This is a genomic window from Streptomyces sp. NPDC052023, assembly GCF_044548465.1.
In the GTDB taxonomy this organism is placed as follows: Bacteria; Actinomycetota; Actinomycetes; order Streptomycetales; family Streptomycetaceae; genus Streptomyces.
Genome location: NZ_JBIUBW010000022.1, coordinates 57,672 through 105,035, shown reverse-complemented (window position 1 = coordinate 105,035; position 47,364 = coordinate 57,672). Strand labels below are relative to the sequence as shown.

At 71.6% G+C, this 47,364-nt stretch carries 40 protein-coding genes and 1 tRNA gene (1 of these 41 cut by a window edge); 23 read left to right on the top strand and 18 right to left on the bottom strand.

Annotated elements, in window-relative coordinates; genetic code table 11:
• Nucleotides 1–534: 534 nt before the first annotated feature.
• Together ACIHCM_RS31860 and ACIHCM_RS31855 are read left to right on the top strand one after the other, a co-directional pair.
• On the top strand, nucleotides 535–1,896 hold the full coding sequence (locus ACIHCM_RS31860; RefSeq protein ID WP_399903531.1) for a pyridoxal phosphate-dependent decarboxylase family protein: 1,362 nt from the start codon (nucleotides 535–537) through the stop codon (nucleotides 1,894–1,896).
• A complete protein-coding gene (locus ACIHCM_RS31855) occupies nucleotides 1,893–3,371 on the top strand; it encodes a lysine N(6)-hydroxylase/L-ornithine N(5)-oxygenase family protein (protein WP_399903528.1) in 1,479 nt (492 codons plus the stop codon). Before ACIHCM_RS31860 ends, ACIHCM_RS31855 begins: the two co-directional genes overlap by 4 nt.
• Before the next feature lie 15 nt (nucleotides 3,372–3,386).
• On the opposite strand, the gene ACIHCM_RS31850 is transcribed toward ACIHCM_RS31855, so the two are convergent.
• Complete coding sequence (locus ACIHCM_RS31850; protein WP_399903525.1) at nucleotides 3,387–5,213, bottom strand: bifunctional metallophosphatase/5'-nucleotidase; 1,827 nt, start codon at nucleotides 5,211–5,213, stop codon at nucleotides 3,387–3,389.
• Between the two features lie 143 nt (nucleotides 5,214–5,356).
• Between ACIHCM_RS31850 and ACIHCM_RS31845 the strand changes: the two genes are divergently transcribed.
• Entirely contained in the window at nucleotides 5,357–6,079 is a 723-nt protein-coding gene (locus ACIHCM_RS31845; RefSeq protein WP_399903522.1) for an SIMPL domain-containing protein, read from the top strand.
• Between the two features lie 201 nt (nucleotides 6,080–6,280).
• Nucleotides 6,281–7,708, top strand: coding sequence for a pyruvate kinase (pyk, locus tag ACIHCM_RS31840; RefSeq protein WP_399903519.1), 1,428 nt, complete (start codon nucleotides 6,281–6,283; stop codon nucleotides 7,706–7,708).
• Between the two features lie 108 nt (nucleotides 7,709–7,816).
• On the opposite strand, the gene ACIHCM_RS31835 is transcribed toward pyk, so the two are convergent.
• Nucleotides 7,817–7,889, bottom strand: a tRNA-Leu gene (locus ACIHCM_RS31835).
• Between the two features lie 103 nt (nucleotides 7,890–7,992).
• On the opposite strand from ACIHCM_RS31835, the gene ACIHCM_RS31830 reads away from it, so the two are divergent.
• A complete protein-coding gene (locus ACIHCM_RS31830; protein ID WP_399903516.1) occupies nucleotides 7,993–8,661 on the top strand; it encodes an ANTAR domain-containing response regulator in 669 nt (222 codons plus the stop codon).
• Between the two features lie 69 nt (nucleotides 8,662–8,730).
• Here ACIHCM_RS31830 and ACIHCM_RS31825 read toward each other — a convergent pair whose 3' ends face one another.
• The 9 genes from ACIHCM_RS31825 to ACIHCM_RS31785 all read right to left on the bottom strand — a co-directional run bounded on the left by ACIHCM_RS31825 (nucleotide 8,731) and on the right by ACIHCM_RS31785 (nucleotide 18,723).
• Nucleotides 8,731–9,447 (bottom strand): ABC transporter ATP-binding protein, encoded by a 717-nt coding sequence (locus ACIHCM_RS31825; RefSeq protein ID WP_189698918.1) that lies wholly within the window; start codon nucleotides 9,445–9,447, stop codon nucleotides 8,731–8,733.
• Nucleotides 9,444–10,364: an ABC transporter ATP-binding protein gene (locus tag ACIHCM_RS31820; RefSeq protein ID WP_399903512.1), complete on the bottom strand. Its 921-nt coding sequence runs from the start codon at nucleotides 10,362–10,364 to the stop codon at nucleotides 9,444–9,446. The genes ACIHCM_RS31825 and ACIHCM_RS31820 overlap by 4 nt, the downstream gene beginning before the upstream one ends.
• A gap of 3 nt (nucleotides 10,365–10,367) precedes the next feature.
• Nucleotides 10,368–12,194, bottom strand: coding sequence for a branched-chain amino acid ABC transporter permease (locus ACIHCM_RS31815; RefSeq protein ID WP_399903509.1), 1,827 nt, complete (start codon nucleotides 12,192–12,194; stop codon nucleotides 10,368–10,370).
• A gap of 7 nt (nucleotides 12,195–12,201) precedes the next feature.
• Entirely contained in the window at nucleotides 12,202–13,134 is a 933-nt protein-coding gene (locus tag ACIHCM_RS31810; protein ID WP_399903506.1) for a branched-chain amino acid ABC transporter permease, read from the bottom strand.
• A gap of 112 nt (nucleotides 13,135–13,246) precedes the next feature.
• Nucleotides 13,247–14,473 carry a branched-chain amino acid ABC transporter substrate-binding protein gene (locus ACIHCM_RS31805; protein WP_399903503.1) on the bottom strand — a complete coding sequence of 409 codons (1,227 nt, stop codon included), beginning with the start codon at nucleotides 14,471–14,473 and terminating at the stop codon, nucleotides 13,247–13,249.
• A 170-nt stretch (nucleotides 14,474–14,643) separates the two neighbouring features.
• On the bottom strand, nucleotides 14,644–15,387 hold the full coding sequence (locus ACIHCM_RS31800; protein WP_399903501.1) for a Tat pathway signal sequence domain protein: 744 nt from the start codon (nucleotides 15,385–15,387) through the stop codon (nucleotides 14,644–14,646).
• The gene (locus tag ACIHCM_RS31795) at nucleotides 15,378–15,806 is read right to left on the bottom strand and encodes a hypothetical protein (RefSeq protein ID WP_399903499.1); all 429 of its coding nucleotides are present in this window, start codon (nucleotides 15,804–15,806) and stop codon (nucleotides 15,378–15,380) included. The genes ACIHCM_RS31800 and ACIHCM_RS31795 overlap by 10 nt, the downstream gene beginning before the upstream one ends.
• A gap of 57 nt (nucleotides 15,807–15,863) precedes the next feature.
• Nucleotides 15,864–16,352 carry a PaaI family thioesterase gene (locus ACIHCM_RS31790; RefSeq protein ID WP_399903496.1) on the bottom strand — a complete coding sequence of 163 codons (489 nt, stop codon included), beginning with the start codon at nucleotides 16,350–16,352 and terminating at the stop codon, nucleotides 15,864–15,866.
• A gap of 91 nt (nucleotides 16,353–16,443) precedes the next feature.
• On the bottom strand, nucleotides 16,444–18,723 hold the full coding sequence (locus tag ACIHCM_RS31785; protein ID WP_399903493.1) for an FdhF/YdeP family oxidoreductase: 2,280 nt from the start codon (nucleotides 18,721–18,723) through the stop codon (nucleotides 16,444–16,446).
• A 237-nt stretch (nucleotides 18,724–18,960) separates the two neighbouring features.
• Here ACIHCM_RS31785 and polA point away from each other — a divergent pair, with 237 nt between their 5' ends.
• Nucleotides 18,961–21,687: a DNA polymerase I gene (polA, locus tag ACIHCM_RS31780; protein ID WP_399903490.1), complete on the top strand. Its 2,727-nt coding sequence runs from the start codon at nucleotides 18,961–18,963 to the stop codon at nucleotides 21,685–21,687.
• 1,422 nt (nucleotides 21,688–23,109) lie between these two features.
• On the opposite strand, the gene ACIHCM_RS31775 is transcribed toward polA, so the two are convergent.
• Nucleotides 23,110–23,967: a DUF4184 family protein gene (locus ACIHCM_RS31775; RefSeq protein WP_399903487.1), complete on the bottom strand. Its 858-nt coding sequence runs from the start codon at nucleotides 23,965–23,967 to the stop codon at nucleotides 23,110–23,112.
• Nucleotides 23,968–24,232: 265 nt separating this feature from the next.
• On the opposite strand from ACIHCM_RS31775, the gene ACIHCM_RS31770 reads away from it, so the two are divergent.
• From ACIHCM_RS31770 to ACIHCM_RS31760, 3 genes are all read left to right on the top strand, one after another.
• Nucleotides 24,233–25,963 carry a lytic transglycosylase domain-containing protein gene (locus tag ACIHCM_RS31770; RefSeq protein ID WP_399903484.1) on the top strand — a complete coding sequence of 577 codons (1,731 nt, stop codon included), beginning with the start codon at nucleotides 24,233–24,235 and terminating at the stop codon, nucleotides 25,961–25,963.
• A gap of 148 nt (nucleotides 25,964–26,111) precedes the next feature.
• On the top strand, nucleotides 26,112–26,246 hold the full coding sequence (locus ACIHCM_RS31765; RefSeq protein WP_399903481.1) for an SPW_0924 family protein: 135 nt from the start codon (nucleotides 26,112–26,114) through the stop codon (nucleotides 26,244–26,246).
• A 21-nt stretch (nucleotides 26,247–26,267) separates the two neighbouring features.
• A complete protein-coding gene (locus ACIHCM_RS31760) occupies nucleotides 26,268–27,260 on the top strand; it encodes a DUF3068 domain-containing protein (RefSeq protein ID WP_399903478.1) in 993 nt (330 codons plus the stop codon).
• Here ACIHCM_RS31760 and hrpB read toward each other — a convergent pair.
• Both hrpB and ACIHCM_RS31750 read right to left on the bottom strand, forming a co-directional pair.
• Nucleotides 27,250–29,814, bottom strand: coding sequence for an ATP-dependent helicase HrpB (gene hrpB, locus ACIHCM_RS31755; RefSeq protein WP_399903475.1), 2,565 nt, complete (start codon nucleotides 29,812–29,814; stop codon nucleotides 27,250–27,252). The two genes, ACIHCM_RS31760 and hrpB, sit on opposite strands and share 11 nt — an antisense overlap.
• A gap of 79 nt (nucleotides 29,815–29,893) precedes the next feature.
• Nucleotides 29,894–30,754: a class I SAM-dependent methyltransferase gene (locus ACIHCM_RS31750; protein WP_399903472.1), complete on the bottom strand. Its 861-nt coding sequence runs from the start codon at nucleotides 30,752–30,754 to the stop codon at nucleotides 29,894–29,896.
• Nucleotides 30,755–31,073: 319 nt separating this feature from the next.
• Here ACIHCM_RS31750 and rpsA point away from each other — a divergent pair, with 319 nt between their 5' ends.
• The 4 genes from rpsA (at nucleotide 31,074) to ACIHCM_RS31730 (ending at nucleotide 35,214) form a co-directional block, all read left to right on the top strand.
• Nucleotides 31,074–32,570, top strand: a complete 1,497-nt coding sequence (gene rpsA / locus ACIHCM_RS31745) for a 30S ribosomal protein S1 (protein ID WP_399903469.1) — start codon at nucleotides 31,074–31,076, stop codon at nucleotides 32,568–32,570.
• A 204-nt stretch (nucleotides 32,571–32,774) separates the two neighbouring features.
• A complete protein-coding gene (locus tag ACIHCM_RS31740) occupies nucleotides 32,775–33,713 on the top strand; it encodes a PAC2 family protein (RefSeq protein ID WP_399903466.1) in 939 nt (312 codons plus the stop codon).
• Nucleotides 33,714–33,965: 252 nt separating this feature from the next.
• On the top strand, nucleotides 33,966–34,598 hold the full coding sequence (gene coaE, locus ACIHCM_RS31735; protein WP_399903464.1) for a dephospho-CoA kinase: 633 nt from the start codon (nucleotides 33,966–33,968) through the stop codon (nucleotides 34,596–34,598).
• Between the two features lie 235 nt (nucleotides 34,599–34,833).
• Nucleotides 34,834–35,214 (top strand): tetratricopeptide repeat protein, encoded by a 381-nt coding sequence (locus tag ACIHCM_RS31730; protein WP_399903461.1) that lies wholly within the window; start codon nucleotides 34,834–34,836, stop codon nucleotides 35,212–35,214.
• A gap of 106 nt (nucleotides 35,215–35,320) precedes the next feature.
• Here the strand turns inward: ACIHCM_RS31730 and ACIHCM_RS31725 are convergent, their stop codons facing one another.
• Nucleotides 35,321–35,623 carry a DUF6343 family protein gene (locus tag ACIHCM_RS31725; protein WP_399903458.1) on the bottom strand — a complete coding sequence of 101 codons (303 nt, stop codon included), beginning with the start codon at nucleotides 35,621–35,623 and terminating at the stop codon, nucleotides 35,321–35,323.
• A gap of 177 nt (nucleotides 35,624–35,800) precedes the next feature.
• On the opposite strand from ACIHCM_RS31725, the gene ACIHCM_RS31720 reads away from it, so the two are divergent.
• Nucleotides 35,801–36,487 carry a class I SAM-dependent methyltransferase gene (locus ACIHCM_RS31720; RefSeq protein ID WP_399903455.1) on the top strand — a complete coding sequence of 229 codons (687 nt, stop codon included), beginning with the start codon at nucleotides 35,801–35,803 and terminating at the stop codon, nucleotides 36,485–36,487.
• Nucleotides 36,488–36,666: 179 nt separating this feature from the next.
• On the top strand, nucleotides 36,667–37,161 hold the full coding sequence (locus ACIHCM_RS31715) for a DoxX family protein (RefSeq protein WP_399903452.1): 495 nt from the start codon (nucleotides 36,667–36,669) through the stop codon (nucleotides 37,159–37,161).
• 292 nt (nucleotides 37,162–37,453) lie between these two features.
• Here ACIHCM_RS31715 and ACIHCM_RS31710 read toward each other — a convergent pair whose 3' ends face one another.
• Nucleotides 37,454–38,080, bottom strand: a complete 627-nt coding sequence (locus tag ACIHCM_RS31710; protein WP_399903616.1) for an RNA-binding S4 domain-containing protein — start codon at nucleotides 38,078–38,080, stop codon at nucleotides 37,454–37,456.
• A gap of 623 nt (nucleotides 38,081–38,703) precedes the next feature.
• On the opposite strand from ACIHCM_RS31710, the gene ACIHCM_RS31705 reads away from it, so the two are divergent.
• Together ACIHCM_RS31705 and pip are read left to right on the top strand one after the other, a co-directional pair.
• Nucleotides 38,704–39,501: a uracil-DNA glycosylase gene (locus ACIHCM_RS31705; RefSeq protein WP_399903449.1), complete on the top strand. Its 798-nt coding sequence runs from the start codon at nucleotides 38,704–38,706 to the stop codon at nucleotides 39,499–39,501.
• Between the two features lie 37 nt (nucleotides 39,502–39,538).
• Nucleotides 39,539–40,624 (top strand): prolyl aminopeptidase, encoded by a 1,086-nt coding sequence (gene pip / locus ACIHCM_RS31700; protein WP_399903446.1) that lies wholly within the window; start codon nucleotides 39,539–39,541, stop codon nucleotides 40,622–40,624.
• On the opposite strand, the gene ACIHCM_RS31695 is transcribed toward pip, so the two are convergent.
• Together ACIHCM_RS31695 and ACIHCM_RS31690 are read right to left on the bottom strand one after the other, a co-directional pair.
• On the bottom strand, nucleotides 40,531–40,953 hold the full coding sequence (locus ACIHCM_RS31695; RefSeq protein ID WP_399903443.1) for a GNAT family N-acetyltransferase: 423 nt from the start codon (nucleotides 40,951–40,953) through the stop codon (nucleotides 40,531–40,533). The two genes, pip and ACIHCM_RS31695, sit on opposite strands and share 94 nt — an antisense overlap.
• Nucleotides 40,954–40,976: 23 nt before the next feature.
• On the bottom strand, nucleotides 40,977–41,390 hold the full coding sequence (locus ACIHCM_RS31690) for a RidA family protein (protein WP_399903440.1): 414 nt from the start codon (nucleotides 41,388–41,390) through the stop codon (nucleotides 40,977–40,979).
• A gap of 241 nt (nucleotides 41,391–41,631) precedes the next feature.
• Between ACIHCM_RS31690 and ACIHCM_RS31685 the strand changes: the two genes are divergently transcribed.
• From ACIHCM_RS31685 to ACIHCM_RS31660, 6 genes are all read left to right on the top strand, one after another.
• The gene (locus ACIHCM_RS31685) at nucleotides 41,632–42,426 is read left to right on the top strand and encodes a nucleotidyltransferase domain-containing protein (protein ID WP_399903437.1); all 795 of its coding nucleotides are present in this window, start codon (nucleotides 41,632–41,634) and stop codon (nucleotides 42,424–42,426) included.
• A gap of 358 nt (nucleotides 42,427–42,784) precedes the next feature.
• Nucleotides 42,785–43,249 (top strand): hypothetical protein, encoded by a 465-nt coding sequence (locus ACIHCM_RS31680; protein ID WP_399903435.1) that lies wholly within the window; start codon nucleotides 42,785–42,787, stop codon nucleotides 43,247–43,249.
• 12 nt (nucleotides 43,250–43,261) lie between these two features.
• Nucleotides 43,262–44,893, top strand: coding sequence for a hypothetical protein (locus ACIHCM_RS31675; RefSeq protein WP_399903432.1), 1,632 nt, complete (start codon nucleotides 43,262–43,264; stop codon nucleotides 44,891–44,893).
• Nucleotides 44,894–44,950: 57 nt separating this feature from the next.
• Nucleotides 44,951–45,712: an ABC transporter ATP-binding protein gene (locus ACIHCM_RS31670; RefSeq protein ID WP_399903430.1), complete on the top strand. Its 762-nt coding sequence runs from the start codon at nucleotides 44,951–44,953 to the stop codon at nucleotides 45,710–45,712.
• Nucleotides 45,709–46,905, top strand: coding sequence for an ABC transporter permease (locus ACIHCM_RS31665; RefSeq protein ID WP_399903428.1), 1,197 nt, complete (start codon nucleotides 45,709–45,711; stop codon nucleotides 46,903–46,905). Before ACIHCM_RS31670 ends, ACIHCM_RS31665 begins: the two co-directional genes overlap by 4 nt.
• Before the next feature lie 157 nt (nucleotides 46,906–47,062).
• Nucleotides 47,063–47,364 carry the start of an FUSC family protein gene (locus tag ACIHCM_RS31660; protein WP_399903425.1) on the top strand. It continues 1,555 nt past the right edge of the window, so the window shows 302 of its 1,857 coding nt (coding positions 1–302); the start codon lies at nucleotides 47,063–47,065; its stop codon lies off the right edge, out of view.

Below are 47,364 nucleotides of genomic sequence, written 5' to 3'. Positions count from 1 at the left end.
GCACCGATGCCGGGCAGGTGGCTCTGGGCAGGTCTGGCGATCCCGGCCTGCCCCGCGTCGCCCGGCGCGCACGCTCGGGTGCCCTCGGGGCCCGTGTCCGCGGGCGCGGCTCGTCCAGGGACCGTGCGGGAGCTGGCGGCGGCCCCCCTGCGGTGACCTCGGCACCGATGCCGGGCAGGTGGCTCTGGGCAGGTCTGGCGATCCCGGCCTGCCCCGCGTCGCCCGGCGCGCACGCTCGGGTGCCCTCGGGGCCCGTGGGCGTGGCCCGTCCGGGGCCGGGGCCTGGGGGTGACCGCCTGCGGTGAGCTGTGTACCGATGCCGGGGAGGCGGCTCAGGGCCGCGTCGCCCGGCGCGCACGCTCCGGGGCCTGGGCGGCGGTCCGTCCCGCGATCGGGGGCGAGGGCGCGAGCAGTCACCGGTGACGGCCACCCCGCGCGGCGTGGAAGCGGCCGACGCGCGGACGGTTACCCCCTTCGGGTCGTTCTGCCCGTACGTTTCGGGCGCGTCGCCCCATCCACGTACAAGCTGGGTACATGCCCACGCCGCCGCCGCTCGCCTCAGGCCCCGACGGCCCGGGCGCCCTGCGGCCGTTGCTCGACATCGTGCTCGACGCGCTGGCCGCCGGCGGCCGGGCACGCGGCGGCCCGCTCCCCGCGGGCGGCCCGGAGGCGGTCACCGCCCGGATGCGGGACGCGCTGGGGCAGGTGCTGCCGGACAAGGGCGACCCGGACGCCCTGCGCGCCCTCGTGCACGCGCTCGCCGAGGGCGCCGCCGACCCCGCCGACCCGCTGTGCGCCGGCCATCTGCACGGCCCCCCGCTCGCCCTGGCCGCCGCCGCCGACTTCGCCGCCGGTGTCCTCAACCCGTCCCTCGACTCCTGGGACCAGGCCCCGGCCGCCTCCGCCCTGGAAGCCCTGGTGACACAAGCCCTCGCCGCGGAGGCGGGCGCGACCGACTGCCTCGTCACCACCGGCGGCACCGAGTCCAACCAGCTCGCCCTGCTGCTCGCCCGCGAGGCACTCGGCGGCAGCGCCCAGCTGGTCACCGCGGCCGGCGCCCACCACTCGCTCCCCCGCGCCGCCTGGCTGCTCGGCCTGCCCGCACCCGTCACCGTCCCCGCCCCGGCCGGCATCCTCGACCCGGCCGCCCTCGACGAGGCGCTCACCCACCTCACCGGCCCGCCGGTCGTCGCCGCCACCGCGGGCACCACCGACGCCGGGCTCATCGACCCACTGCCCGAGATCGCCGCCCTGTGCCGCACGCACGGCGCCCGGTTGCACGTCGACGCCGCGTACGGAGGCGGACTGCTGTTCAGCGAGCGGCACCGGCACCGGCTCGCCGGCCTCGACGCCGCCGACACCATCACGCTCGACCTGCACAAACTCGGCTGGCAGCCGATCGCGGCCGGACTGCTCGCCGTCCGCGACGCCCGCGACCTCACCGCCCTGCACCAGCGCGCCGACTACCTGAACGCCGGCGACGACACCGAGGCCGGTCTGCCCGACCTGCTGGGCCGTTCGCTGCACACCACCCGCCGTCCCGACATCCTCAAGATCGCCGTCACGCTGAGGAGCCTCGGCCGGAGCGGACTCGGGGCACTCGTCGACCAGGTGTGCGAGCGCGCCGGCGAACTGGCCGGGCTGATCGCGGCGCGCCCGGGCCTGGAGCTGTACGACCGGCCCACCATCAGCACGGTGCTCTTCCGGCCCGCAGGCGCCACCGACGACGCCGTGGCAGCCGTGCGCCGGAACCTCCTCCGCGACGGCCGCGCGGTCCTCGGCCGCGCCCGGCTGAACGGACGGCTCTGGCTCAAGGCCACCCTCCTCAACCCCCGTACCAGGCCCGACGACCTGGCCGCCCTGCTGACCCTGGTGGAAGGACACACCCCCCGATGACCCGCCCGACGAACCCGCCGACCACACCACCCGAGGCCACCGCACAGGTGAGCCCGTACGCCGTCTCCCTCCCGGCACCCCACGAACCCCAGGCCCCCCGTGACCTGGTCGGCATCGGCATCGGCCCGTTCAACCTCTCCCTGGCCGCACTCGCCCACCCCCTCGCCGAACTCGACGCCGTCTTCTACGAACAGCGCCCCGCCTTCGACTGGCACCCTGGCCTGCTCGTCGACGGCACCACCGTCCAGGTGCCCTTCCTCGCCGACCTGGTCACCCTCGCCGACCCCGCCAGCCCCTGGTCCTTCCTCAACTACCTCAGGACCCGCGAGCGGCTCTTCCCCTTCTACTTCGCCGAGCGCCTGCACATCCGGCGCAGCGAGTACGACGCCTACTGCCGCTGGGTGAGCGAGAACCTCTCCGGGCTGCACTTCCGCCACCAGGTCGACGCCGTCCGCTGGAACCCCGAACGCGACCTCTTCGAGGTCGACTTCACCCAGCTCGACACCGACGGAGAAGCCGAGTCCCTCGGCCGTACCTACACGAGGAACATCGTCCTCGGCATCGGCACCGAGCCCTACGTCCCCGACCCGCTCGCGCCCCTCGTCGAGGCACCCGGCGTGCCCGTCATCCACGCCGCCGACTACCTCGGCCACCGCGACGCGCTGCTCGCCGCCGAGCACATCACCGTCGTCGGGTCGGGACAGTCCGGCGCCGAGGTCTTCCTCGACCTGCTGCGGCACCGCCCGGCCGGCCGCGAGCGCCTGCACTGGATCGGCCGCAGCGAGGCCTTCGCGCCCATGGAGTACTCCAAGCTCGGCCTGGAGCACTTCACCCCCGACTACACGCGCTACTTCCACGCCCTGTCCGAGCCGGTCCGCGAGCAACTCGTCGCCTCGCAGTGGCAGCTCCACAAGGGCATCGACACCGGCACCATCGCCGCCATCCACGACGAGCTCTACCGGCGCAACCTGGGCGGCGGCTGGCCCGACGCGATCCTCACCCCCGGCGTCCGCGTCCGCACCGCCGGCCGGATCGCCACCACCCAGGTCGAGCTGCACCTGGAACACATCCAGCAGGGCACCCGCTCCCGGCTCACCACCCATGCCGTCGTCCTCGCCACGGGCTACCGCGAACGCCCCCTCACCCGCATCCTCGCCGGTCTCGACCCCTATCTGCGCCGCGACAGCCACGACCGCCCGCGGATCGACGAGGAGTTCCGCCTGGTCCTCGACCCCTCAGTGACAGGAACGGCCTACGTCCAGAACGCCTCGCTCCACACCCACGGCGTCGGCACCCCCGACCTCGGCCTGGCCGCCTGGCGCAGCGCCACCATCCTCAACGCGCTGACCGGCAAGGAGCCGTACCCGCTGCCGCACCGCACCGCGTTCACCACCTTCGGCCTGGACCAGCAGCGCTCCCAGGTCCCGCCCGCCCGGCACCCGGGTGCGCTCACCCCCTTGCGCGACGGGACCTGAGACCTTCCGGCGCTCCTAGAACACCGGCGTGCCGTCCCGCGTGAGCTTCCAGCCCACCGACGCGAAGCCCCGCGGGTCCAGCACGCCCTTGGCGGTCACCCACTCCGCGATCCGGGTGCGGATCTCCGTCGACTCCGACCACAGCTCCCGCGCCGACGCCACATGCGGGAACGCGCCACCACCGTTGGCGCGATAGTTGTTCACCGCCAGCACGAACTGCTGGGCGTCCGCCACCGCGGCACCGCCGAAAACCAGATTCCGGATCCGTGACCCGGCCGGCCGGGCGATGTCGATCTCGTACGTCAGCCCCGATACGTAGTCGTAGTTGTAGTCCGGGCGGCCGCCCGCGTTGGTCAGCTTGTCCGCGTCGACCGGCGCGCCGGCCGCCGTCTGCGCGAAGTACTCCGCCGAGTACTCCAGGTACGCCCGCAGCTGCGCGCCCGTCAGCACCTTGGCGACCAGCGTGTTGTCGTACACGTACAGGCTCGACAGGTCCCGGATCGTCACCTCGCCGGCCGGGATCTCGGACGTCCGCGAGAACGGCGACGCCTGCGCGAGCACCGGCAGCGAGGCGTGCTCGGTACCCGCCAGGGCCGCCTTGACCACGTCCTCCTGCACCCTGGTGATCAGATCGATGATCGGGGCGTCCTTGTAGCGGGCGTCGACCGTCGTCAGCGGCTCGGTCGCGGTGCCGACGACCTGGTTGACGTACGCCACGACCTTCGCGTGCTCGTCCGACAGCAGCCTGGTGATCCTCGGGTCGTCCTCGACCGTGTTCGTGTTGCGCAGCGACGCCTTGACCGACTCGACCCGCCACCTGCCCTTGTCGAAGGCCAGCTCGAAGTCGAACAGCGTCAGCCGTTCGGCGTAGCACAGCGGCTCGGACAGGACGACCGTCCTGCCGGTGCTCTCGTTGGTGACCAGCAGCTCCTCGATCTCCACATGGGCGTGGCCGACCAGGATCGCGTCGATGCCGGGCACCTGCCGGGCCACCTCGGCGGCGGCGTTCTCGACGTGCGGCAGCTGGTCGCCGTAGGACGACGTGCCCGAGGAGCCGCTGTGCGCGCAGACCACGACCACGTCCGCTCCCATCGAACGCAGCTTCGGCACCCACTTCGCCGCCTGCTCCTCCAGGCCCGGGAAGACCAGCTTGCCCTGCACATACGCCTTGTCCCAGATCGCGATGCCCGGGTTCGTCAGCCCGAGCACGGCCACCTTCACCGGCGGGGCGCCCGGCACGCGGAACGTCTTCATGAAGTACGGCGGGAACGCGGGCCGGAGCGTCTTCGCGTCGACCGCGTTGGCGCCGAGCAGCGGGAAGCGGCACTGCTCCTCGAACCGGCGCAGCGTCTCGATGCCGTAGTTGAACTCGTGGTTGCCGAGCGCCACGGCGTCGTACCCGATGGCGTTCATCGCCTGCGCCATCGGGTGCACGGGCCCGGCCTCGGCGGTGATCGGGTCGACCTTCGCGTAGTAGTACGTCAGCGGGGTGCCCTGGATGGTGTCGCCCGCGTCCAGCAGCAGCGTGTGACGGCGGCCCTTCTCCTCGCGGACCTGGTTGACCAGCGTCGAGATCCGGGCCAGCCCCTGTGCGTTGCCGGCCGTGTCCGTGTACTCCGCGTCCTTGAAGTAGTCCCAGTTGAAGACGTGACCGTGCAGGTCGGTGGTGCCCATGACGGTCAACGAGTACCGCCGCGGACGCTTCGTGGGAGCCGGTGTCCGGCGCGCCTGAGCCTGGTGAGCCGGCGCCGCCTCCGCCGGTGCCGCCGCCGCACCGGCGACCGCCACCCCCGCCCCGGTCACGGCGGACTTCGTCAGGATCTTCCGGCGGCTCAACGGCATGTGCGGCACTCCCGGTCGGCCTCGAACGACAACAACGCGCGTAGATTCTGACCCGGACATGACCATGACCAACAGTCCCCGGACGTTGCGATCTGATGACCGGCCGGAGCCGCACCGCCCCACGCGGTGACAGAGTGGGACGTATGACCTCACCCACCGAGGACCACCCCCAGCCACCCGCCGTCCCCTACGGCACCCCCGAGGCACCCCGCATCGCCGTCCGCGGTGAGGCGCGCCTCGAAGTCGACCCCGAGATCGCCCGCATCGGCATCACCGTCACCGCCCGCGGCCGCGACCGGCGTTCCGCCCTCGACGACCTCACCCGCCGCAACGCCGGCGCACTCGACCTGGTCAAGTCCTACGGCGACGCCGTCGAACGCGTGGAGACCGGCGCCTTCTCCATCACCCCGGAACTGACCAAACACGGCCGCGGCGAACGCATCCGCACCTACCACGGCATCGTCCACGTCACCGCCGAACTCACCGACTTCACCGCCCTCGGCGAACTCACCTCCCGCCTCGCCGACCTCGACCTCACCCGCGTCGACGGCCCCTGGTGGGCGCTGCGCCCCGACTCACCCGCCCACCGCGAGGCCCGCCGGCAAGCCGTCCGGGAGGCGGTGCAACGCGCCCGCGAATACGCCGACGCGCTCGGTACGACACTGTCGGCGCTCGTGGAACTCGCCGACATCGGCGCCGAGAGCCCGCAGCCCTATCCGGCGGCACCCGGTGGGCGTATGCGTTCCATGGCCTACGCGGCGGCCGCCGAGGACACGGCCGCCGCGCCTGTCGATCTGGAACCCCAGCGGCAACACGTCCACGCCCAGGTCAACGCACGATTCACGATGGTGCCGCCGAAGCTGTGAGGAAATTCGGAAATCAGCCCGGCCGGATACATGACCGGTGCATGGTCAATGCACGGCCGGGAATGGGGCGCAAGCTGCGAAATGCTCATCAGAGCGCCCCCATGCACAATTCAACACTTGTCAACACCCCTTCACGTAAAGGTTGTTGAGTAGTCATGCCCGGCCAATTGTCTACCCGCCGGTAAGGCCTAGGCTCGCATCATGCGCCGAGCAAAGATCGTCTGCACTCTGGGCCCCGCCACCGACTCGTACGACCAGATCAAGGCACTGGTCGACGCCGGAATGGACGTCGCCCGATTCAACCTCAGCCACGGCGGATACGCCGAGCACGAGGAGCGTTACCAGCGCGTACGCAAGGCCTCCGACGAGACCGGCCGCAGCGTGGGGCTGCTCGCCGACCTTCAGGGCCCGAAGATCCGGCTCGGCCGCTTCACCGAGGGACCCGTACTCCTTGAACGCGGCGATTCCTTCACCATCACCGTCGAAGAGGGCGCGCGCGGCGACCGCCGGTCGTGCGGCACGACATACCAGGGCCTCGCCGGCGACGTCACCCGCGGCGAGCGCATCCTCGTCGACGACGGCAAGGTCTGCCTGGAGGTCACCGAGGTCGACGGGCCCCGCGTGCACACCCGCGTCGTCGAAGGCGGCATGGTCTCCGACAACAAGGGGCTGAACCTCCCCGGCGTCGCGGTCTCCGTCCCCGCGCTCTCCGGCAAGGACGAGGCCGACCTGCGCTGGGCCCTGCGCACCGGCTTCGACGTCATCGCCCTCTCCTTCGTCCGCAGCGGCCGGGACATCGAAGACGTCCACCGCATCATGGACGAGGAGGGGCGCCGCCTCCCGGTGATCGCCAAGGTGGAGAAGCCGCAGGCCGTGGACGCCATCGACGACATCGTGGCGGCGTTCGACGGCATCATGGTGGCGCGCGGCGACCTCGGCGTGGAGATGCCGCTCGAACAGGTCCCGATCGTCCAGAAGCGCGCGATCAAGCTGGCCAAGCGGAACGCCAAGCCCGTGATCGTGGCGACCCAGATGCTGGACTCGATGATCGAGAACTCGCGGCCCACGCGCGCCGAGGCCAGCGACGTCGCCAACGCCGTCATCGACGGCACGGACGCGGTGATGCTCTCCGGGGAGACCAGCGTCGGCAAGTACGCGGTCGAGACGGTCACCACGATGGCGAAGATCGTCGAGGCGGCGGAGGAGGACATCCTCGCCAAGGGGCTGTCCCCCCTGACCGAGCTCAACAAGCCCCGCACACAGGGTGGCGCGGTCGCCCGGGCGGCGGCCGAGATGGGCGACTTCCTCGGCGCGCGCTTCCTGGTGGCGTTCACCCAGTCCGGCGACACCGCCCGCCGCCTCTCCCGCTACCGCTCCCCGATCCCGCTCCTCGCCTTCACACCGGAGCCCGCGACGCGTTCGGAACTGAGCCTGACCTGGGGCGTGGAGACGTTCCTGGGTCCGCACGCGGAGTCGACGGACGCGATGATCGCCCAGGTGGACGAGCTTCTGACCCGGTACGCCCGCTGCGAGCCCGGCGACACGGTCATCATCACGGCCGGCTCGCCCCCCGGGATGCCGGGGACCACGAACATGGTCCGGGTGCATCACATCGGTGAGACGTCGTAGGCGCGGTACGGCAGTCAGCACCCCGGGTGAGGATGCGGTCAAAAAGCGGATGTTCACGAGAACGTGGACATCCGCTTCCAAATGCTGACCTTGCGATCGAAGGAAAAGTGCCCCGGGTGGGATTTGAACCCACGCTGTCGGTGGTTTGAGCACCGTGCCTCTGCCGCTGGGCTACCGGGGCTTCCTCTAAAATGAAGGTCGGCAGTGACCTGCCGTGCCCCCACCTTACCGCAGCTGGGTAGGCTCTTGTCAGCAGTACCCCTCCCCCTGAACGAGGAGCCCGAGTGACCGCCCCCGAGTCGCCCCAGCCCGTTGACGTGCCCGATGACGACAAGTCACACGTGCCTCCGCTGACGACCCGTGTCGTCATCGCCGAGGACGAGGCCCTGATCCGGCTCGACCTCAAGGAGATGCTGGAGGAAGAGGGCTACACGGTGGTCGGCGAGGCCGGTGACGGTGAGCAGGCCGTGGAGCTGGCCCGGGAGCACCGCCCGGACCTGGTGATCCTCGACGTGAAGATGCCCAAGCTCGACGGCATCTCCGCCGCGGAGAAGATCACCGAGGAGTCCATCGCCCCCGTCCTCATGCTCACCGCCTTCTCGCAGCGCGATCTGGTGGAGCGCGCCCGGGACGCGGGCGCGATGGCGTACCTGGTGAAGCCGTTCAGCAAGAGCGACGTCGTCCCGGCGATCGAGATGGCCGTCTCGCGGTACACGCAGCTGAAGGAGCTGGAGAAGGAGGTCGCCGACCTCAGCCAGCGGCTGGAGACGCGCAAGCTCGTCGACCGGGCGAAGTCGGTACTGCAGACCGAGTACGGGCTGACCGAGCCCGCCGCGTTCCGGTGGATCCAGAAGACGTCGATGGACCGGCGGATGTCGATGCAGCAAGTTGCCGAGGCGGTCATTCAGGATGCCGCGGAGAAGAAGGCGGCCAAGAGCTCCGACAAGGGCTGACCCCGCTCCTGTACAGCTGAGGCCCGCGTCCCCGGACGGGACGCGGGCCTCAGCTGTGTGAGCGGGTGTTCAGTCCTCGCCGAGATACGCCTTGCGCACCGACTCGTCGTGCAGGAGGTCCTGGCCCGAGCCGGACAGGACGATGCTGCCGACCTCCATCACATGGCCGTGGTCGGCCAGGGACAGCGCGGCCTGGGCGTTCTGCTCGACCAGCAGGATGGTCGTGCCCTGGGACTTCAGCTCGGCGATGGTCGCCATGATCTTCTGCATCATGATCGGCGAGAGCCCCATCGACGGCTCGTCCAGCATGAGCAGCTTGGGCTGGGACATCAGGGCGCGGCCCATCGCCAGCATCTGCTGCTCACCGCCCGAGAGGGTGCCCGCGGCCTGCTTGCGCCGCTCCCCGAGGATCGGGAACAGGTCGTAGGCGCGCTGGATGTCCTTCTCGATGCCGGGCTTGTCGTTGCGCAGGAACGCGCCGAGGCGCAGATTGTCCTCGATCGTCATGCGCGGGAAGATGTGCCGGCCCTCGGGGGAGTGGGCGAGTCCGAGCGAGACGATCTGGTGGGCGGGGGTCTTCTTCAGCGACTTGCCGTTGAAGCGGATCTGCCCGCCGACGGGCTTGAGCAGGCCCGACAGGGTGCGCAGGGTGGTGGTCTTGCCGGCGCCGTTGGTGCCGATGAGGGTGACGACCTCGCCGGCGTCGACCTTGAACGAGATGCCCTTGACGGCCTCGATCTTGCCGTACGCGACCCGGAGGTCCTCGACTTCGAGCAGTGCGGTCATCGGTCGTTCTCCTTGCCGGACGACGTGCTGTCGGCCTGTGCCTCGGAGGCCTTCGCCTCGGAAGCCTGCGCCCCGGAGGCCTGTGCCTCGGCGGCCTCGACCTCCGCCACCTCGGCGGTGCCGGGGTCGCCCTCGAACGGCTCGCCCAGGTACGCGGCGACGACGCGCTCGTCGCCCTGGACGGTGGCGCTGTCGCCCTCGACGAGCTTCTCGCCCTGGACGAGGACGGCGACGCGGTCGCAGAGGTTGAAGATGAACCGCATGTCGTGCTCGATGACGAGGACGGCGATGCCCTTGTCGCGGATGGCGAAGACCAGTTCCTCGGTGGCCCGGGTCTCCTGCGGGTTCATGCCCGCCGTGGGCTCGTCGAGCAGCAGCAGACCCGGCTCGCTGGCCAGCGCCCGCGCGATCTCCAGCTTGCGCTGCTCGCCGTAGGGCAGGTTGCGCGCGAGGTGCTCGGCCTTGGCCGCGAGGCCGACGAATTCCAGGAGTTCCATGGCGCGTTCGCGGGAGGCGGCCTCGGCCTTGTGGAAGCCGGGGCCGCGCAGCAGCGCGGACCAGAGGCCTTCCTTGGTGCGGGTGTGCCGGCCGACGAGCACGTTCTCCAGCACCGTCATGTTGGCGAACAGACGGATGTTCTGGAAGGTGCGGGCGATGCCCGCGGCCGTCACCTTGAAGGACTTCGGCGGCAGGACGGTGCCCTTGTAGCGGACCTCGCCCTCGGTGGGGATGTAGAGGCCGGTCAGGCAGTTGAAGAAGGTGGTCTTGCCGGCGCCGTTGGGGCCGATGAGGCCGACGATCTCGCCGCTGTTGACCTGGAGGTCGACGCCGCGGACGGCGGTCAGACCGCCGAACCGCATGGTGACGCCGCGGGCGTCGAGGACGGTCTCCCCGGTGGTGATGGTGTCGGTTGTCATGGGTCAGGCCCCTGCCTTGCTGAGGACTGTGGGTGCTTCCGTCTCTTCGTGGAACTCGAGCTGGCGGCGCCGGTTGGGGATGAGCCCCTCCGGGCGGAAGCGCATCAGCAGGACCAGTGCGAGACCGAAGGCGAAGAGCTGGAAGTCGCCGAGGAACTGGAGCTTGGCGGGGATGAGGTAGAGCAGCGCCGCGCCGACGAGCGGACCGCTGATCGTGCCCATGCCGCCGAGGACCACCGCGGCCAGCAGGAACGCCGAGTTGGGCGGGACCACGTGGGCGAACTGGTACTGCTCGGGCGTGACGGTGTAGGTGACGTGCGCCTGCACCGTGCCCGCGAGACCGGCGAGGGCCGCGCCGAGGGCGAAGGCGATGAGCTTGACCCGGAAGCCGTTGATGCCCATGGCGAGGGCGGCGGTCTCGTCCTCGCGGATGGCGATCCACGCGCGGCCGATGCGGGAGTCGCTGCTGCGCCGGAAGACGATCACGACGACCAGCGTGATGAGGAGCATCAGCAGGAAGTAGTTGGCGAACCGCGCGATGGTGAAGCCCGCGATGGTGTGTTCCTGGCCGAAGTCGAAGCCCAGGATGTTGAGGTTGGGGATCGACGAGATGCCGTTGGAGCCGTTGGTGATGTCCGGGCCGGAGGTGCCGTCCATGTTGAGGACGGTGATCCGGAAGATCTCACCGAAGCCGAGCGTCACGATGGCGAGGTAGTCGCCGCGCAGACGCAGCGTCGGGGCGCCGATGACGACGCCGAACACCATGGCGACGGCGGCGCCGAGCAACGCCGAGGCCCAGAAGGGCAGCTGGATGTCGAACGGCGAGGAGGGCGAGCCGGAGACCATCGCCGCGGTGTACGCGCCGACGCCGAGGAAGGCGACGTAACCGAGGTCGAGCAGGCCCGCGAGGCCGACCACGATGTTCAGGCCGAGGGCGACGGTGGCGAAGATCAGGATGTAGACGCCGATCGTCGCGTACTGGTCGTCGGACTGGGTGAAGGGGAAGGCGGCGGCCGCCACGAACGCGCCGATCATCGTCACGTTGCGGTGCTTGGCGGTGAGCGCCGAGACGCGGCCCACGAGGCCGGCCTTGGCGGCCGCGGCGAAGCCGAAGCCGGCGGTGATGAGGAAGCCGACGAACAGCTCGTCGTACTCGGTGCCGATGCCGTAGGTGAAGACGATCAGGCCGAGGGCGAGTGCCGCGACAATCACCAGGATCTCGGCGTAGGCGGGCAGTTTGCGGGCGGGGGCCGGGGTGCCGGGGGCGAGGGCGGCCTTGAGGACGGCGCGGTGGCCCCGCAGGTAGTGGAGGAACTGCTCCCAGTTGGTGTCCTCGGGGTCGACCGGCTCGGGGGCGGGCCACTGGAACGGCAGGGCGTACGCGCCGAGGAGGGCGGCGAGGGAGGTCAGGGCGACGAGGTAGCCGCCAGGTTCCAGGTTCACCAGTCCGCCGAGTTGGACGGCGATCGCGATGATCGTGTACCAGGCGGTGGTGAAGGTGCCGAGCGCGGCCATCTTCAGTGCGCTGTCGGCGCCTGCGGGGACCAGCCAGCGCAGGCCCTTGACGCCGTAGGAGGCGAGGCCGAACAGCGTGGTGAGCAGGCCGCCGATGAGCACGAGGACCTGAAGGCCGCCCGGGTAGCCGTAGACGGTGAGGTCGCCGGGGAACTCGGAGGTCCAGGTCCAGGCGAGGAAGGTGGAGACGATCGTCAGGGCGCCGCCGCCGGTGGCCAGGGCGCGGCCGATCTGCGGGGGGATTCCGATGAGGCCGGCGTGCTTGCCGGTGTCGACCTTGCGGGGGGTCTCTGGTGCGGTGGTCTGTGTCGTCATCGGTGGATCACGCCCTGTCCGCGACGCGCTCGCCGAGCAGGCCCTGTGGCCTGAACAGGAGTACGAGGATGAGGAGTACGAACGCCCAGACGTTGGCCCAGGACTGGCTGCCGAACTGGTCCATGCCGGGGATGTCGGAGATGTAGGCGGTCGAGAGGGCTTCGGCGACGCCGAGGACCAGGCCGCCCAGCATGGCTCCGTAGATGTTGCCGATACCGCCGAGGACGGCGGCGGTGAAGGCCTTGAGGCCGAGGATGAAGCCCATGCGGAACTGGACCTCGCCGTACTTCAGGCCGTAGGCGACGGCGCCGACGGCGGCGAACGCGGCGCCGAGGGCGAACGCGACCACGATGATGCGGTCGGTGTTGATGCCCATCAGCTTGGCGGTGTCGGGGTCCTGGGCCGTGGCCTGCATGCCGCGGCCGGTGCGGGTCTTCATCACGAAGTAGGCGAGGATCGCCATGCTGATGGGGGCCGCGATCAGCAGGAAGACGTCGCCGGTCTGGATGGTGACGCTGCCGATGTGGAAGGGGCCGCCGTCGATCTGCGGGAACGTGATGGCGGAGCGGGCGTCGGGGTACCAGGCCCACACCGCCTGCTGCAGGGCGAGGGAGAGGCCGATGGCGGTGATGAGGGGCGCCAGCCGGGGGGCCGTGCGCAGGGGGCGGTAGGCGAACCGTTCCGCTCCCACGGCGACGAGGGTGGCGACGATGATGCCTCCGATGAGCATCAGCGGGAGCGCCACCCAGAGGGACGTGCCGTCGGGCAGCACGTACAGGTAGACGGTGAGGGCGCCGAAGCCACCCACCATGAAGATCTCGCCGTGGGCGAAGTTGATGAGCTGGACGATGCCATAGACCATCGTGTAGCCGATGGCGACCAGCCCGTACATGGATCCAAGTAGCAGGCCGTTGACCAGCTGCTGCGGCAGTTCGTTCACCGCATGTCCTCCGAGACTTCGGATGATTCGACGACAGGGGCCGGATGCGAGGCCGCGCGGGGCGCCAGTGGTGCAGCGCCCCGCGCGGCTCGATGGGGTGGTGCCGGGTGGGTCAGCCCTCGTAGGTGCCGGACTTGGCGGCCTTCCAGGCGCCACCCTCGACGGAGTAGACGGTGAGCTGCTTGTTGGTCGCGTCCCCGAACTCGTCGAATGAGACCTTGCCGGTCACGCCGTCGAAGGAGACACCCTGCATGGCCTCGGTGACCTTGGCGCGGGCGTCGTCGGGGAGCTCGCCGTTGTTGCCCTCGACGACCTTCTTGACGGCCTCGATGATGGCCCAGGCCGAGTCGTAGGAGTAGCCGCCGTACGCCTCGTAGGCCTCCTTGTAGCCCGCGGCCTCGTAGTTGGCGACGAACTCCTTGGCGGAGGGGAGGTCCTCCACCGGGGCGCCGACGGAGGTGGCGAGGTCGCCGGTGCCGCTGGCGCCGGCCAGCTTGATGAAGTCGGCGCTGTAGATGCCGTCACCGCCGACCAGCGGGATCTTGGCGCCGGAGGCCTTGATCTGCTTGCTGAGCGGGCCGGCCTGCGGGTACTCGCCGCCGTAGTAGACGACGTCGGCGCCGGAGCTCTTGACCTTGGTGGCGACCGCCGAGAAGTCCTTGGTCTCCGGGTCGATGTGCTCGGTGCCGACGACCTTGCCGCCGAGCTTCTTGAACTCCTCGGAGAAGGTGGCGGCGAGGCCCGCGCCGTAGGTCTTCTTGTCGTCGATGACGAAGACCTTCTTCTTCTTGGCGTCGTTGTAGACGTACTGCGCGGCGAACGGGCCCTGGATGGCGTCCGTGGTCGCGGTGCGGAAGTACGACTTGTACGGGCGCGCCTTCGAGGTCTGCCAGTCCGGCCCCTGGGTCAGGGCCGGGTTGGTGTTGGCCGGCGAGACCTCCACGAGCTTCGCGTCGTCGAAGACCTTCTGCATGGACTCGGCGACGGAGGAGTTCAGCGGGCCGACCACACCGAGGACGTCCTTGTTGGCGACGAACTTGGTGGCGTTCTGCTGGCCGGCGGAGGGCTGCGCCTGGTCGTCGAGGGCCTCGACCTTGAAGGTGACGCCCTCGACGTACTTCTCCTTGTTGGCCGTCTTGGCGGCCAGGTCCACCGAGTTCTTGATGCCCAGGCCCAGTGCGGACAGGTCGCCGGTCAGCGGGGCGTCGATGCCGATGACGACGGTGGTGCCGCCCCCGGAGTCCGAGCCGCCGTCTCCGTCGCGCGAACCGCAGGCGGTGAGAGTGAGCGCTCCCGCCGCCAGAGCGGCGGTGATGGCGATGAGCGAACGTTGACGCACGATCAGTCCTTTCCCCTGGCGCGGCGCTTCCCCGTGGAAGACGCCGAGTCGAGCGCTCGGGCCGAAGAGATGCCCAGTGACGTCGATTCCGACGGCGCGGTGACTGGCCGTGACTCTAAGCGTGTGCAGGGAACGTGGAGGAGAGTCTGACGAAGGCTGTGACTCTCTTGTTATGACACGACGTAATGCAGAGCGGTACTGAGCGGGTGGAAGCGCGGAATTGCGGCCGATTCGCCCTGTCCGCATAATGAGACTCGCAGGACTGGCTGCCCCTTATCAGTAGCGTTCCGGGTGTTTGGTAATGGCAAGGACTTGTTGCCGCAGGCTACTTGGAGGGCGTGCGAGAGGTCGTGCGCATAGTGCTCGCCGAGGATGAAACTGTGTGCTTCCATTGCGCGCGTATTACGCAGGGTTACATCCAGGAAAGGGAGTCCGGCGTTCCGCGGCACTTTTCCGCAATCGGTGGCCCGCATGGTGATCTCGATCTTGTGCGGGTCACCGGCGCGGATACGGAAAGGCGGGCGGGGAATCGCCGTCAGGGAAAGCCCCTCGTACGGCTGGCTTATCCGGGTCACCGTGACCGGCGGGCCGGAGTGCGCGGTCACCGTCACCGTGAAGCGGAAGCCGGTGACCGGTCGGCCGCCGGGGAGCGGGCCGAAGTAGGTGAAGCGGACCGTCTGGGAAGGGGGCGGCGGCTCCGCCGGGGGAGGGGCTTCGGGGCCGGTGGCGTGCAGGAGGAAGCCGGCGGCCGCGAGGACGGTGACGGAGACGGTCGCGAGGAGGGCCCGGCGGTGCCCGGTGCACCACCGCGCGGCGCGTCCGAGTCGCCGCGCGGTGGCCGAGGAGGTGTGCGCCGGCTCCCACGTACGTGTGCCCTCACCCGGCTCGACCGGGCCTACGCCGCTCAACTCCACGGCCCTGAGGTCGGCCCGCCGTCGCGGTACCGCTCAATGCAGCGCTCGTGGGCCTGACGGGCGATCAACTTGTCAGCCGCAGGCAGCCCTTGGCGCCGCTGCACGGCTCGGGCCGCGTCGACCACGTCCCGCAGGATCTCGTACTGCCCGTTGGACAGGCCCATCGCCTGGTAGTCGCCGTAGGTGCCGCCGTCGAGAACCTCCCGGGACCAGTAGGTGATGATCCTCGCGCACACCTCGGCGGGTGGGGTGGCGTGCGGGGAGGGCGAGGTGGAGGCCGGTTCCGGAGCCGGAGCCGTGGCCGTTGCCGTAGCTGGGCCGGCCGTGCCGGGGGCCGGGCCGGCGCATCCGGTGAGGAGGGCGCCGGCCAGCAGGGCCAGCCCGAGGGCTGCCGATCGGGTGGGTCCTCCCGCTGCCATGTGCCGACGGTACGGCGCGGCGCGTCGAACCGGCAACGGCAAGGGAGTTGGAACGGATCAGCCCGCCGCGCGTACCCGGTCGGCGTCCTGCGGATTCACGTCCCGCAGCAGGCACGTCAGGCGGGCGGTGCAGACCCGGCGGCCGTCCTCGTCGCTGATCACGATCTCGTACGTCGCCGTGGAGCGACCGCGGTGCACGGGCGTGGCCACGCCGGTCACCAGGCCGGAGCGGACGCCCCGGTGATGGGTGCAGTTCAGGTCGACGCCCACGGCGATCTTGGAGCTGCCGCCGTGCAGCATGGAGCCGACCGAGCCGAGGGTCTCGGCGAGCACGGCGGACGCGCCGCCGTGCAGCAGGCCGTAGGGCTGGGTGTTGCCCTCGACGGGCATCGTGCCGACGACGCGGTCGGGCGAGGCCTCCACTATCTGCACGCCCATGCGCGTGCCCAGGTGCCCGGCGGAGAACAGGGCGGGCAGGTCCACGCCGAGCGCCGCGTACTCGTCGATGACCTCTTGCGGGAACTTCACCTGGCGCTGCTCGCCCATCGGGACCGGCTCCGTTTCGTCTTCGTCGTCCTCGTCGGACGCAATCGTCGTCGGACGCGTCCTGGTCGGACGCGTCTGGCTGAGCAAACGCTCAGTCGGTCGCCGATTGTTCCAGACGGACGACGACGGACTTGCTGGCCGGGGTGTTGCTGACGTCGGCGGTGGAGTCCAGGGGGACCAGGACGTTGGTCTCGGGGTAGTAGGCGGCGGCGCAGCCCCGCGCGGTCGGGTAGTGCACGACCCGGAAGCCGGGCGCACGCCGCTCCACGCCGTCCGTCCACTCGCTGACGAGATCGACGTACGAGCCGTCGGCGACGTTGAGTTCGCGCGCGTCCTCGGGGTTGACGAGGACGATCCGGCGGCCGCCACGGATGCCCCGGTAGCGGTCGTCGAGGCCGTAGATCGTGGTGTTGTACTGGTCGTGCGAGCGCAGTGTCTGCAGCAGCAGCCGGCCCTCGGGCAGCTTCGGGTACTCGACGGGCGCGGCGGTGAAGTTGGCCTTGCCCGTGGCCGTCGGGAAGCGGCGCTCGTCGCGCGGGGCGTGGGGCAGGGCGAAGCCGCCGGGGTGGGCGACGCGCGCGTTGAAGTCCTGGAAGCCGGGGATCACGCGGGCGATGCGGTCACGGATCGTGGCGTAGTCCTTCTCGAACTCCTCCCACGGTGTGAGGCTGCGCTCGCCCAGCACCCGGCGGGCCAGACGGCAGACGATCGCCGGCTCGGACAGCAGGTGCGCGCTCGCGGGCTCCAGGCGGCCGCGGGAGGCGTGCACCATGCCCATGGAGTCCTCGACGGTCACGAACTGCTCGCCGCTGCCCTGGAGGTCGCGCTCGGTGCGGCCCAGGGTGGGCAGGATCAGGGCCCGCGCGCCCGTGACCACATGACTGCGGTTGAGCTTGGTCGACACATGCACCGTGAGGCGGGCGCGCCGCATCGCCGCCTCGGTGACGCCGGTGTCGGGGGAGGCGGAGACGAAGTTGCCGCCCATGGCGAAGAAGACCTTCGCCTCGCCGTCGCGCAGGGCGCGGATCGCGCGGACGACGTCGTAGCCGTGCTCGCGTGGGGGAGCGAAGCCGAACTCGCGCTCCAGGGCGTCCAGGAAGGCCGGTGCCGGCCGCTCGAAGATGCCCATGGTGCGGTCGCCCTGCACGTTCGAGTGGCCGCGCACCGGGCACACGCCCGCGCCGGGACGGCCGATGTTGCCGCGTAGCAGCAGGAAGTTGACCACTTCGCGGATCGTGGGCACGGAGTGCTTGTGCTGGGTGAGGCCCATGGCCCAGCAGACGATGGTGCGCCGCGAGGCGAGCACCATGTCCAGCGCCTCCTGGATCCGGCGCTGGTCGAGTCCGGTCGCGGTGAGCGTCTCGTCCCAGTCGGCGGCGCGGGCGGCCGCGGCGAACTCCTCGTAGCCGTGCGTGTGCTCCCGGACGAAGTCCTCGTCGACGGCGCCCTCGGTCTGGACGATCAGCTTGTTGAGAAGGCGGAACAGGGCCTGGTCGCCGCCGATGCGGATCTGCAGGAACAGGTCCGTGAGCGAGGACCCGCCGGCCAGGCCCTTCGCCGTCTGCGGGTTCTTGAACCGCTCCAGACCGGCCTCGGGCAGCGGGTTGACGCTGATGATCCGCGCGCCGTCGGCCTTGGCCTTCTCCAGGGCGGAGAGCATGCGCGGGTGGTTGGTGCCGGGGTTCTGGCCGGCCACGATGATCAGGTCGGCCTTGTACAGGTCCTCCAGCAGGACGCTGCCCTTGCCGACGCCGATGGTCTGGGAGAGCGCCGAGCCGGACGACTCGTGGCACATGTTCGAGCAGTCGGGCAGGTTGTTAGTGCCGAGCTCGCGCGCGAAGAGCTGGTAGAGGAAGGCGGCCTCGTTGCTGGTGCGTCCCGAGGTGTAGAAGACGGCCTCGTCGGGGGAGCCGAGGGCGTCGACCTCCTCGGCGACGATGTCGAAGGCGCGCTCCCAGGTGACCGGCTCGTAGCGGTCTGCTCCCTCGGGGAGGTACATGGGGTGGGCGAGCCGGCCCTGCTGGCCGAGCCAGTACCCGCTGCGGGTCGCGAGGTCGGCGACCGGGTGGGCGGCGAAGAACTCCGGGGTGACCCGGCGCAGGGTGGCCTCCTCGGCGACCGCCTTCGCGCCGTTCTCACAGAACTCCGCCCTGTGCCGGTGGTCCGGCTCGGGCCAGGCGCAGCCGGGGCAGTCGAAGCCGTCCTTCTGGTTGACGCTGAGGAGGGTCAGGGCGGTCCGCCTGACGCCCATCTGCTGCTGTGCGATGCGCAGGGTGTGCCCGATGGCGGGCAGCCCGGCCGCCGCGTGCTGCGGCCCGGCGACCTGCGGCGCGTCCTGGACCGGATCCGCCTTGGGCGGCTTCGTTGCCATCGCCCGCTCTCCTTCGCCTCCGCATGTGAGCTACATCTCCGATACTCCCACGTGGCGGTGACAACGGCGGCGGCCGGTCCCGGCCCGGATCCGGCACGGTGCGCGGAACTGCTGCCCGCCGCGACGGTGCCCGGCCACGACGGCCGAGTCCGTCGTCCGGGGCCGCGATCCCCGAGGCGTCCGGTGCGTCCCGGAGGCCGGGGCCGACTGTCGGTGGGGCGTGGCAGGATCGGGGACGTGGCAGAGACAGCATCGAAGAAGACCGACAGCACCTCCGGCGGCAGCCGCCCGCGCCTGATGCTCATGGACGGGCACTCGCTGGCCTACCGCGCGTTCTTCGCGCTGCCCGCGGAGAACTTCACGACCGTGACGGGCCAGCCGACGAACGCGATCTATGGTTTCGCGTCGATGCTGGCCAACACGCTGCGCGACGAGGCGCCGACGCACTTCGCGGTGGCCTTCGACGTCTCCCGCAAGACCTGGCGCTCCGAGGAGTTCACGGAGTACAAGGCGAACCGCTCGAAGGCCCCCGACGAGTTCAGGGGCCAGGTCGAGCTGATCGGCGAGCTGCTCGACGCGATGCACGCCCCGCGCTTCGCGATCGAGGGGTACGAGGCGGACGACGTCATCGCCACGCTGACCACGCAGGCCGAGGCCGAGGGCTTCGACGTGCTGATCGTCACCGGCGACCGCGACTCCTTCCAGCTCGTCTCGGAGCACACGACGGTGCTCTACCCGACGAAGGGCGTCTCGGAGCTGACCCGGTTCACCCCGGAGAAGGTCTTCGAGAAGTACGGGTTGACGCCCGCGCAGTACCCCGACTTCGCGGCGCTGCGCGGCGACCCGTCGGACAACCTGCCCGGCATCCCCGGCGTCGGGGAGAAGACGGCCGCCAAGTGGATCAACCAGTTCGGCTCGTTCGCGGAGCTGGTCGAGCGCGTCGACGAGGTGAAGGGCAAGGCCGGGCAGAACCTGCGCGACCACCTGGAGGCGGTGAAGCTGAACCGCCGGCTCACCGAGCTGGAGCGGCGGGTCGAGCTGGACAGGACGGTCGCCGACCTGACGCGCGTGCCGTACGACCGCAAGGCCGTGGCGCTGGTGCTGGACACTCTGGAGATCAGGAACCCCTCGCTGCGCGAGCGGCTCTTCGGCGTCGACCCGGGTGCCGAGGAGGCCGAGACGACCCCGGTCGTCACCGAGGGCGTGGAGCTGGACGGCACGGTGCTGGGCACGGGCGAGCTCGCGCCGTGGCTCGCCGTGCACGCCACGGACGCGCTCGGTGTCGCCACCGTCGACACCTGGGCGCTGGGCACGGGCTCGGTCGCCGAGGTCGCGCTGGCCGCGCCCGGCGGAGCCGCCGCCTGGTTCGACCCGGCCGAGCTGGACGAGGCCGACGAGAAGGCCCTGGCGGAATGGCTGGCCGACGCCGGCCGGCCCAAGATCTTCCACAACGCCAAGGGCGCGATGCGGGTCTTCGCCGAGCACGGCTGGTCCATCGAGGGCGTCGCCATGGACACCGCGCTCGCCGCCTATCTGGTGAAGCCCGGCCGCCGCTCCTTCGACCTGGACGCGCTGTCCCTGGAGTACCTGCACCGGGAGCTGGTCCCCGCGTCCGCGGCCGACGGGCAGCTCGCCTTCGGCGCGGACGACGGTGCCGAGGCCGAGGCGCTGATGATCCAGGCCCGCGCCATCCTCGACCTGGGGCAGGCCTTCGAGGGCCGGCTCGCGGAGGTCGGCGCGGCGGAGCTGCTGCGCGACATGGAGTTGCCGACCTCCGCCCTGCTGGCCCGGATGGAGCGCAACGGCATCGCGGCCGATCGCGCCCACCTGGAAACGATGGAACAGATGTTCGCCGGTGCGGTGCAGCAGGCCGTGAAGGAGGCTCACGCGGCGGCCGGGCACGAGTTCAATCTGGGTTCGCCCAAGCAGCTCCAGGAGGTCCTCTTCGGCGAGCTGGCCCTGCCGAAGACGAAGAAGACGAAGACCGGCTACACCACCGACGCCGACGCCCTGGCCTGGCTGGCGACGCAGACCGACAACGAACTGCCGGTGATCATGCTCCGGCACCGTGAGCAGGCCAAGCTGCGGGTGACGGTCGAGGGCCTGATCAAGACGATCGCGACGGACGGCCGGATCCACACGACGTTCAACCAGACGGTCGCCGCGACCGGCCGCCTGTCGTCCACGGACCCGAACCTGCAGAACATCCCGGTCCGCACGGACGAGGGCCGGGCCATCCGCCGCGGCTTCGTCGTCGGCGAGGGCTACGAGTCGCTGATGACGGCCGACTACAGCCAGATCGAGCTGCGCGTGATGGCCCACCTGTCCGAGGACGCCGGGCTGATCGAGGCGTTCACGTCCGGTGAGGACCTGCACACCACGGCGGCCTCGCAGGTGTTCGCGGTCGAGCCCACCGCGGTGGACGCGGAGATGCGCCGCAAGATCAAGGCCATGTCGTACGGCCTGGCCTACGGGCTGTCGGCCTTCGGCCTCTCCCAGCAGCTGAACATCGAGGCGGCGGAGGCCCGCGCCCTGATGGACGCCTACTTCGAGCGCTTCGGCGGCGTGCGGGACTATCTGCGCCGGGCCGTCGACGAGGCGCGCGCGACGGGGTACACGGCGACGCTCTTCGGGCGCCGGCGCTACCTGCCCGACCTCAACAGCGACAACCGGCAGCGGCGGGAGGCCGCCGAGCGGATGGCTCTCAACGCGCCGATCCAGGGCACGGCGGCCGACATCGTCAAGATCGCCATGCTCAAGGTGGACGGGGCGTTGCGCGAGTCCGGCCTCAAGTCCCGCCTGCTCCTGCAGGTGCACGACGAAGTCGTCCTGGAGATCGCTCCCGGCGAGCGCGAGGCGACGGAGGAACTGGTCCGCCACGAGATGGCGCACGCCGTCGACCTCAGGGCACCCCTGGATGTCTCGGTGGGTGTGGGCCCCGACTGGGAGTCGGCGGCACACTAGCCGCGCGGCGCACAGCCGTCCGACGCAGGAGCCCCCGGCACGGGTGCCAGGGGCTCCGGGTGCGTTGCGGGGCACCGGCGCGGTGCCTCCTGCCGGGTGCCTGCGCGCCGCGCCATGCGGCCCCAGAGCGACGCCGCCCGGCTGGGGCTCCAGCTCCTTTGGGTCTGTGGCTGGGTGGGTTGCCGCATGGCCGGGGTCTGTGCCCTCCCGGGCCCGCGGGTCGGGCGTGCTGCTCGGCTGGGCTTCGGCTTTCTGGGCCTGTGGCTGGGGTGCGGTCCTCTATGACTGGGGTCTGTGCCCTCTGGGGCCTGTGGCGGGGTGGGGTGCTGCTCGGCTGGGCCCTTTGGGCCTGAGGGCCGGGTGGGGTGCTGCTCGGCTGTGCCCTTTGGGCCTGAGGGCCGGGTGGGGTGCTGCTCGGCTGTGCCCTTTGGGCCTGAGGGCCGGGTGCGGTGCTGCTCGGCTTCAGCCCTCGTGGGCCTCTGGCCGGGTGCGGCGCCGCTTGCCCGGGCTCTGCGCGCGCCGGGGCGGTGGCCCATCCTGACGGCCGCGCCGCCGCCCGCGCCCGGCTGGGCCTGCCGCCCCGTGCCTTGCGGCCCAGGTACGGCGTCGCTCGGCTCTGGCCTCCGCCCGCCGGCCCTGCCCCCGTGGGCCGGCCTCGCGGCCTCCGTCCGCCGCTCTGCCCCCCTCGCCGGCCCCGCGTGCCTCCGCCAGGGGGCCCTGCGGCCCCCGCCGTCGGCCTCCGTCCGCCTGCTCCGCGGCCTCCGTCCGCCTGCTCCGCGGCCCCCGCCTCCCCGGCCTGCGGCCTGACGCCGTGGCAAGCCCCGGCCGCCTTACGCCGTGGCAGCCCCGTGAATCAGGCGCAGTCCGCTGAACGCCCCCGCAGCGTGCCCCGGCATCGGCAACCCCGTGACCAGCCACAACGCCGGTCAGGCAACACAGCGGACCCTCAGCCCGGCCCGCCCCCGGCACCCCCGCGGCACCTCGTCCCCGCACCGGCCGCCCCCCAGCCGCCCCCCGGAGGGACCTTCACCCACGTGGCCCCCGCGAAAAAGCACCCCGGCACCCGCGCCCGTCAAGATGCCGCCATGGGTATACGCATGCTCAGCCGCCGAACGGCCCCGGCTCAGCCCCCGCCCGCGCCCCCGCCGCACGCGGCCGGCGCAAGCACCGCCCGCATCCCCCTGGGCCCGGCGACATCGCTGTGTCACGCCGCAGGCAAGCTCCGCCGTCGCGTCGCCACGGACTGGGAGAGACGAAAAACCGCGGCCTTCGGCCCTCGTGACACCGCCGCCTGGCGCCTGTGGGCCGATCTGGCCCGCAGCTACGTGACCCTCTGCCTCACCCTGCTGCCCCGGCCCCATCCGCGCCCGGCACGCACGCTCAGCGTGTTCGTGGCGCCGCTCCCCGTCGCCGCCGGTGTGATCAAGCCCCCTGACGGCTCCGGTCCCGCTCCCTGCCGGCGTCTGCCGAACCGCTAGGCACGGCAGCCGGCCGCCGCAGCCGCACGGCGACGGCGTAGGACAGCACCCCGGCCAGCAGCCCCGCCCCCGCACCGAAACACAGGGTCGGGATCAGCTCCCAGGGCTTCGCCGAGGACCCCCAGTACGCCCACCACCGCGTCGCCCGGTGCGCCGCCGCGACCAGCGCACAGCCGCCGATCACGACGCCGGCCAGCCACCGCTCCCGCACGGACAGCGCGGGCACCCCCACCGGCTCGGCCGCGGGCGCCCGCCGTAGCGCGACCACCACGAATGCGGCGATGACCAGCACGGCGAGCGCGGAACCGCCGTACTGGAGGTACCAGTACAGCGGCGAGCCCGCGATCTCCCGCCCCAGCACCGGAAACAGCCGCATCCCCCATCGGTCGAGGTGCGTGAACGCGTCCCAGACCACGTGCGTGAGCGCGCCGAGCACGGCGGAGAGGTACCACCGCGCCACCAGAGAGGGCCGTACGCGCGCGCGTGCCGTCCCGCAGCGCAGCAGCCAGGCGACCCGAGGCCGGCGTCCGCGCGGCAGCAGGGCCACCAGTGGTTCGCGTACCAGCAGCCAGAGCCCGACCAGCGCCCAGGCGATGAGCACGTCGACCGTGAACACACCCGCGAAGGAGTGCGTGACGTCGCCGAACTCCATCGCGCCGGACAGCACACTCGCCACGTAATAGGTCATGTCGGGTGCGAACGACCCGGCGAGGAGGACTGCTGGAACCAGCGGGCCCCGCCCGGATCCGTCGGGCCGGACGGCGGGCAGCACGGCTGCCGCATGACTGAGGGTGAACGGCAACGGTACTCCCCAAGGCGGACGTTGACGTTCAGTATCGACGACGCCGCGCCGCCCTGGGGTGAGACCGACGCCACAACGCCGTATGACCAAGCGGTGAAGACCGGGCAGGAACGGGTCCCGGCACGCGCGAAGTTGCCGTAGGGTCGCGTGGGTTGACGTACCGGGCAGCGCGTGCAACCGCCACCAGGTGACGGTAGGCGTCAACAGCGCAGTGGTAAAAGGGCATATGCGGGCGACTCGGGCGCCTACGGGAGGGGTTCATTTCATGGCGGCGCATTTCGGTACGAGGCTGCGCAAGGGCGCGGCGAACACCGCCGTGGCCGCGGCTGTCGCGGCGGCGCTGGTCGCTTCCCAGGCCCCGGGAGTCGAGACCGACGGCGCCGGCAGACAGAGCACTTCCGGCACCCAGCCCTCGTCCGACACGCCCACCGAGGACAGCGCGACCGGCAATTCGCCGTACTACACGGACCTGCCGCCGCTGGAGAGCCCCAACCCCGCGCCCACCACCGGCCCCACCACCGGCCCGGCCGCCCCGGGTGACGCCGCCGCGGGTATACCCGCGACCGTCCTCGACGCCTACCGGAAGGCGGAGACCGCGCTGGGCGAGGCCAGGCCCGGCTGCAACCTGCCCTGGCAACTTCTCGCCGCCATCGGCAAGGTCGAGTCGGGTCATGCGGGCGGCGGCAACGTGGACGCCGACGGCAACACGATCACCCCGATCCTCGGCCCGGCGCTGAACGGCAACGGCTTCGCCCACATCAGCGACACCGACAACGGCGCGTTCGACGACGACAGCACGTACGACCGGGCCGTGGGCCCGATGCAGTTCATCCCCTCCACCTGGTCCTGGGCGGGCCGCGACGGCAACGGCGACGGGGTCGAGAACCCGAACAACGTCTACGACGCCGCCCTCGCCGCCGGCCACTACCTGTGCCGCTTCGGCTGGGACCTGTCCGTCGAGGACGACCTGCGCCGCGCGATCCTCAGTTACAACAACTCGACGGACTACCTGAACACCGTCCTGTCCTGGCTGGAGTACTACCGCAAGGGCACGCACGAAGTCCCCGACGGCACCGGCACCCTGCCCGGGAACCGCAGCGACGTCCCCCGCGGGTCCAACCCGTCCACGCGGCCCCACACGCCGGGGACCGGCCCGGCAAACCCGTCCCCGAAGCCGCCGTCGGGCGGTGGCACCACTCCCTCGAAGCCCACACCCCCGAAGCCCGAGCCGCCGGTCACTCCGCCGACCGCCACCGACACGGTGGACCACCTCGAGGACAGCGGCACGGCGCGGCTCACGGCGATGGCGGGCGACGCGTTCGCCGAGCGGGTCAGCACCCGCGCCGAGAGCAAGGAGGGCAAGGGCGTCGCCAAGGTGCGCGTCCGTTTCACGATCGTGGGTGACACCGACGCCACCTTCACCGGTGGCGAGAAGGTCGCCACGGTCGTCACCGGTAGCGTGGGCGTCGCCGTCGCGCCGGCGCTGAAGGCGGGCGAGAAGACCGGCTCGTTCACCGTGCGGGCCACGGTCGTCGGCCGTTCCGTCCGCGGCGTCGACTACACCGCGACCGTGACCGCCCGCGCCGCTGACGCCCTCGCGCGCACCGGCGAGACCCCGATGACCTGCACGGTGGGCGGCGAGTTCGCCGACCAGGTCGAGGTGGAGGCGACGTACCGGGGCGCCGCGGCGGACGGGGTGGCGGTCACCGCCACCCTCATCAAGTCGGTGCTCGACCCGGCCGAGAGCGACAAGGGCCCGTACTTCAAGGACGCCGAGGGCAAGCCCGTACGCACCCTCACGGGCCTGGAGACGGACGCGAACGGCCTGCTGAAGCTGCCCAAGCTGTACGCGGACGACAACGCCGGCTCCTACATGCTCCGCCTCACCACGGAGGGCGGCGCCACGCTCAACGTCCTGCTGAACGTGACGGCCGCGCAGACGCCGTCGCCGAGCCCCTCGGCGAGCGCGAGCCAGTCGGCGGACCCCGGCGCGTAGCTCCGGCCTCATCGCACACACAGTGGCGGCGCCCCTCCCGGCGAGGAGGGGCGCCGCCACTGTGTGTGCGACGTGTTCTCATCTCGCCCGCTCGTTGCTACGGTGCCGGACCTGACGAGGTATCAGTTCCAGTTCGCCGGAGGCAGGCATGCGTGCCCTGATCGCCGCGGTGACCGGTCTCGCCGTCGCCGTCGCCCTGGTGCTCACGATCACGGCCATGGGCGCACCGACGGGCGGGACGTCCCCGAAACCCCTGCTGACGACGGTGCCGGCACACCCGTGACCCCGGCGGAGGGAGACCGAGATGCGCCGCAGGACCAGCCTGATTCTGCTCGCCCTCGCCGTGTTCTTCGCGGCCCTTGCCCCCTTGCTGCGCTGGTACGCCTTCCCGCGCCTGGCGAAGATCCCGCCGAACCAGTACCAGGACATGGTTCTGGAGGCGAAGGACGCCACGCTCCTCGACTACGGCACCATGCAGGCCCGCAAGGTCCCCGAGGTGACCATCGTGCAGACCCTCAAGGGCGACGTGGAGGCCTCGGAACGGATCGAGCGCACGGCGGGCCGTGACGTGGTCGTCTGGGACAGCCTGTCCTACGTCCAGGGCCCCGACGGCAAGATGGTCTCCAGGATCCCCGAGCGGTACATCTTCGACGCCCACACCCAGGAACCCGTCCACGCCACCGGCGAGATGGTCGACGGCGACCCTGTGCGGCGGGAAGGCATCGAGTTCAAGTGGCCCTTCCTGACCGAAAAACGAAACTACGAGTACTTCGACGCACAAGCGCGCATCACCGCACCCATCCACTACAAGGGCACACAGACCTTCCGCGGCGTCGAGGTCTACTACTTCGAGCAGACGATCCCGTGGACGAAGGTCCCGTTCCCCAAGGTCATGCCCGTCGAGGGAATCACCCCCGAGTCCGTGGCCAAGACGGGCACGACGCGCTGGTACACCACGGTCCGCAAGTTCTGGGTGGAACCGCTCACCGGCGCACCCGTCTACGGCGAGGAGATCCACAAGGAAGAACTCCGCGGCGGCACCCTGCTCGGCGACCGCGACAAGGTCACGGCCTTCGCAGGCCACGTGAAGATGCGCGAGGACTACATCGACCACACGGTCGACCTGGTCAAGTCCAACCGCACCCTGGTCCTGCTGATGACCTCCTACCTCCCCTGGGGCCTTCTGACGCTGGGCGTCCTGCTGCTCGCCCTCGCCCTGTACCTGGAGGCCCGTGGCCGCCGCTCCGGCGAGGCGGCTCCTGAGGAGAGCACCGCAGCGGAACCTGTCAGCGCCTGAGTCGTGCGTTGGTGTGCCGGGTGGGCTCGGCGGTGGCCGGGTCCTCGGGCCACGGATGCTTGGGGTAGCGGCCGCGCAACTCCGCCCGTACGCCCTTGTAGCCATCCCGCCAGAAGGAGGCGAGGTCCGCGGTGACCGCTGCGGGACGGCCGGCGGGGGAGAGCAGATGCACGAGCACGGGGACCCCCGCGAGGGCGGGCGACTCCTGGAGCCCGAACATCTCCTGCAACTTCACGGCCAGGACGGGCCGTTCGGGATCGGCGTAGTCGACCCGGATGCCGGACCCACTCGGCACGGTGATCCGCTCGGGCGCGAGCTCGTCCAGCCGCACCGCCTCCCCCGAGGCCCAGGGCAGCAACCGGGCCAGTGCCTGCCCGGCGTCGATCCGCGCCAGATCACTCCGCCGCCGCGCTCGGCTCAGCTCGGGCTCCAGCCACTCCTCCACGCGCGCGTGCAGCGCCTCGTCGGACACGTCCGGCCACGGCTCCCCGAGGTGCCACCGCAGGAACGCGAGCCGCTGCCGCAGCACGGTCGCCTCCGGCGGCCACCGCAGCAACCCGAACCCTTCCCGCCGCATCCCCTCCACCAGCGCATCCCGTACGAGGCCGGGAGCCGCGTCCGGCAGCGGCCGCACCGCCAGCTCGACGGCCCCGAGCCGCTCGACGCGCCGGGCGACGACGTCACCGCCGGCCCAGTGGACCTCCTGCGCCTCGGTGCGGAAAGTCCCCGCCGCCAGCCGCGCGACCTCCTCGTCCACCTCGGCGGCGAGCCGCACACGCGCGTGCCCCTTGCCCAGCGGGCGGTCGGCGACGGCGACGGCGAGCCAGGGCGCTCCCCGCAGGGGTGAGGCCTCCCCGATCTCGGCCCGGGTCCCGGAGACCAGCAGATACGACCCGCCGTCGGCCCTGGCGACCCGCTCCGGGAAGGCGAGCGCGGCCACGACACCGGCGGGGTTCCCCGCCACGTGGGAAGCGCGCACGGAGTCCCGTCCGCCCGGGCCCCCGGACTCCGCGGCAGGCGGCCGGCGGTCGTCGGTGGGCGGATGGGCCTGCTCCGCCAGGACGGCCCGCAGCCGCCGGACCTCCGCGCGCCAGCGCCCCGCATAGGCGTCGCCCCCACGCCGGACAGCCCTCAGCGCGGCGGCCAGGTCCTCCCCGTACTCCCGAGGCGCCTCCTCACTGAGCAGGGCGACCACCTCGGCCGACCGCTCGGCCCCGACGAACGCGGACGCATCGACCAGCGCCCGCCCCAGCCGCGGGTGCAACCCGAGCCGGGCCAGCCGCGCGCCCCGTTCCGTCGCCCGGCCGGCGGAGTCGACCGCCCCCACCGCCCGCAGCACACCCCGCGCCGCCGCCATGGCCCCGCCCGGCGGGGGATCGAGCAGCGCCAGTCCGGACGCCTCCGGATCCCCCCAGCACGCCGCCTGCAGCGCGAACGCCGTCAGATCGGCCACCTGGATCTCCGGCGCCGGGAACCGCGGCAGGCGCCCGTCCTCGGCCTCCGCCCAGCACCGGTACACGGCACCCGGCGCCTCGCGCCCGGCGCGCCCCGCCCGCTGCCGCCCGGCCGCCTGAGAGGCCCGTACGGTCGTCAGCGCACTCAGCCCGCGCGCGTGGTCCACCCGCGGTTCACGCGCCAGCCCGGCGTCCACGACCACGCGCACGCCGGGAACCGTCAGGGACGACTCGGCCACCGACGTCGCCAGCACCACCCTGCGCCGTGTCCCCGCCGACAGCACCGCGTCCTGCACGGCGGCCGGCGCCCGCCCGTGGACCTGCAGCACGTCGACATCCCCGGCATCCCCGAGCTGCCCGGCGACCTTCGCGATCTCCCCGACCCCCGGCAGGAAACACAGCACGTCCCCCGCCCGCTCGGCCAGCGCCCGGCGTACCACCGTCGCCACATGACCGAGCAGTGCCGGGTCGACGCGCATGCCGTGCGGCGGCCGTACGGGACGCGCCGGCGGCGCCCACACCACCTCGACCGGGTACGAGGCGCCCTCCGCCGCGACCACGGGAGCCCCGCCGAGCAGCCGGGCCCAGCCCTCGGAGTCCGTCGTCGCCGACGCGGCCACCAGCCGCAGCTCCGGCCGCAGCGCCTGCCGTACGTCCCACAGGAACGCCGCCACCGTGTCGGCGTCCAGATGCCGCTCGTGGCACTCGTCGAGGATCACCACGTCCACGCCGCTCAGCTCCTGGTCCCGCTGGAGCCGTTGCAGCAGCACGCCCGTCGTGACGACCTCCACGCGCGTGTGCCGTCCGACGGACCTCTCCCCGCGCACCGTGTAACCGACGCTCCCGCCGACCTGCTCGCCCAGCAGCCACGCCATCCGGCGTGCCGCAGCCCGCGCCGCGATCCGCCGGGGCTCGGCCACGACCACCCGCCGGGCCGGCCCTTCGCCGAGCAGCCCCGCCAGCGCGAGCGGCACCAGCGTCGTCTTGCCCGTGCCCGGGGGCGCGACGAGGACGGCCGTGCCGTGCCCGTCCAGGGCTCCCCGCAGGGCGGGCAGAGCGGTACGTACGGGGAGGGCGTCCAGGGCGTCGTGGCGGATCACGCACCTAGTGTCGTACGACCGCGACAGCGGCCCCGCGCGTGTGTACCTGCCGCGTGTGTGCCTGATGGGGGAGGTGGGCTCAGTCCCGCTCGCACACGAAGATCGCGGTACCGGGGATCAGGTTCCCGCGCAGCGGGGACCAGCCGCCCCATTCGGAGGTGTTCCAGGCCGGCCATTCCGGCTCCACCAGGTCCGCGAGGCGGAACCCGGACGCCACGACGTCCCGGACCCGGTCGCCGACCGTCCTGTGGTGCTCGACGTACACCGCGTGGCCGTGCTCGTCCTGTTCGACGTAGGGGGTCCGGTCGAAATACGAACTCGAAACGCTCAATCCGTCAGGGCCGGGCTCGTCCGGGAACGCCCAGCGGATCGGATGCGTCACCGAGAACACGAACCGGCCGCCCGGTCGCAGCACCCGCCGGACTTCCCGGAGCACCATCCGGGGATCCGCCACGAAGGGCATCGCCCCGTACGCCGAGCACGCCAGGTCGAAGGAGGCGTCCGCGAAGGGCAGGGCTGCCGCGTCGGCGCACACCAGAGGGAACGATCCGCCGATGCGCAGCGCGTGCTGGAGCTGGCGGTGGGAGAGGTCCAGGGCGACCGGGCGGGCGCCCTGCGCGGCCAGCCAGCGCGCGCACTGGGCGGCGCCGGCGCCGATCTCCAGCACGTCCTTGCCCTTGAGGTCCTCCGGCGGGCCGAGCAGCTCCGCCTCGACCTCGTCCAGCCCCTCGGGTCCCCACACGAAACGGTCGTCGCCGAGGAACGTGCCGTGCTCGGTCTGGTACTCGTCAGCGTTGCGGTCCCACCAGCCCCGGTTGGCCCGGGCGCTCTCCGTGACATCCGCGGTACGCCGGGTGGCTTCCGGCTCGAACGCTTCCGGCTCTTGGATGATCGGCTCCCTCGTCGTAATCTGCCGTCCAGCCCGTCCCGGGGGTGTCACGGGAGGGGCGCCTCACGGCCCGCGTGGCCTCAGGCGACAGGTTTTGTGCCGGTTATGGGGTGATCTGCCCCGGGTGTGCGCCTTCGCGCATTGACCCTGTCCGGCTGCCCCCGTATGCTACAAGTTGCGCTGCGGGCCTGCGCACCTCAGACGTAGCAGGCTGCGCTCGCATCTGTTGTATGTCCCCTCGGTTGTCGAGGCGCTGTCACCAGTTTCTGGTGGGGCGCTTCCTTGGCTGTCCGGCTTCTGCAGAGCGAAACGGGCTCCCGGCGTAAGCAGTACCTACGACTTCAATGTCCGTACCGGAGCCCTTTCCCACATGACGAGCAGCACCGAGACCACCGCCACCACCCCGCAGGTAGCGGTCAACGACATCGGTAACGAGGAAGCCTTCCTCGCCGCGATCGACGAGACGATCAAGTACTTCAACGACGGCGACATCGTCGACGGCGTCATCGTGAAGGTCGACCGGGACGAGGTCCTGCTCGACATCGGTTACAAGACCGAAGGCGTTATCCCGAGCCGCGAGCTCTCGATCAAGCACGACGTCGACCCCAACGAGGTCGTCGCCGTCGGTGACGAGATCGAGGCCCTGGTCCTCCAGAAGGAGGACAAGGAAGGCCGCCTGATCCTCTCGAAGAAGCGCGCCCAGTACGAGCGTGCCTGGGGCACCATCGAGAAGATCAAGGAAGAGGACGGGATCGTCACCGGTACCGTCATCGAGGTCGTCAAGGGTGGTCTCATCCTCGACATCGGCCTCCGTGGCTTCCTCCCGGCCTCCCTGGTCGAGATGCGCCGCGTCCGCGACCTCCAGCCCTACGTGGGCAAGGAGCTCGAGGCCAAGATCATCGAGCTGGACAAGAACCGCAACAACGTGGTCCTGTCCCGCCGTGCCTGGCTGGAGCAGACCCAGTCCGAGGTCCGCCAGACGTTCCTCACGACCCTCCAGAAGGGTCAGGTCCGTTCCGGCGTCGTCTCCTCGATCGTCAACTTCGGTGCCTTCGTGGACCTGGGTGGCGTCGACGGTCTGGTCCACGTCTCTGAGCTCTCCTGGAAGCACATCGACCACCCGTCCGAGGTTGTCGAGGTCGGCCAGGAAGTCACCGTCGAGGTCCTCGACGTCGACATGGACCGCGAGCGTGTCTCCCTGTCGCTGAAGGCGACCCAGGAAGACCCGTGGCAGCAGTTCGCCCGCACCCACCAGATCGGCCAGGTCGTGCCCGGCAAGGTCACGAAGCTGGTTCCGTTCGGTGCGTTCGTCCGCGTGGACGAGGGCATCGAGGGTCTGGTCCACATCTCCGAGCTGGCCGAGCGCCACGTGGAGATTCCGGAGCAGGTCGTCCAGGTCAACGACGAGATCTTCGTCAAGGTCATCGACATCGACCTCGAGCGCCGTCGCATCAGCCTCTCGCTGAAGCAGGCCAACGAGGCCTTCGGTGCCGACCCGGCCTCGGTCGAGTTCGACCCGACCCTGTACGGCATGGCCGCGTCCTACGACGACCAGGGCAACTACATCTACCCCGAGGGCTTCGACCCCGAGACCAACGACTGGCTCGAGGGCTACGAGACCCAGCGCGAGGCGTGGGAGCACCAGTACGCCGAGGCGCAGACCCGCTTCGAGCAGCACCAGCAGCAGGTCATCAAGTCCCGCGAGGCCGACGCCGCTGCCGCGGCCGAGGGCGGCGACGCGGCGGGTGCGGCTCCGGCCGCGTCCGGCGGTTCGTACTCCTCCGAGGGCCCGGACAACTCCGGCGCGCTGGCCTCGGACGAGGCGCTCGCCGCGCTGCGCGAGAAGCTGGCGGGCGGCCAGAGCTGAACGCTCACCGCTGAGGCCTAGCCGATAGCCAAGGGCCCGTACCCCCGTGGTACGGGCCTTTGGCGTGTCCGCGCTTGCCGAGAACTCCGCCCCGGCTCCGACGCGTTCACCTGCCGGCGCATCAGCCGATCTTGGCGTGCCGGACGGGAATGCCCGTCCGGTGGGTGGCGTTGTCGAGTACGGACACGAGGAGGAGCGGTCACTGTGCTTGATCCGCAGGGTTTGTACACGTGGGAGCCGAAAGGCCTGGCCGTCGTCGACATGGCGCTCGCCCAGGAGTCGGCCGGACTTGTCATGCTCTATCACTTCGACGGATACATCGACGCGGGCGAGACCGGCGACCAGATCGTCGACCGGCTCCTCGACACGCTGCCCCACCAGGTCGTCGCCCGCTTCGACCACGACCGGCTCGTCGACTACCGCGCCCGCCGTCCGCTGCTGACCTTCAAGCGCGACCGCTGGACCGACTACGAGGAGCCCACGATCGCCGTACGGCTCGTCCAGGACACCACCGGCGCGCCGTTCCTGCTGCTGTCCGGCCCGGAGCCGGACGTGGAGTGGGAGCGCTTCGCCGCGGCCGTGGACCAGATCGCGGAGCGCCTCGGCGTACGCCTCGCCGTGAACTTCCACGGCATCCCCATGGGCGTCCCGCACACCCGCCCGGTGGGCATCACCCCGCACGGCAACCGCACCGACCTCGTGCCCGGCTACCGCACCCCCTTCGACGAGGCCCAGGTGCCCGGCAGCGCCGAGTCCCTCGTGGAGTACCGCCTCATGCAGGCCGGCCACGACGTTCTGGGCGTCGCCGCGCACGTCCCGCACTACATCGCCCGCTCCGCGTATCCGGACGCGGCGCTGACCGTCCTGGAGACGATCACGGCCGCGACCGGGCTGGTGCTGCCGGGTATCGCCCACTCCCTGCGTACGCACGCCTATCGCACGCAGACGGAGATCGACCGGCAGATCCAGGAGGGCGACGAGGAACTCACCGCCCTCGTCCAGGGACTGGAGCACCAGTACGACGCCGTGGCCGGGGCCGAGACCCGCGGCAACATGCTCGCCGAGCCGGTGGAGATTCCGTCGGCCGACGAGATCGGGCAGGAGTTCGAGCGCTTCCTGGCGGAGCGTGAAGGGGAGAACTGAGGGCGTGGCTGTGGTGGGGCGGGGGGCTTGGACCGGGGCCTTGGGGCCTGTGGCTTGGGCCTGTGGCTTGGGCGCGGCAGCCTGGGGTGAGGGCTTGAGAGGCTCGGCTTGGGGTGAGGGCTTGGGACGGGGAGCCTTGCGTGGGGGGCTCGGGGGAGGGCTGTGCGGTGGGGTATCCCCAGGGGTGCGGTGTTCCCCGGGGGTGCGTCCCCACAGGGTGCGTCGTCACCGGGAGGGCCTAAGCTTCCGCTCATGCTGAAGGTGGGCCTGACCGGCGGGATCGGCGCCGGCAAGAGCGAGGTGTCGCGGCTGCTCGTGGAATGCGGAGCCGTGCTGGTCGACGCGGACCGCATCGCGCGGGAGGTCGTCGCGCCCGGCACTCCCGGGCTCGCCGCGGTGGTCGACGCCTTCGGTGACGAAGTGCTCGCCCCGGGCGGTGGCCTGGACCGGCCGAGGCTCGGGTCGATCGTCTTCGCCGACCCGGAGAAGCTGGCCGTCCTGAACTCGATCGTCCACCCCCTGGTGGGTGCCCGCTCCCACGAGCTGGAGTCCGCGGCTGCCGAAGACGCTGTCGTCGTCCATGACGTACCGCTCCTCGCCGAGAACAGCCTGGCGCCGCTCTACGATCTGGTGATCGTCGTCGACACCGCCCCCGAGACCCAGCTCGACCGGCTCGTACGGCTGCGGGGCATGACCGAGGAGGACGCACGCGCGCGCATGGCCGCCCAGGCGACGCGCGAGAAGCGCCTCCAGATCGCGGACATCGTGATCGACAACGACGTCCCGCTGCCGGAGCTGCGAGGGCGGGTGCGGGAGGTGTGGGCGGAGCTGGTGCGGCGGGCGCATGCGGCGCAGGGATCGCCTGCGGGGGAGCCACGGGGGTAGCGCCTGCGGTGCGCGGGCCTGCGGTGCGCGCCTGCGTTGTCCGCGCCTGCGGTGCGGCGGTTCGTGGTGCGGCGCTCGTGGTGCGGCGGTTCGTGGTGCGGAGCTGCGGTCGTGAGTGTGCTGCTACGTGTGTGGCGTGGCCTGAGCGGCAATGGCGCGGTCCGGGGAGTGCCGTCCGGGAATAGTGGCAAGGGGAGCGGGCGTTGAATCCGGCCAGTAAGGGAAGGACTCTGCCGTGCCCGAGACCAGCGGTTCGACCGGACGTTCGCCGGAAACGCATGTCATCGACTTCCGCGCCGCCGAGCAACTGCTCGCCGCGCGCGATCCGCGAGGCGCGGTGAAGCTGCTCGACCCCGTCGTCGCCGCGCACCCCGAGAACACGGCGGCCCGGCTGCTACGCGCGCGTGCGTTCTTCGCCGCCGCGCAACTGCGGCCCGCGGAACTGGAGTTCACGATCGTTCTGGAGCGCGAGCCGGACAACGCGTTCGCGCATTTCGCGCTCGCCCGCACCTATGAGCGGCAGGGCCGGCCGGACCAGGCGAAGCGGCATTTCCGGCTGGCGGCCGCGCTGGATCCGAACCCGGAGTATCTGAAGGCGGCCCGGTTCGACGGGTGAGGGTTTCTGGCGCGGCGTGGCCGACGGGCCGGTGTTCTGCAGGCGGCGCGGTTCGATCGGCCGGGCTTCCGTAGGCGGCCGGTTCGGCGGGTGAGCCGGAGGGTGGCTACGGAGTGTGGTCGTCCGGGGGGCGGTGAGGTGCGCGGTCGTCGAGGGGGCGGTACGGCGGGACGTCCCGTCCCGGCTGGAAGTGCGGGCCCTGGCGGATATGCCGGACGATGACGGCCAGATCGATGGTGATCACCAGCCACAGCACGCCGCAGGTGATGGCCCAGCCCGGGCGGCCGGCCAGCATGAAGGCCACCGTTCCGAAGATCGCCCAGGCCGCTCCCCACACACTCAGCCAGAAGCGAGCACGCAGCGCACTGCGCGCGGTCATGGGCTCACTGCCTGTCCGCATCGGGATCATCACTCCTCACTTGAAACGTACTCTTCGGCCCGGTTGTTCTCCAAGGAGCGGAGCGCGGCGGAGCGCGATGGGGCGGGGAGACTCGGGGCCGGATCCGTGCTCACTCGGACGGGTGAACAGTGGGTGGATGGGAACGGCCGTGCGGATGTGGGCCGTTGTGCGGGCATGGAGCTGAAAATGCGAGCGGGGCACCAGGGGACGGGACCGGGAGCGATCACGCCGGACGGCTGTGCGGTCGAGCTGTACTCACGGCTGCCGGTGGGTGAGGAGCCGGACATCATCGCGGGCGCGGTGCCCGCCGGGGCGCACATTCTGGAGCTCGGCAGCGGGGTCGGCCGCATGACGCACCCGCTGCTGGAGCGGGGCTTCACGGTCACGGCGGTGGACGAGTCCCCCGACATGCTGGAGCGCGTCCGTGGGGCGCGCACGATATGCAGCCCGATCGAGAAGCTCGACCTCGGGGAGAGGTTCGACGCGGTGCTGCTGGCCTCGTTCCTGGTGCACACCGGGGACGAGGAGGTGCGGCGGGCTCTGCTGCGGACGTGTGTGCGGCACCTGGCGGGCGGCGGCTGTGTGGTGATCCAGCGCGAGGGCGAGGACTACCACACGAACGTGCCGCGTGAACGGATCGGTTCCACCGGCTTCACCTTGCGCATCGCGTCGTCGGAACCGGTCGGCGACGGCACGAACTCGGTGCGCGCGGAGTACGAGTTCCCCGACGCGACGTGGACGCAGACCTTCCGTGCCCGGCCGCTGACGCAGGAGGAGTTCGAAGCAGCGCTGGGGGAGGTGGGCCTGGGAGTGGACGAGTATCTGACGGAGGACCGGATATGGGTGAGGGCCGTGGCGGTGGAGGGGGCCTGAACGCGGGGAGGGCTGGGGCTGGTTGCGGATCCACGAGAGCGTGATTCGCGCAGGGGTGGCGTGAGCGGGCCGGACGCACCGCGTGAGGGTCGTGGGCGGAACGGTGTGCGGGAGTTCCGGACCTGCGGCGGGTCTACCTCTGTGACAGCAACCCGGACCGCTTCACACAGGAGACTCCCATGTCCGAGACCACCGCTTCCGCCGCGTCCAGCGCCTCCGTCACCTCCGTCGCCTCCGTCGCCTCCGTCGCGACGGCTTCGCCGTCCGCCGTCGTGGCCGAGTCGGCGACCGCACGGGGCCGCCGTGCACGTAGTGCCCTGCGTGCCCTCCAGGTTGTTCTCGCGCTCTTCTTCGGGGTCGCGAGCGCACTGCCCAAGCTGATCGCACATTCCTCGGCCACGGAGATCTTTGCCGACATCGGCTGGGGCAACTCGGGGATGTACGTCATCGGCATGCTCGAACTGGCAGGCGCCGTCGCCCTGTTGACGCCACGGCTCCAGTCGGTCGCGGCGATGTCGCTGGGGGCTCTGATGGTGGGGGCGTTCATCACGCAGCTCACGGTCTTCGACGGCCAGAACGCGGCAACACCGGTGATCCTGCTGGTGCCGCTCGCCCTGATCGCCTGGGCACGGCGCGGGCAGAACGCTGAGCTGACGCGGATGCTGTGGCGATAGGGGGTGGTGAACGGGGGGCTGGACCGTCGGTGATCACGAACGGCCGCGCGGCGCAGGTGGAGCGGCAGGCGGAGCAGGGCAGGGCGTCGGCGGTTCGGCGACCGGAGTTTCGGCGGCCGCCGGTCCGCGGGCGGCGGCCGGTGGAGTGGGGCCCGACATCGGCGGCTGGTGGATCGGGCTCGACGGTCGGCAGCCGGTGGATCGGGCCCGATGGTCGCCGGCCGGTGGGTGGGGACCGGCCCGCCACCGCAGCACCTCGGCGGCGTACGGCACCGCCCCGCGCACCCGCGGGTCAGCGCCCTCCGGAACGGCCGCCCCGGCCACCCCGGCCACTCGGTCGGTCAGAGCCGCTGCCTGGGCCTCCGAGTCCATCTGCGCCGCCAAGCCCGCCCGTCCCGCCACGCGCGCCCGAACCGCCCTGTCCTGCGAAGCCCGCCGGGCCTCCCCTGCCGCCCGGGCTCCCCTTTCCACCCGGCACTCCCCGGCCACCGGCCGCTGCGAACCCCGGGCCGCCGAGGCCGCGCAGGCGTTCCAGTTCGCGGCGGTCACGCTTCGTCGGGCGGCCTGTGCCGCGGTCGCGGATGCCGGCGGGCGCGACGGCCTCGCGGGGCGGTCGCGGCGGGCTGTTGTCGATGTAGCACTGGACGGCCACCGGGGCACCGACCCGTTTACGGATCAGCCGCTTGACGACGACCACCCGCTCCCAGCCCTCCTGCCGCAGCCGTACCTCGTCGCCGACGCGTACCGCGTGGGCGGGCTTGACCCGCTCGCCATTCAGCCGGACATGGCCGCCCCGGCAGGCCGTGGCGCCCTGGGAGCGGGTCTTGACCAGCCGTACGGACCAGATCCAGCTGTCGATGCGCACGGTCTCGCCACTCGCCGGACCGGCGGCCTCGGCAGCGGCGATCGCGGCGGCCACCTTCGGATCGTCGGCGACCGGAGCCTCGGTGGTTCCCTGGTCCTCGGCGACTCCCTGGCCGTCGGGCGCCGCCGGGTCTTCGGGGTGGCTCCGAGCCTTGGGAGCGGCCGGGTCTTCGGGGTGGCTTCGAGCCTTGGGAGCGGCCGGGTCTTCGGGGTGGCTTCGAGCCTTGGGAGCGGCCGGGTCTTCGGGGTGGCTTCGAGCCTTGGGAGCGGCCGGGTCTTCGGGGTGGCTTCGAGCCTTGGGAGCGGCCGGGCCCTCGGGAACACTCGCGCTCTCGGGGAAGCTCTGAGCCCCCGGGCCGGCCGGGTCCTCGGGCTGCCGGGCGCCGGCGGGCACGTGGGAGACAGACGGGGCGGGGGAGCCGGTCGCCGCTCGGATCACCTCGGCGTTTCGGGCGCGGGGTGTCTCGAGGGCAGGTGCGTCGGCCGGGGCGGCGGTCGGGTCCAGGGCGATCCCGCTGGGCCCGCCGCTGCCTGCCTCGTCCATGCGATCGGAAGCCATGCCATCGACCCTAGCTCCCCTGGCCGGCTGTGCTGGAGGGCTTTTCCACCCGTCCCGGACGTCGGCAGCCGGCCGGGGCGGTCACCGCGTGGATGACGGCACGGATCTACGGTGGACGCATGGACAGCAGCGCCCCCGCCGGCCTCCCTGGCCTCGACCGGCGGATCGCGGGCTGCAGGGCATGCCCCCGGCTGGTCGAGTGGCGTGAGGAGGTGGCCCGTACCAAGCGTGCCGCCTTCACCGACTGGACGTACTGGGGTCGGCCGGTGCCCGGTTTCGGTCCGCCCGACGCGCGGCTGCTGATCGTCGGCCTCGCTCCGGCGGCGCACGGCGGGAACCGTACGGGCCGGATGTTCACCGGTGACCGGTCCGGGGACGTGCTGTACGAGGCGCTGTACGACGTAGGGCTCGCGTCCCAGCCCACCTCGGTGGCGGCCGACGACGGCCTGGAGCTGTACGGCGTCCGGATCACCTCGCCCGTGCACTGCGCGCCGCCCGCCAACAAGCCCACACCTGGGGAGCGCGACACCTGCCGCCCCTGGCTCGTCCAGGAACTGGGCCTGCTGCGACCGACGTTGCGGGCAGTGGTCGTGCTCGGTGCCTTCGGCTGGCAGGCGGCGTTGCCGGCGTTCGCGGAGGCGGGCTGGACGGTGCCGCGGCCGAGGCCCGCCTTCGCGCACGGCGCACAGGTGAGGATCGCCGCGCCGGCCGATGCCGGGGGACCCGTTTCCGCCGTACCCGCCGGCCCGGGTGCTCCCGCTCACCCCGAGGCTCCCGGCGGACCCCCCGCCCTCGACCTCTTCGGCTGCTTCCACGTCAGCCAGCGCAACACCTTCACCGGCCGCCTCACTCCGGAGATGCTGCGGGAGGTGCTGCGCGGGGCGGCGCGTACGGCGGGCCTGGCGGTGCGACATTGACGGGACGGGGCCGCCGTCGCGGAGCTACGGTGCCCCGATGGGCCTCTACGCGGAGATCGAACCGTACGACCACGGCATGCTCGACGTCGGCGACGGCAACCGCATCTACTGGGAGACCTGCGGCAACCCGGACGGCAAGCCCGCGGTGATGCTGCACGGAGGGCCCGGCACCGGCTGCTCGCCGAACTTCCGGCGCTACTTCGACCCGGCGGCGTACCGGATCGTACTGCTGGATCAGCGGGGGTGCGGGCGGTCGACGCCGAAGGCGAGCGCGTACGACACCGACATGAGCGTGAATACCACGGAATGTCTCATCGCCGATCTGGAACTGCTGCGGCGGCATCTCGGGATCGAGCGATGGCTGGTGTGGGGCGTGTCGTGGGGGTCGGTGCTGGGCCTGCGATATGCCCAGACGCACCCCGGCGCGGTGTCGGAGATGGTGCTGACCGGTGTCGCGACGGGGTCGAACGCCGAGGTGGCGCTGATGACCCGGGGCCTGGGCAAGATCTTCCCGGAGGCCTACGAACGGTTCGTCGGCGAGCTGCCGGAGGAGGACCGCGACGGCAACCTCGCCGCCGCCTACAACCGCCTGCTGGAGTCCACGGACGCGGGGGTGCGGGAGCGGGCGGCACGTGCCTGGACGGACTGGGAGACGGCGGTCGTTCCCGCGCCCCCGCGTTCCGTACCGCGTTACGAGGATCCCGTGTTCCGCATGGGCTTCGCCCGCACGGTCACGCACTACTGGGGCAACAACCATTTCCTGGACGAGGGCAACGACGAGGGCGACGACAGGGGCGATGACGAGGGTGTGGTGCTCCGCGACGCGCATCTTCTGGAGGGCATCCCCGGCACCCTGGTCCAGGGCGGCCTCGACTTCGGCAACCTCCTCGGCATCGTCTGGCGGCTGCACCATGCCTGGCAGGGCAGCGAGTTGGTGATGGTCGACGAGGCCGGGCACAACGCGGGAGCGCCGGGCATGACGGAGGTACTGGTGGCGGCGACGGACCGGTACGCTCTCGGCCCGGCCGCTCAGGGCCGCCACACGTACCGGACGTCCGGTTCGCCTTCCTCGTTGGCGCTGCCGTCGGTGCGCTCGACGGCGACGAAGCCGTGGCGTTCGTAGAAGCGGTGGGCGGATGTGTTGACCTGGAAGGTCCACAGGTTCAGACCGTCCGGCCGGCGCTTGCGGGCCAGATCCATGAAGAGGTCCCCGACGCCCCGGCCGCGCCAGTCCGGATCGAGGTAGAGCTGGGAGAGCTCGTCACCGTCGAGCACCATGACGCCGACGACGCCGTCCGTGGTCTCCGCCAGCCAGGTCTCCCGCAGCGGCACCACCACTTTCCGGAAGTACGTCCGCACCTCGTCGTCGGAGCGGGGCCGGACGACCGTGGGCAGCGCGGCGGCGAACGACCGCAGCCAGACGTCCGCCGCCGCACCGGCGTCAGCCGCCACGGCCCGGCGGAGCGCGACCCGGCTCACGCCTGGGGGCCGTCGGGAACCACGGCCGTAGCCGTGATCTCCACCAGCTGCCCCGTGTATCCGAGGCAGGCCACCCCGAGAAGCGTCGACGAGTGAGGGCCGGCGCTCAGCCCGGACGCCTCGACGACCTCCCACACCGCGGACAGCACCGCGGGCTCACCGCTCACGACGTACACCTCGGTCGACACCACGTGGGCCGTATCGCTGCCGACGGCGCGCAGTTGCTCCTCCAGGTTGGCGATCACCTGCTGAGCCTGTCGCACGGGATCTCCGTCCCCGACGAGCTTCCCGTCGGCGTCGAGCGGCACGGACCCGGCCAGGAAGGCGAGTCTCGCACCGGCCTCGACGACGGAGGCGTGGGAGTAGGTGGGGGGAGGGAAGAGGGAGGGGACGGTGACGCGCTGAATCACGGGCTCGCTCCTGAGGTCGGGGGCGGCGCACAGGCGTACCGCCGCACGGAGAGCGCGCTGGCCGCTCGGCACACGGGCGGCACGGTGGCCAACCCACCGATCATCCGCGTCGGCACCAGCGGTACGCATCCCAATTTCCGCGACGCCGTGCCGCCGCGGCCCGACGGCCCCGCAGCCCGCCCCTGCGGCCACGCGCCGCATCCACATCCGGTCACCGCTCGCGACTCCCTACGCTGGGCCCATGACCGCCCCCACCCCCGCCTGCGACGACACCTTCCTCGACACCACCGCGGATCGCCTGGCCGGCCTTCCCACCGTCCAGGCCGTGGCGCTCGGCGGCTCCCGCGCCCAGGGAACCCACGGCCCCGACAGCGACTGGGACCTGGCCGTCTACTACCGCGGGCCCTTCGCCCCCGCCGACCTCCGCGCCCTCGGCTGGGAGGGCGAGGTGTCGGAGGTCGGCGACTGGGGCGGGGGCGTGTTCAACGGCGGTGCCTGGCTGAGGATCGACGGGCGGCGTGTCGACGTTCACTACCGTGATCTCGACGTCGTAGAAAGGGAGTTGGCGGAGGCGGAGCAGGGACGGTTCCGGGTGGAGCCGCTGCTGTTCCATCTCGCGGGAATTCCCACCTACCTAGTCGTCGCGGAGCTGGCTGTCAACCAGGTCCTGCGCGGGCGCCTGCCGCGTCCGCCCTCCTACCCGGAGCGGCTGCGCGACACCGCGAGCCGTCGCTGGTACGGCACCGCCCGCGCCACCCTCACCTACGCCAAGGCCAACCACGCCCCGTCGGGCCGCCTCACCGAGACCACCGGCGCCATCGCCACGGCCGCCACACAGACCGCCCACGCCGTGCTGGCGGCGCGAGGGGAGTGGGTGACCAATGAGAAGCGGTTGCTGGAGCGGGCGGGGTTGCGAGGCATCGACGGCGTGATCGGCGGATCGAGCGCCTGGCCTGATCAGCTGAGCCGGGCCGTTTCCGAAGCTGAGCGGCTGTTCGCTGATGCGATGGAAGGGACATCGGCGACGAGTACGTGACGCCGTGGACAGCACCGGGCGGTCAGTGCCACGTCGTTCTCCAGCTGCGTCACGCCGACGTGTGAACTCGACCCGCTGTGCGTGGCCGGAAGCAGTCCTTCCCGGGCTCCGCGTGAGCAGCGGAGGCCACCCGTGGCCGCGGGTGACGGTCTCTCGAGATCGCCGTGCGGCGGAGCGAAGAGCGATGACGGAACGTCACGCCTATCACGCCGATACTGCCGGAATCTCTCCAGCACTTGGGCATTCATACGCCGCTTTTCAGTCGTTCTTGATGCATTGCGCCGCCTGTACAGTCCGGCTTCCGCCAGAAGGCGACGTACGACGCGCACCGGCGCGTCTTGAACACGGGGAGACACACATGAAGCAAGCCCTGCTGACCAGTGGGATCGCCGGGATGCTGGTCATGGGGACGGCCGTGCCAGGCCTGGCCATTTCCGACGCCGGGTCGACAACCCTGCCGGGCACGGGTGCGAAGGTCGTGGCCAGCGCCTGGCACTGCAATGTCTACGCCGACAAGTGTTCCTTCAAGACGTCCACCAAGACCACGAAGGGAGGTGCGAGGTACAAGGTCAGCAAGATCACCAACGTGGCGACGGTGAAGGCCAACGGATGGCAGGCCACTCTCTCCCTGAGCCCGAGCGGCACCCAGGTCAGTGAGAACACCCGTCAGGTCGGCTGGACCAACAAGAACACCTGGATCGCCGACATCAGCGGCATCGCCGATCCCGGCGGCTCGATGAACACGAGCATCACCACCTGCTCCGACGGAGGGGCCTTCAAAGCCGGTGTCAAGGCGTTCGCTTCCGCCTGCGCAAACGACTGACCTGCGCACGCCGTGAAGAACAGCCTTCTCCGCCCGGACATGCACACCGACCGCCGTCACCGACTACTCCTCGCCGTCGCCGTGGCGGCCGCCGCGGCGCTGGGCGCCTCGATGTACGGCGGAGGGACCGTCGAGCGGCCCGGACCGCCCGGCGGCGGTCTGGCCCGTCAACTCGACGCCCTGCGCGGTGCCAACGATCTGGTACGTGCCTCACGCACCGACGCCGGACGGGATCCGGCGCTGTATCCGACCGCCTACGGACGCCTGGAGGCCGCACTGCCGGGTCGGCGAAGCGGGGAGCAGGTGCCCAGGGTCCGATCGGCCGCGCTGGCACACCTCGCCCGGACCGACATGCTGGACACCCCCGCTTGGCGCGCCCACTACGTGTGTCTGTCACTGGCCGGATCTTCCGGGGCCGACGGCCCGGAACCGACCGAAGCGGCAGCGCTCCTGACTCAGGCCGGGGTCCGGGAGCGGGCCGAGAGCGAAGCGCTCGCCTATCTGCGGGCGCCGGATCGCGCAGACGACGCCCTGACCTCGCTCGCCACCCGTGCGGCCCTTCTGAGCACCCTGACGTGCCTGGGCCGGGACGGCGAGGTGCCGCGTGCCGCTCTGGAGCGTCTCGCGGCGGACACCGCTCGTGCCGACCAGCCCGTACCGGTGCTCTACGCGGTCGAGGCCTTGCGGGCGGCAGGTCTCCGCGCCCAGGCCACACGGGCTCTCCGCGGCGCCGACGTACGGCTGGCGGGGGACTGCGCGGACCACGACCCCATCCAGCGAGCCGCTCTGGCCCTGCTGCGGCAGCGGCTGCCGCAGCAGACACGCGACTGCCTCCGTTCCGTACTGCGCGACCCGGACCCTCAGACGCGATGGCTGGTACGCCGGGCGCTCACTTCCGACGGGTCCGTATCGGCGTCGTCCCTTCCCGCTCCGGTCGGCAAGGTCCGGTCCGATGGCCTCGTCGCCAAGTCCCCGGTCCAGCTCGGCACGCTCACCGCCACCTACAACGCCGCGCGGGCGCTGACCGCACGTGCTCAGCAGGACCAGGCACCCGACTGGTTGAAGAGGCGGCTGAGGCAGATGGGGTCGGACCGTCGCCTTGATCCGTCCGACCGGGTCCTGCTGGCCATGACGTGCCACCGACTGGCCCTGGACTGCGGGCCGCAGGCCGAGAAGGGAGCCGAGGAAGCAGCCGCGTCAGAGGTGCCCGCACGACTGACGGCCGAGAACCAGCGGCGCTGGTACGGCGCCATGGCCGCGCGCGCCGAGTTCGGGGTCGACTGCGGGCGCACCTCCGTCGATCTGCCCGCGGACGAACGCCCCACGCTCTCCTCGCGCTCGCTGCGCGTCGTCGTGCTGCTCGCCGAGGCGGGCTGCACGGCTCAGGCGGCGCGGCTCACGGAGGGGATCGACCTGGGGGCACAGGCCCGGAGAGCCCTGGCCGACGGAGATCTCGTGACCGCGTCCGACGCCGTCCAGGCAGCCCTCGTCTCCGACCGGAGCATCCCGCAGACGTTCTGGGCCGATCTTCCCGGCCTGCTGAAGCCGTATCGCGACCTCCGCTTTCCCGACCTGTACGCATCCTGCCCGGGCGGTGCCGCTTCGGCGGACGCGACCAGAGCCGCGTACTACCTCCTCGCCTGACGACCCTCGCGCCCCGCCTCCATCCGCCCGGCCTCCCCTCAGAAGGGCACCCGTCGTATGAACCCCTCCCCACCGCCGCACGCGGCATCCCCGCCCGCCGTCGTGGCGGAAGGCCTCGCCTTCACCTACACCACCGGCGCCGGGCTCACCCGCGCCGACCTCACCCTCCACGCGGGAACCATGGCTTCTGTCGAAGGGCCCTCAGGGTCGGGCAAGAGCACCCTGCTCGCCCTCCTCGGTCTGATCCTTTCGCCGGCCGCGGGATCACTGCGCATCGCCGGCACGGACATCGGTTCTCTGTCATCGGGGGACCGGGACCTCCTGCGACGGCGTTCGATCGGCATCGTGCTGCAGGACCTCGGACTGCTGACGTTCCTCAACGCCTGGGAGAACGTGGCAGCCGCCTTCGGGCCCCGGCTCGGACGGCACCGCACGGCGGCGCGCGATCTGCTGGGCGACCTGGGTATGGAACAGCTCGCCGACTCTCCGGTGAGTGAGCTCTCCGGCGGCCAGCGGCAGCGTGTCGCCGTCGCCCGTGCGGCCGTGAAGGAACCGGTGCTCGTCCTGGCCGACGAACCGACCTCGGGACTCGACCCCGGCACCGCCCGCTCCGTGATGGGTTCCCTGCGTGCCTGCGCCGACCGCGGCGCGGCCGTGCTGCTGGTGACGCACGACTCCACGGTCGCCGCGCAGTGCGATCAGCGTCATGTGCTCGACGCGGGAGTGCTGTCGGTGGGCAGCGAGCAGAGCGCCGGCAGCGAGCAGGCAGGCAAGGAACCGCATCGCACGGAGAACGCCCCCAAGGAGAAGCTGGGATGAGTCGCTGGAGTCTTTGCACCTGGAAACGTGACGGGCGTTCGCTGCGCAGGGCGGTGCCCGCGCTGGCCGTGCTTGCCGCGCTGCTCACCACGTCCGCCGGGGTGGCGAGCGGTGCCGCGGGGGCCGTGGAGCGGGATGTGCTGGGGTCGGGTGGGCTCACTCAGATCGAGCTGTCCTCGTTCGAGGGTGATACGTCAGTTCGGTCGCTCACCGCCTCGGCGCTGCGGGACGCGGGGACCGTGCCGGGCGTCCGGCAGGTCGTCGGCGACTACTCCTCCGTGCTGTACGCCGAGGAGGCCGGGACCTACGACCTGGCCAGCCACACCCTCACCCCGGGTGACGATCTGCCCATCCGTGAAGGCGTCGTTCCGGCGGCGCTCGGCCCGAAGGATGTGGTGCTGCCCGCCCACGCGCAGGGGACCGACTTCACGCCGCTCGTCGGGCGCACCGTCGCCTTCGGGCACACACATGCCTCGGGTGCCGGATCCGGCACCACCGAGGTCATCAAGCTGAAGATCGTCGCCTTGTACGACCCGAGCTGGCAGGCCGACGGACCGGGCGTCGCCTATCTGTCCGAGGACACCGCGGCCTTCCTGGCCGCGGCGCGCGCGGGGCAGGAGACGGAGGTGTTCCGGGAGAAGGAAGGTGCGCAGTCCGCCGTCGTGGTCGTGGAGCATCAGCGGCAGGTTGCCGCCGTCACCGACGCGCTGCAGGACGACGGGTTCTCGGCGTACGCGGTGTCCGACCGGGTGCGCGATCTGCCGGGGCTGTTCGGCGTGGCGGACCTCTCGATGCGGGGCGGGGTCCTGATTCTGGCGGTGGGTGCACTGGGCCTCGGCGCCGTGCGGGCCGGAGACAGCGCGCGGGCGCGGCTCGGTCAGTTCGCCATCCTGCGGATCCTCGGTACCGGGCGGCCCGAGCTGCGCCGCATCCTGCTCGGTGAAGCCGTCCTGTCAGGCGCAGTCGCAGGGCTGGTCGGGGTCGTACTCGGCACCGGGTTCTCCGTCGCGCTTGCCGGTCCGCTCAGTGATGTGCTCGGCCTGCCCATCACCGTCACGGACGCGCTGCCGGGACCCGCCTGGGCGGCAGCGGCCCTCCTGCTGCCCGCCGCCGGCCTGGCCGCCGGTACCTTGCTCGGCAGCCGCGAGGCCCTCCGCCGTGATCCGTACCTCACCGCGCGAGCCCATGGCTGACGGCTGAAGGCCCCGGCCCCTCCAAGCATCGTCACACCCCCGCAACACGCCCGTTCCACGCTCTCCAGGAAGGCGATCTACGGTGGACAGCACCGTTCGTCGCCCGGCCACCGTCGCCCGAGTGCGTCAGCTCCCGCCTCGTCCCGACAGGAGCCCCGTGTACCGCCGTGTCGTCCGTGCTCTTCCGCCCTGGCTCGCGCACGCGCTGCGTGCCCAGCGCGGACCCGTGCCGTGGAGTGCCGTCGTGCGAGGGGCGCTGGCCGGGGGGCCGGTGCTGTTCGTCGCCGTGGTCGTCGGGCGGCCCTCCCTCGGTGTGGTCGCCGCCCTCGCGGCCATGCTCGCCGGGATCAACGACCGGCCCGGCAGCCGGCGGGCCTCCGTGCGGCGCCTGGGAGTACCGGCGCTGGCGGGTGCGGCGGGACTGCTCGCCGGGACGTACGCCGGTCAGAGCACGGGTGC

What these genes read in the sequence shown, in the direction of transcription:
- ACIHCM_RS31860 (WP_399903531.1), top strand. Translation starts at nt 535, where the DNA reads ATGCCCACGCCGCCGCCGCTCGCCTCAGGCCCCGACGGCCCGGGCGCC.
- ACIHCM_RS31855 (WP_399903528.1), top strand. Translation starts at nt 1,893, where the DNA reads ATGACCCGCCCGACGAACCCGCCGACCACACCACCCGAGGCCACCGCA.
- ACIHCM_RS31850 (WP_399903525.1), bottom strand. Translation starts at nt 5,213, where the DNA reads ATGCCGTTGAGCCGCCGGAAGATCCTGACGAAGTCCGCCGTGACCGGG.
- ACIHCM_RS31845 (WP_399903522.1), top strand. Translation starts at nt 5,357, where the DNA reads ATGACCTCACCCACCGAGGACCACCCCCAGCCACCCGCCGTCCCCTAC.
- pyk (WP_399903519.1), top strand. Translation starts at nt 6,281, where the DNA reads ATGCGCCGAGCAAAGATCGTCTGCACTCTGGGCCCCGCCACCGACTCG.
- ACIHCM_RS31825 (WP_189698918.1), bottom strand. Translation starts at nt 9,447, where the DNA reads ATGACCGCACTGCTCGAAGTCGAGGACCTCCGGGTCGCGTACGGCAAG.
- ACIHCM_RS31820 (WP_399903512.1), bottom strand. Translation starts at nt 10,364, where the DNA reads ATGACAACCGACACCATCACCACCGGGGAGACCGTCCTCGACGCCCGC.
- ACIHCM_RS31815 (WP_399903509.1), bottom strand. Translation starts at nt 12,194, where the DNA reads ATGACGACACAGACCACCGCACCAGAGACCCCCCGCAAGGTCGACACC.
- ACIHCM_RS31795 (WP_399903499.1), bottom strand. Translation starts at nt 15,806, where the DNA reads ATGGCAGCGGGAGGACCCACCCGATCGGCAGCCCTCGGGCTGGCCCTG.
- ACIHCM_RS31790 (WP_399903496.1), bottom strand. Translation starts at nt 16,352, where the DNA reads ATGGGCGAGCAGCGCCAGGTGAAGTTCCCGCAAGAGGTCATCGACGAG.
- ACIHCM_RS31785 (WP_399903493.1), bottom strand. Translation starts at nt 18,723, where the DNA reads ATGGCAACGAAGCCGCCCAAGGCGGATCCGGTCCAGGACGCGCCGCAG.
- ACIHCM_RS31770 (WP_399903484.1), top strand. Translation starts at nt 24,233, where the DNA reads ATGGCGGCGCATTTCGGTACGAGGCTGCGCAAGGGCGCGGCGAACACC.
- ACIHCM_RS31765 (WP_399903481.1), top strand. Translation starts at nt 26,112, where the DNA reads ATGCGTGCCCTGATCGCCGCGGTGACCGGTCTCGCCGTCGCCGTCGCC.
- ACIHCM_RS31760 (WP_399903478.1), top strand. Translation starts at nt 26,268, where the DNA reads ATGCGCCGCAGGACCAGCCTGATTCTGCTCGCCCTCGCCGTGTTCTTC.
- rpsA (WP_399903469.1), top strand. Translation starts at nt 31,074, where the DNA reads ATGACGAGCAGCACCGAGACCACCGCCACCACCCCGCAGGTAGCGGTC.
- coaE (WP_399903464.1), top strand. Translation starts at nt 33,966, where the DNA reads ATGCTGAAGGTGGGCCTGACCGGCGGGATCGGCGCCGGCAAGAGCGAG.
- ACIHCM_RS31725 (WP_399903458.1), bottom strand. Translation starts at nt 35,623, where the DNA reads ATGATCCCGATGCGGACAGGCAGTGAGCCCATGACCGCGCGCAGTGCG.
- ACIHCM_RS31720 (WP_399903455.1), top strand. Translation starts at nt 35,801, where the DNA reads ATGCGAGCGGGGCACCAGGGGACGGGACCGGGAGCGATCACGCCGGAC.
- ACIHCM_RS31715 (WP_399903452.1), top strand. Translation starts at nt 36,667, where the DNA reads ATGTCCGAGACCACCGCTTCCGCCGCGTCCAGCGCCTCCGTCACCTCC.
- ACIHCM_RS31705 (WP_399903449.1), top strand. Translation starts at nt 38,704, where the DNA reads ATGGACAGCAGCGCCCCCGCCGGCCTCCCTGGCCTCGACCGGCGGATC.
- pip (WP_399903446.1), top strand. Translation starts at nt 39,539, where the DNA reads ATGGGCCTCTACGCGGAGATCGAACCGTACGACCACGGCATGCTCGAC.
- ACIHCM_RS31685 (WP_399903437.1), top strand. Translation starts at nt 41,632, where the DNA reads ATGACCGCCCCCACCCCCGCCTGCGACGACACCTTCCTCGACACCACC.
- ACIHCM_RS31680 (WP_399903435.1), top strand. Translation starts at nt 42,785, where the DNA reads ATGAAGCAAGCCCTGCTGACCAGTGGGATCGCCGGGATGCTGGTCATG.
- ACIHCM_RS31670 (WP_399903430.1), top strand. Translation starts at nt 44,951, where the DNA reads ATGAACCCCTCCCCACCGCCGCACGCGGCATCCCCGCCCGCCGTCGTG.
- ACIHCM_RS31665 (WP_399903428.1), top strand. Translation starts at nt 45,709, where the DNA reads ATGAGTCGCTGGAGTCTTTGCACCTGGAAACGTGACGGGCGTTCGCTG.